This window comes from Aeromonas sp. ASNIH8 (genome assembly GCF_002919855.1).
GTDB lineage: Bacteria > Pseudomonadota > Gammaproteobacteria > Enterobacterales > Aeromonadaceae > Aeromonas > Aeromonas caviae.
Genome location: NZ_PQLN01000001.1, coordinates 56542 through 114212, shown reverse-complemented (window position 1 = coordinate 114212; position 57671 = coordinate 56542). Strand labels below are relative to the sequence as shown.

The 57671-nt window shown below is 63.7% G+C and carries 47 protein-coding genes and 1 tRNA gene (1 of these 48 running past the window's edge); 20 read left to right on the top strand and 28 right to left on the bottom strand.

Translation table 11 applies throughout. The features are described 5' to 3' along the window. The 9 genes from nirC to C3418_RS00480 all read right to left on the bottom strand — a co-directional run. On the bottom strand, positions 1-452 hold the 5' portion of the coding sequence (nirC, locus tag C3418_RS00520; protein ID WP_103857775.1) for a nitrite transporter NirC. The gene continues 361 nt to the left of window position 1, outside the view; 452 of the gene's 813 nt are visible here — the first part of the coding sequence; its start codon is at positions 450-452; its stop codon lies beyond the left edge, outside the window. 216 nt (positions 453-668) lie between these two features. Next, the gene (nirD, locus tag C3418_RS00515) at positions 669-986 is read right to left on the bottom strand and encodes a nitrite reductase small subunit NirD (protein ID WP_042016469.1); all 318 of its coding nucleotides are present in this window, start codon (positions 984-986) and stop codon (positions 669-671) included. Further along, on the bottom strand, positions 986-3532 hold the full coding sequence (gene nirB / locus C3418_RS00510) for a nitrite reductase large subunit NirB (protein WP_181023046.1): 2547 nt from the start codon (positions 3530-3532) through the stop codon (positions 986-988). The genes nirD and nirB overlap by 1 nt, the downstream gene beginning before the upstream one ends. Positions 3533-3828: 296 nt before the next feature. Then, positions 3829-4929 carry an ABC transporter permease gene (locus C3418_RS00505; protein ID WP_103857773.1) on the bottom strand — a complete coding sequence of 367 codons (1101 nt, stop codon included), beginning with the start codon at positions 4927-4929 and terminating at the stop codon, positions 3829-3831. A gap of 3 nt (positions 4930-4932) precedes the next feature. After that, a complete protein-coding gene (locus C3418_RS00500) occupies positions 4933-6042 on the bottom strand; it encodes an ABC transporter permease (protein WP_103857772.1) in 1110 nt (369 codons plus the stop codon). Further along, complete coding sequence (locus C3418_RS00495; RefSeq protein WP_103857771.1) at positions 6039-7808, bottom strand: ATP-binding cassette domain-containing protein; 1770 nt, start codon at positions 7806-7808, stop codon at positions 6039-6041. The genes C3418_RS00500 and C3418_RS00495 overlap by 4 nt, the downstream gene beginning before the upstream one ends. After that, entirely contained in the window at positions 7805-8773 is a 969-nt protein-coding gene (gene hlyD / locus C3418_RS00490) for a secretion protein HlyD (RefSeq protein WP_103857770.1), read from the bottom strand. Before hlyD ends, C3418_RS00495 begins: the two co-directional genes overlap by 4 nt. Then, complete coding sequence (locus C3418_RS00485) at positions 8770-9411, bottom strand: TetR/AcrR family transcriptional regulator (protein WP_103857769.1); 642 nt, start codon at positions 9409-9411, stop codon at positions 8770-8772. The genes hlyD and C3418_RS00485 overlap by 4 nt, the downstream gene beginning before the upstream one ends. 272 nt (positions 9412-9683) lie before the next feature. Then, complete coding sequence (locus C3418_RS00480; RefSeq protein WP_103857768.1) at positions 9684-10604, bottom strand: LysR family transcriptional regulator; 921 nt, start codon at positions 10602-10604, stop codon at positions 9684-9686. Positions 10605-10772: 168 nt separating this feature from the next. On the opposite strand from C3418_RS00480, the gene C3418_RS00475 reads away from it, so the two are divergent. Further along, positions 10773-12197: an MFS transporter gene (locus C3418_RS00475; protein ID WP_103857767.1), complete on the top strand. Its 1425-nt coding sequence runs from the start codon at positions 10773-10775 to the stop codon at positions 12195-12197. 88 nt (positions 12198-12285) lie between these two features. Here C3418_RS00475 and hslU read toward each other — a convergent pair whose 3' ends face one another. The 4 genes from hslU to argS form a co-directional block, all read right to left on the bottom strand. Continuing rightward, entirely contained in the window at positions 12286-13614 is a 1329-nt protein-coding gene (gene hslU / locus C3418_RS00470; RefSeq protein ID WP_010676031.1) for an HslU--HslV peptidase ATPase subunit, read from the bottom strand. 66 nt (positions 13615-13680) lie between these two features. After that, positions 13681-14214 carry an ATP-dependent protease subunit HslV gene (hslV, locus tag C3418_RS00465; RefSeq protein ID WP_041214255.1) on the bottom strand — a complete coding sequence of 178 codons (534 nt, stop codon included), beginning with the start codon at positions 14212-14214 and terminating at the stop codon, positions 13681-13683. 186 nt (positions 14215-14400) lie between these two features. After that, positions 14401-15249, bottom strand: a complete 849-nt coding sequence (locus C3418_RS00455) for an SPOR domain-containing protein (RefSeq protein ID WP_103857765.1) — start codon at positions 15247-15249, stop codon at positions 14401-14403. Positions 15250-15252: 3 nt separating this feature from the next. Beyond that, positions 15253-16998 carry an arginine--tRNA ligase gene (gene argS / locus C3418_RS00450; RefSeq protein WP_010676028.1) on the bottom strand — a complete coding sequence of 582 codons (1746 nt, stop codon included), beginning with the start codon at positions 16996-16998 and terminating at the stop codon, positions 15253-15255. Positions 16999-17312: 314 nt separating this feature from the next. On the opposite strand from argS, the gene C3418_RS00445 reads away from it, so the two are divergent. The 3 genes from C3418_RS00445 to C3418_RS00435 all read left to right on the top strand — a co-directional run bounded on the left by C3418_RS00445 (position 17313) and on the right by C3418_RS00435 (position 19231). Further along, positions 17313-17879: an LON peptidase substrate-binding domain-containing protein gene (locus tag C3418_RS00445; RefSeq protein ID WP_010676027.1), complete on the top strand. Its 567-nt coding sequence runs from the start codon at positions 17313-17315 to the stop codon at positions 17877-17879. A gap of 124 nt (positions 17880-18003) precedes the next feature. Beyond that, positions 18004-18573 carry a sigma-70 family RNA polymerase sigma factor gene (locus C3418_RS00440; protein WP_010676026.1) on the top strand — a complete coding sequence of 190 codons (570 nt, stop codon included), beginning with the start codon at positions 18004-18006 and terminating at the stop codon, positions 18571-18573. Then, on the top strand, positions 18566-19231 hold the full coding sequence (locus C3418_RS00435; RefSeq protein WP_053288019.1) for a ChrR family anti-sigma-E factor: 666 nt from the start codon (positions 18566-18568) through the stop codon (positions 19229-19231). Before C3418_RS00440 ends, C3418_RS00435 begins: the two co-directional genes overlap by 8 nt. 112 nt (positions 19232-19343) lie before the next feature. Here the strand turns inward: C3418_RS00435 and bacA are convergent, their stop codons facing one another. From bacA to galE, 6 genes are all read right to left on the bottom strand, one after another. Beyond that, complete coding sequence (bacA, locus tag C3418_RS00430; RefSeq protein ID WP_053288020.1) at positions 19344-20159, bottom strand: undecaprenyl-diphosphate phosphatase; 816 nt, start codon at positions 20157-20159, stop codon at positions 19344-19346. 254 nt (positions 20160-20413) lie between these two features. Further along, positions 20414-21409 (bottom strand): aldo/keto reductase, encoded by a 996-nt coding sequence (locus C3418_RS00425; RefSeq protein WP_103857764.1) that lies wholly within the window; start codon positions 21407-21409, stop codon positions 20414-20416. Positions 21410-21551: 142 nt separating this feature from the next. Beyond that, positions 21552-22619, bottom strand: a complete 1068-nt coding sequence (locus C3418_RS00420) for a galactose-1-epimerase (protein WP_258039703.1) — start codon at positions 22617-22619, stop codon at positions 21552-21554. A 27-nt stretch (positions 22620-22646) separates the two neighbouring features. Further along, on the bottom strand, positions 22647-23795 hold the full coding sequence (gene galK / locus C3418_RS00415) for a galactokinase (RefSeq protein ID WP_053288022.1): 1149 nt from the start codon (positions 23793-23795) through the stop codon (positions 22647-22649). After that, positions 23792-24850, bottom strand: a complete 1059-nt coding sequence (locus tag C3418_RS00410; RefSeq protein ID WP_103857762.1) for a UDP-glucose--hexose-1-phosphate uridylyltransferase — start codon at positions 24848-24850, stop codon at positions 23792-23794. The genes galK and C3418_RS00410 overlap by 4 nt, the downstream gene beginning before the upstream one ends. A gap of 49 nt (positions 24851-24899) precedes the next feature. Further along, positions 24900-25913, bottom strand: coding sequence for a UDP-glucose 4-epimerase GalE (gene galE / locus C3418_RS00405; protein ID WP_053288024.1), 1014 nt, complete (start codon positions 25911-25913; stop codon positions 24900-24902). A gap of 216 nt (positions 25914-26129) precedes the next feature. On the opposite strand from galE, the gene C3418_RS00400 reads away from it, so the two are divergent. The 6 genes from C3418_RS00400 (at position 26130) to C3418_RS00375 (ending at position 36469) form a co-directional block, all read left to right on the top strand. Next, complete coding sequence (locus C3418_RS00400) at positions 26130-27134, top strand: substrate-binding domain-containing protein (RefSeq protein ID WP_010676018.1); 1005 nt, start codon at positions 26130-26132, stop codon at positions 27132-27134. A gap of 663 nt (positions 27135-27797) precedes the next feature. After that, positions 27798-30872 (top strand): beta-galactosidase, encoded by a 3075-nt coding sequence (locus tag C3418_RS00395; RefSeq protein ID WP_103857761.1) that lies wholly within the window; start codon positions 27798-27800, stop codon positions 30870-30872. 219 nt (positions 30873-31091) lie between these two features. Next, complete coding sequence (gene mglB, locus C3418_RS00390; protein ID WP_010676016.1) at positions 31092-32078, top strand: galactose/glucose ABC transporter substrate-binding protein MglB; 987 nt, start codon at positions 31092-31094, stop codon at positions 32076-32078. A gap of 53 nt (positions 32079-32131) precedes the next feature. Continuing rightward, positions 32132-33652, top strand: a complete 1521-nt coding sequence (gene mglA, locus C3418_RS00385) for a galactose/methyl galactoside ABC transporter ATP-binding protein MglA (RefSeq protein ID WP_010676015.1) — start codon at positions 32132-32134, stop codon at positions 33650-33652. A 15-nt stretch (positions 33653-33667) separates the two neighbouring features. Then, entirely contained in the window at positions 33668-34678 is a 1011-nt protein-coding gene (mglC, locus tag C3418_RS00380) for a galactose/methyl galactoside ABC transporter permease MglC (protein WP_010676014.1), read from the top strand. A gap of 57 nt (positions 34679-34735) precedes the next feature. Next, positions 34736-36469, top strand: coding sequence for a methyl-accepting chemotaxis protein (locus C3418_RS00375; RefSeq protein ID WP_010676013.1), 1734 nt, complete (start codon positions 34736-34738; stop codon positions 36467-36469). Positions 36470-37212: 743 nt separating this feature from the next. On the opposite strand, the gene C3418_RS24290 is transcribed toward C3418_RS00375, so the two are convergent. Next, complete coding sequence (locus C3418_RS24290) at positions 37213-37389, bottom strand: hypothetical protein (protein ID WP_134997205.1); 177 nt, start codon at positions 37387-37389, stop codon at positions 37213-37215. A gap of 746 nt (positions 37390-38135) precedes the next feature. On the opposite strand from C3418_RS24290, the gene arcA reads away from it, so the two are divergent. The 4 genes from arcA (at position 38136) to C3418_RS00355 (ending at position 42956) form a co-directional block, all read left to right on the top strand. After that, positions 38136-39356 (top strand): arginine deiminase, encoded by a 1221-nt coding sequence (arcA, locus tag C3418_RS00370; RefSeq protein WP_010676011.1) that lies wholly within the window; start codon positions 38136-38138, stop codon positions 39354-39356. Positions 39357-39418: 62 nt separating this feature from the next. Next, positions 39419-40345 (top strand): carbamate kinase, encoded by a 927-nt coding sequence (gene arcC / locus C3418_RS00365; RefSeq protein WP_039039634.1) that lies wholly within the window; start codon positions 39419-39421, stop codon positions 40343-40345. Positions 40346-40423: 78 nt separating this feature from the next. Continuing rightward, positions 40424-41428, top strand: coding sequence for an ornithine carbamoyltransferase (gene argF / locus C3418_RS00360; protein ID WP_103857760.1), 1005 nt, complete (start codon positions 40424-40426; stop codon positions 41426-41428). 121 nt (positions 41429-41549) lie between these two features. After that, entirely contained in the window at positions 41550-42956 is a 1407-nt protein-coding gene (locus C3418_RS00355) for a YfcC family protein (protein ID WP_041214260.1), read from the top strand. Between the two features lie 154 nt (positions 42957-43110). Here the strand turns inward: C3418_RS00355 and C3418_RS00350 are convergent, their stop codons facing one another. The 4 genes from C3418_RS00350 to C3418_RS00335 form a co-directional block, all read right to left on the bottom strand. Further along, a complete protein-coding gene (locus C3418_RS00350; protein WP_039039633.1) occupies positions 43111-43602 on the bottom strand; it encodes an arginine repressor in 492 nt (163 codons plus the stop codon). Positions 43603-43820: 218 nt separating this feature from the next. After that, entirely contained in the window at positions 43821-44285 is a 465-nt protein-coding gene (gene pyrI / locus C3418_RS00345; protein WP_010676006.1) for an aspartate carbamoyltransferase regulatory subunit, read from the bottom strand. 16 nt (positions 44286-44301) lie between these two features. Continuing rightward, a complete protein-coding gene (gene pyrB / locus C3418_RS00340; protein WP_010676005.1) occupies positions 44302-45222 on the bottom strand; it encodes an aspartate carbamoyltransferase in 921 nt (306 codons plus the stop codon). Positions 45223-45496: 274 nt separating this feature from the next. Further along, positions 45497-46039: a hypothetical protein gene (locus tag C3418_RS00335; protein WP_042015644.1), complete on the bottom strand. Its 543-nt coding sequence runs from the start codon at positions 46037-46039 to the stop codon at positions 45497-45499. 202 nt (positions 46040-46241) lie between these two features. Between C3418_RS00335 and C3418_RS00330 the strand changes: the two genes are divergently transcribed. Together C3418_RS00330 and C3418_RS00325 are read left to right on the top strand one after the other, a co-directional pair. Continuing rightward, positions 46242-46318: transfer RNA gene (locus C3418_RS00330), tRNA-Trp, on the top strand. A 209-nt stretch (positions 46319-46527) separates the two neighbouring features. Then, entirely contained in the window at positions 46528-47898 is a 1371-nt protein-coding gene (locus tag C3418_RS00325) for a phosphatidylserine decarboxylase family protein (RefSeq protein ID WP_103857759.1), read from the top strand. Positions 47899-47954: 56 nt separating this feature from the next. Here the strand turns inward: C3418_RS00325 and C3418_RS00320 are convergent, their stop codons facing one another. Beyond that, on the bottom strand, positions 47955-48473 hold the full coding sequence (locus tag C3418_RS00320; protein ID WP_042864778.1) for a class IV adenylate cyclase: 519 nt from the start codon (positions 48471-48473) through the stop codon (positions 47955-47957). 410 nt (positions 48474-48883) lie between these two features. Here C3418_RS00320 and C3418_RS00315 point away from each other — a divergent pair, with 410 nt between their 5' ends. Next, the gene (locus C3418_RS00315) at positions 48884-50773 is read left to right on the top strand and encodes a methyl-accepting chemotaxis protein (protein WP_103857758.1); all 1890 of its coding nucleotides are present in this window, start codon (positions 48884-48886) and stop codon (positions 50771-50773) included. Between the two features lie 128 nt (positions 50774-50901). On the opposite strand, the gene C3418_RS00310 is transcribed toward C3418_RS00315, so the two are convergent. The 3 genes from C3418_RS00310 to C3418_RS00300 are packed head-to-tail and all read right to left on the bottom strand — an operon-like array spanning position 50902 to position 52788. Next, the gene (locus C3418_RS00310) at positions 50902-51345 is read right to left on the bottom strand and encodes an N-acetyltransferase (protein ID WP_103857757.1); all 444 of its coding nucleotides are present in this window, start codon (positions 51343-51345) and stop codon (positions 50902-50904) included. Beyond that, entirely contained in the window at positions 51342-51863 is a 522-nt protein-coding gene (locus C3418_RS00305; RefSeq protein WP_039039627.1) for a lipocalin family protein, read from the bottom strand. The genes C3418_RS00310 and C3418_RS00305 overlap by 4 nt, the downstream gene beginning before the upstream one ends. Position 51864: 1 nt before the next feature. Then, positions 51865-52788, bottom strand: coding sequence for an AraC family transcriptional regulator (locus C3418_RS00300; RefSeq protein ID WP_103857756.1), 924 nt, complete (start codon positions 52786-52788; stop codon positions 51865-51867). 118 nt (positions 52789-52906) lie between these two features. On the opposite strand from C3418_RS00300, the gene yqhD reads away from it, so the two are divergent. From yqhD to pntB, 3 genes are all read left to right on the top strand, one after another. Beyond that, positions 52907-54067 carry an alcohol dehydrogenase gene (gene yqhD, locus C3418_RS00295; protein ID WP_103857755.1) on the top strand — a complete coding sequence of 387 codons (1161 nt, stop codon included), beginning with the start codon at positions 52907-52909 and terminating at the stop codon, positions 54065-54067. Positions 54068-54573: 506 nt separating this feature from the next. After that, the gene (locus C3418_RS00290) at positions 54574-56100 is read left to right on the top strand and encodes a Re/Si-specific NAD(P)(+) transhydrogenase subunit alpha (protein WP_103857754.1); all 1527 of its coding nucleotides are present in this window, start codon (positions 54574-54576) and stop codon (positions 56098-56100) included. A gap of 11 nt (positions 56101-56111) precedes the next feature. Continuing rightward, the gene (gene pntB / locus C3418_RS00285) at positions 56112-57596 is read left to right on the top strand and encodes a Re/Si-specific NAD(P)(+) transhydrogenase subunit beta (protein ID WP_010675995.1); all 1485 of its coding nucleotides are present in this window, start codon (positions 56112-56114) and stop codon (positions 57594-57596) included. The last annotated feature ends 75 nt before the right edge of the window (positions 57597-57671 follow it).

The following is a 57671-nucleotide window of genomic DNA, read 5'->3' as shown; positions in this document are numbered from 1 at the left end:
GTCAGCGCCGGGGCCTGGGTTTTGGCCAGAGCCACCTTGTGCGCCAGACTGCCCGCATCCGGCAGCAGGCTGCCGCCGTAGGAGTAGATGAGCGCCACCACGATGGAGCCAATCAGGTTGCCCACCCAGGTCTGCGGCAGGATGCGCAGCAGGTCGGCCATGGTGATCTTGCCCGTCTTCACCCCGAAGGTGAGGAACATGGTGTGGCCGGTGAACAGCTCGGAGCCGGCGATGATCACCAGCGTCAGGGCGATGCCGAAGGTGGCCCCCATCACCAGCGGCCGGATGGCGGGATCCACCAGATTGCCGAGGGTGAAGATGAGGATGATGCCGAGGCCCACATAGGCCCCCGCCATGGCGGAGCTGAGCCAGAAGCCGAGCTTGTCGCTGCGCTCGAAGCGGTTGATGCGGGCCGCGTTGGTGGCGCACTTGTTGATGGTTTCGGTATACATCTTTGTTTCCTTCAAGAGGGCCGCCCGCGGGCAGCCCTGACTGTTTTTTAACCCCCTCCCTGCCTCCCCCTTGTCAAGGGGGAGGGGCTTTTTGCTCCCTCCCCTGTGAAGGGGAGGGCCGGGGTGGGGTCTGGTGTTAGACGGCGACCCAGACCTGCTGGTCGCGCACTTCAACGGGGTATCCCCGTACCGACATAGATCTGGGGGTTGTCGACATCAGACGGCGACCCAGACCTGCTGGTCGCGTACTTCAACGGGATAGCTCTGCACCGACATGGCGGGGTTGTCGAAACAGTGGCCATCGCTCAGGCGAAAGCGCTGCTTCTTGAGCGGGCTGGCGACCCAGAGATCGCCGTCGTGTTCGCAGATCAGGCCCCGCGACAGCACGTTGGCGGCGAAGAAGGGATCCCGGTTGTCGATGGCGAACACCTCGGCGGCCGCGCTCGGGCGGAACAGGGCAATCTGGCGACCCTCAATGAGTGCGCAGACACCGGTTCCCGGCAGGATGTCGTTGAGTTGGCAGGCAAGTTTCATCATTTGGTTTCCACCTCGATCTGGTAGACGGGGATGCGCTCGGCCGGAGTGGCGGGTCTGTGCTGGTCGCGCTCGGCGACGAACTGGACGTCCGGATCGCGCTTGTCGCTGTTGATGAAGTGGCTGAAACGCTTGAGCGCTTCCTCTTCGTTGAGGGTGCGCGACCATTCGCACTCGTAGCTGTCGATGAGGGTCTGGATATCGCGCTCTAGCGTCTCGGCCAGCCCCAGCTTGTCATCGACGATCACCTCGCGCAGATAGTCGACGCCCCCTTCCAGGTTGCCGAGCCAGACCGAGGTGCGCTGCAGTTTGTCGGCGCTGGTGACGTAAAACATCATAAAGCGGTCGATCAGCTTGATCAGGGTCTCGCGGTCGAGGTCAGACGCCAGCAGATCGGCGTGGCGCGGTTTCATGCCGCCGTTGCCGCCTACATAGAGGTTCCAGCCCGCGTCGGTGGCGATGATGCCGACATCCTTGCCCTGTGCTTCCGCACATTCACGGGTGCAGCCGGAGACGCCGAACTTCATCTTGTGGGGGGTACGAATGCCCTTGTAGCGGTTCTCGAGGAAGACCCCGAGGCCGACGCTGTCCTGCACGCCGAAGCGGCACCAGGTGCTGCCGACGCAGGTCTTGGCCATGCGCAGCGCCTTGGCGTAGGCCTGACCGGTCTCGAAGCCCGCTGCCAGCAGCTTGCGCCAGATGGCGGGCAGATCATCCTTCTGGGCCCCGAACAGGCCGATGCGCTGGGCGCCGGTGATCTTGGTGTAGAGCTTGTAGTCGCGGGCCACTTCGGCCACCGCCAGCAGCCCTTCCGGGGTCACCTCGCCACCGGCCATGCGCGGGATGACGGAGTAGGTCCCGTCCTTTTGCATGTTGCCGAGGAAGATGTCGTTGGTGTCCTGCAGAGGTGTGTTAAGCGGGCTCAACACGTAGTCGTTCCAGCAGGAGGCGAGGATGGAGCCGACCGTCGGTTTGCACACCTCGCAGCCATGGCCCTGGCCATGTTTGGCCAGCAGCTCGTCGAAGCTCTTGATCCCCTCCACCTTGACCAGGTGGAACAGCTCCTGACGGGAGTGGGGGAAGTGGGCGCAGAGGTGGTTGTTGACCTCGATGCCCTGTTTCACCAGTTCGGCGTTGAGCACCTGACTGATGAGCGGCACGCAGCCGCCGCAGCCGGTACCGGCCTTGGTCTGCTGCTTGATGGCTGCCAGGGTGGTGTGGCCCTCGGCCACCGCCTTGGCGATGTCGCCCTTGGAGACGTCGAAGCAGGAGCAGATCTGGGCGCTTTCCGGCAGGGCATCCACCCCCAGGGTCGGCTTGGCACCGGCGTAGGCGGGCAGGATCAGGGTGTCCGGGTGGCTCGGCAGGGGCAGGGCGTTGAGCATCATCTGCAGCAGGTTGCCGTAATCCTCCACGTCACCCACCAGCACGGCGCCGAGCAATCGGCTGTTGTCTTCGCTCACCACTATCTTCTTGTAGACGCCGGCCTGGTCGTCCTGGAACACATAGCTGTGGCTGCCCGGGGTGCGGCCGTGGGCATCGCCGATGGAGCCGACGGAGACGCCGAGCAGCTTGAGCTTGGCGCTCATGTCCGCCCCTTCGAAGCGGCTGTCGCCGCCCTGCAGGTGGTCGACGGTGATCTGGGCCATCTTGTAGCCCGGTGCCACCAGGCCGAAGAAGCGACCCTGCCAGGCGGCGCACTCGCCGATGGCATAGATGTCGGAATCGGAGGTGAGGCAGTGATCGTCGATGACGATGCCGCCGCGCTCGGCGATGGCGAGATCGCCGTAGCGACCGAGGGTGTCTTGCGGGCGGATGCCGGTGGAGAAGACCACCACGTCCACTTCCAGCTGGCTGCCGTCGGCGAAGGCGAGGCGGTGTTTCGCCTGCTCGCCGCCATGCATCAGGATCTCGCTGGTGCTCTTGCTGGTGTGTACCTGCACGCCCATGGATTCAATCTTGCGGCGCAGCAGCTGGCCGCCCTGACCGTCGAGCTGCTCGGCCATCAGTACCGGAGCAAACTCCACCACATGGGTCTCGAGACCCAGCGCCTTGAGGGCGCCGGCCGCCTCTAGGCCAAGCAGGCCGCCCCCGATCACCACCCCGCTCTTGCCGCTCTTGGCCGCGCTGCGGATGGCTTTGAGATCCTCGATGGTGCGATAGACGAAGCACTCGTGGTGCTGGCTGCCCGCAATGGGCGGCACCCAGGGGTAGGAGCCGGTGGCCAGCACCAGCTTGTCGTACCCGACCACAGTGCCCTTGTTGGAGTGCACTTCGCGGTTGGTCCTGTCGATTTTTTTCACCGCTTCGCCGAGCAGCAACCGAATGCCGTGCTTGTCGTAGAAGCCGGGTTTGACGAGGGAGAGATCTTCGCTGGTGTGATGGGAGAAGTAGGAGGAGAGATGGACGCGATCGTAGGCGGGACGGGGTTCTGCACCGAAGACGGTGATCTCGTAGCGGCCCGGATCGGCCCGCTCGATCAGCTCTTCGATGAAGCGGTGCCCCACCATGCCGTTGCCCACAACGACCAGTCTGACTTTGCTCATAGTTGCCTCAAGTTTGGAGTAATAAAACATCATTCTGAGGCTAGGCTACCCAGTCGGCAGGGGCAGACGATTGATGCAAATCAAGTGTCTATTTATATATCTCCTCAGGGGTAATTCGAGAAAATTCAGCACTATACAAAAATAGGTATACCAGTTAATGATTTCTGCGTTAGCTCGGGGTGAGGGATGGTGGAGGGTAAGCCCGGTTTACCAACTGCCGGGGAGTGAAAACTTATGTCGGAAAAAGGCCGGTCTCGCACTGGGCGAGACCGGCATCAGCTGAACAAGGTGGCGCGTCAGGCAATATGGCGGCGGAACATGGCGAGCGCCAGCGACAGGGTGACGCCGGCGATGGCGAGCAGCGGCCAGAGCAGGGGCCAGGCGGCCGACCAGTCGAACCCCTTGAGGAAGACCCCCTTGAGCAGCACGATGAAGTGGGTGAGGGGGTCGATGGCCGCCAGCCACTGGAACTCCTGGGGCATGTTCTCCACCGGCGAGATGTAGCCCGAGAGGATCACCGCCGGGACGGTGAAGGAGAAGACCCCGAGAAAGGCCTGCTGCTGGGTCGAGCAGAACGACGAGATGAAGAGCCCGATCCCGGCCAGTGCCAGCCCGTAGCAGACCATGCCCGCCAGCAGCAGACTGAGGCTCCCCGCGAAGGGGAGGTGAAAGACGAAGCGGGCGGCCAGCGCGACTATGCACCCTTGTCCCACCGCCACCAGGATGCCGGGCACCGCCTTGCCCGCCATGATCCAGCCTGCGGTGAGGGGGGAGACCAGCAGCTGATCGAAGGTGCCCTCTTCCCGCTCCCGCGCGACCGAGAGGGCGGTGACAATCAGACAGCCGGTGGTGGTGATGATGGCCACCAGGGCCGGCAGGATATGCCAGTGGAACTCGATATTGGGGTTGTAGAGGTTGCGCACCGCGAGGGTCGGCGGCGCCTTGCCTGCGTTCCCTTCTTCATTCTGCCAGCGGGCGATCACCTGACTGATGTAGCCCGCCGCCACCTGACCGCCGTTGGAGCGGCGGCCGTCGATGATCAGCTGCACCTTGGCCGGTTCGCCCCGCGCCAGCCGGCGCGAGAAATCCCCCGGAATAATCAGCCCGAGCAGCGCCCGTTGCCCGGTGATGGCCTCGGTCATGCCTGCCTCGCCTTGCACCGGGATGATGGTGGTGAAGGCGGGCATATGGGTGAGGCGCTCCAGCAGCTCGCGGCTCTGGGCACCGCCATCCTGGTTGTAGATGGCCAGCGTGTTGCCGGTCACCTCCAGAGTGGCGGCGAACGGGAAGAGGGCGGTCTGCAGCAGCACCGGCATGATGAGCAGAAAGCGCCCCTGGGTGTTGCCCATCAGGGCCTGCAGCTCTTTTCGGATCAGCCACCAGAGTCGGATCAGCATGGGTTACTCCAGAGTGCGCCGCGTCTTGCGGGCGGTCAGGGCCAGCCAGAAACCGGCCAGCAGCAGCAGACAGAAACCGTTGACCAGCAGGATCGAGAAGACGCTGCCCGCCTGATAGAGGGTCTGCAAGGAGCTCGCGAAGTAGCGGGCCGGAATGAGGTGGGTGATGGCCCGAAGCAGCGGTGGCATGCTGGCGATCTCGAACACGAAGCCCGACAGCATCACCGCGGGCAGAAACGCAGCGATCAGCGCCGCCTGCGCGGCGTTGAACTGGCTGCGCATCACGGTGGAGAGGAACAGCCCGAGCCCGAGGGCACTGCCGAGAAAGACGCTGGTGACCAGAAAGAGCAGCAGCAGGGAGCCGCGCCACGGCACCGCCATCACCGCCACCGAGAAGAGCAGGCAGAGCAGCATGGCGATGATGCCAAGGCCGTAGTAGGGCAGCAACTTGGAGAGCAGCAGCTCCCCCTTGGTGACCGGGGTGGCGAGCAGCGCCTCCATGGTGCCGCGCTCCCACTCCCGCGCCACCACCAGCGAGGTGAGCAGGGCGCCGATGATGGTCATCACCACCGCAATGGAGCCCGGCACCAGAAAGTTGCGGCTCACCAGCGCCGGGTTGAACCAGGCGCGGCTCTCTATCGACACCGGCATGACGACCCCCTCGCCTGCGAGCCACCCCTGCCAGATCCCCTGCACATAGTTGGTGACGAAGTTGGCGGTGTTGGGCTCGGAGCCGTCGGTCAGCAGCAGCGCCTGCGGCGTGCCGTTGCCCTGACCGGCCAGCGCGCGGGAGAAGCCGTCATCGATCACCAGCAGGCCGCGGATCTCGCCACGGGCCAGACTGGCGAGCAGGGACTCCTTGCTCGGGCCGCTGTGGATCTCCAGCGCGGTTGAGCCGCGCAGGGCCTGCTCCAGCCGCACCGCCGGGGCGCCGCTGTCGGAGCGCCAGATGCCGAGGCGCAGATGGTCCACATCCAGATTGATGGCGTAGCCCATCACCACCAGCAGCACCACCGGCATGATGAAGGCGATGAGGATGCTGCTCGGATCGCGGACGATTTGCAGCGTCTCCTTGCGGCAGAGGGCCAGCAGTCGCCGACGGTTGATGCTCATGCGTCCTCCTCGCTGGCCCGCTCGACCAGGGTGATAAAGGCCTCTTCCATTGTTGGCAAAGAACAGGTCGGCAAGGAACCGGTTGGCAAAGAGGTCGCCTCCTCTTTGGCGGCCAGCCCCTTGAGATCGTCCGGGGTGCCGAGCGCCAGCAGCTTGCCGCGATAGATGAGGGCAATGCGGTCGCAATACTCCGCCTCATCCATAAAGTGGGTGGTGACCAGCACGGTGACGCCGTGGTCGGCCAGCGCGTTGATGTGCGACCAGAACTCGCGCCGGGTCACCGGATCGACCCCGGAGGTGGGCTCGTCGAGGAACAGCAGCGGCGGCTCGTGCAGCAGGGCGCAGGCGAGCGATAAGCGCTGGCGCAGGCCGAGGGGCAGGGATTCCGCCTTCTGATCGAGCCAGGGGGCGAGGGCAAAGGCAGTCACCATGGCGTCGATCCGCGTCTGCTGGTGGCGGCCGAACAGGCCGTAGATACCGGCGAAGAAGGAGAGGTTCTGCGCCACGGTGAGCTGCTTGTAGAGGGAGAACTTCTGTGCCATGTAGCCGAGGCGCTGGCGCGCCGCCGAGGGGCTGTGGGCCAGATCGATGCCGGTCACCAGCGCCTGTCCCTCGCTCGGGCGCAGCAGGCCGCACTCCATCTTGAAGGTGGTGGACTTGCCCGCCCCGTTGGGGCCGAGCAGGCCGAAGATCTCGCCGCGGCGCACCGCAAAGCTGACGTCATCGGTGGCGGCAAAATCGCCGAAGCGCTTGGTGAGGTGGCGCGCCTCGATCACCGCCTCGGGGGAGACCCCCTGCGGCAGTTCGGCTTCCCGCATCCCGGCTGCCAGACTCGACTCACCGCCGGGGCCGCCGCCGAGCAGGTCGATAAAGGCATCCTCCAGCCGGGGCTGGGCCGGTTGAAAAGCGCCGTTGGCGAGATGCAGCTCCGAGAGCGGCGGTGGCGTCATGCCCGGGTGCAGCAGCAGGCGCACCCGCTCCCCCGCTACCGCGCCATCCATCACCGCCGGGTGAGCCAGTGCCCGGCGCAGCAGGGCGCGTCGCTCGCGGCCATCCAGTTGCCCCGCCTCCAGCAGCCAGCAGCGGCTGGCCATGGCCCCCATCAGATCGGCTGGCGTGCCGCTGGTGCGCACCTCGCCATCCGCCATCAGCAGCACGTGGTCGCACAGCTCCGCCTCATCGAGATAGGCGGTGCTCCAGAGCACCGTCATTCCCCCCTTGGCCAGTTCGCGCACCATCTGCCAGAGGGCGCGGCGGGAGATGGGATCGACCCCGACCCCCGGTTCGTCGAGCAGCAGCACATCCGGGGTGCCGAGCAGGGCGCAGGCCAGCCCGAGTTTCTGCTTCATCCCGCCAGAGAGCTTGCCGGCTGGCCGCGCGGTGAAGCGGGCAAGATCGGTGAAGGCGAGCAGCCGCGCGAAGGTGGGCGTGCGTTCGGGCTCCAGTACGCCGCGCAAGTCAGCGTAGAGGGTGAGGTTCTCCAGCACGCTGAGATCTTCGTAGAGGCCGAACTGCTGGGGCATGTAGCCGAGGCGCTGACGCAGCAGATCCCCCTCGCTCACCGGATCCAGCCCCAGCACCCGGATGGTGCCCGCTTCGGGGATCAGCAGACCGGCCAGCAGGCGTAGCAAAGTGCTCTTGCCGGCGCCGTCGGGGCCGACCAGCCCGGTGATGCCGCCAGCCGGAATGGTGGCCGAGATGGCGTTGAGGGCGACCCGCTCGCCAAAGCGTTTGGTGAGCCCCTCGAGGGAGATGGCGCAGCTCATGGGGCCAGCCTGACGGTGACCGGCATCCCCTGGCGCAGGGCCGGGTCGGGATCCTGCACCACGATGCGCAGCCGGTAGACGAGGTGGGTGCGCAGGTCCGGCGTTTCCACCGATTTCGGGGTGAACTCGGCGGTGGGCGAGACAAATCCCACTACTCCGTGATAGGGCTGATCCGGCCGCGAGTCGGTGGTGAGGGTCACCTTGGCGCCGCTCGGGAAGTGGCCGAGCCAGGGCTCCTCCACATAGGCGCGCACCCAGACCGGCGCGGTTAGGGAGAGGTTGAAGGCGGTCGCTCCACTCTGCACCATGCTGCCATTCTCGACGGCGCGGCTGATGATGATACCATCGCTGGGGGCGGTCAGATTGGCATCCGCCAGCGCCAGTTCGGCACTGGCGAGCGCCGCTTTGGCCCCTTCCAGCTGGGCATCGGACTGGGCGATTTCCTCCGGGCGGTAGCCGGTTTCGAGCTGGGCGAGCTGTTCGCGGGCCGAGCGCACCTGCGCCTGGGTCTGATCCCGCTGGGAGCGGGCAGTATCGAGCTGACCGCGGGAGATGGCGCCGGTGGCGGCCAATGCGCTCTGGCGGCGCCACTGCTGGTTGGCCTCCAGTGCAGCGGCTTCGGCGGCGGCAAGTGCGGCCCGGGCGCGGTCGGTCTCTTCGCTGCGATAGCCTTTGTGGATCAAGGCGTTGGCGGCAGTGAGCGCAGCCAGATTGGCGCGGGCGCTGTCGCGGCTGTGGGTGAGGGGAACCGGATCGAGGCGGGCCAGCAGTTGACCCGCTTTCACGCTATCCCCCTCATCGACCAGCACCTGATCGACGCGTCCGCCGACCCGAAAGGCCAGATTGACGTCGCGAATATCGACGTTGCCGTAGAGGATGGAGCCGTCGGCGGGGCGCCCCTGCCACCAGAGGTAGCCACCGATAACGGTTAGCAGCAGGGCCAGGATTGCAATGCGTTGTTTCATGCCGCTTCTCCTTCTTTCATGTCGGTGGGGCGCAGGCCGCGCAGTGCCCATACCAGCCGCTGTCTGGCGGCCTCGGGGTTGTCTATCTGGCTGAGAAAGGGGGCGGCCTCTTCGGGCAGCCAGCCGAGCTGACGACCGCTGCCTGCGATCACCAGCGGCAGGCCGACCGACCCCATGATGAAGATCATCAGCTGGAGCGGGTGACCCGCGACCAGCGACCCTTCCGCCTGTGCCATCCGTACCTGTTCGATCAGCAGCAGGGGGTGACGGCGCGGCAGGCTGAGCAGAAAGCGCTGGGCCGCCCCTTCACCCGCCAGGGCATCGCCAAACAGGTGGTTGATGAAGCCGCGCTGGCGCGCCACCAGCCCGATGAGCGCCTCCATGGTGGCCTCGAACATGGCGATGGCAGAGGGGTAGGAGCCTTTGGCTGCCACCGCCTTGAGCTCGTCATAGAGGGTGGCGTACCAGAGCTCCACCAGCTCGTCGATAAAGGCGTCGCGGTTGCCGAAGTGGTAGACGAAGGAGCCGAGGTTCACCTCGGCCGCCGCCGCCAGCTCGCGCACCGTCAGGCCGCGCAGCCCCTTCTCGGTGGCGATGGCGAGGCCGGTATCGAGCAGTTTCTGACGGGTGGGGTGCATCTGGCTGGTGCTCCTGGTGTATGCATTTTGTACGCAATTATACGTCCGTATAAAAAATGCGGAAGCGGGCGACAGGATCTTTTTGCCCGCAATGTGATCCGCCCCGCTCTGAGGGGCCGTGATCCCCGTCCGGCAGGGGGAAGGATCCACCGTTTGTGCCCAAGCCACGGGCATGTCGGTGTGACGGGGTGGTGACAGGCGCTTCAGGCCCCGGGTGCGGGTGCCCGGGCCACAAGAGGCTGGTGATAGAGCCGGGAGCTGCCTGACCCGGATCAGGGGGTGTCGGTGGCTCCGGTGTGATAGGGGGGCCGGGCACAGGTGTCCCGTATCAGGGCGCGCAGCCAGCGGTGGCCCGGATCGGCATCCTGACTGGGGTGCCAGAGCAGGGCGACCCGGATCCCTGGCAGAGCGAAGGGCAGGGGCAGGGTGACCAGATCGCCGAGCAGGCTGGCGCAGTGCAGGTGCGGCACCGTCGCCACCAGATTGCTCTCCCTGACCAGGGCCAGCGCCATCGCAAACCCGGGAACCAGGGTGGTGATGGTGCGTCTCTTCCCCTGGCCTGCGAGGATCTCGTCGATGGGGCTGTGAGGCTGGCCCCGGCGGGAGACCAGCACGTGGCGCGCGGCGGCATAGCGCGCCACGGTCAGGGTGCCGTCGCAGAGGGGGTGGTCCGGGTGCACCACGGCGACGAAGTGATCCTGGAACAGGGCCTGGGTGCGCAGCTCAGGGGCCGTGGTGGCGCCGATCACTCCGGTCTCGAAGTCCAGCTCGCCACGGCGCAGGGGGCCGCTCTCCTTGTCGGGTTTGGCCAGAAAGTGGAGCCGCACCCCGGGGGCCTCGACGGCGAGGCGCGCCAGCAGGGCGGGGCCCACCGCCTCCACGAAGCCGTCACTGGATCGCAGGCGGAAAGTGCGCTCCAGGCTCGCCGGGTCTACTTCCTGCTGGGGGCGCAGCACGGCCCGGGTCTCCTGAACCAGGCGGGCGACCTCATCCCGCAGGGTCTGCGCCCGGGGGGTGGGGATCAGGCCGCGTCCCGCCCGCACCAGCAGCGGATCCCCCGTGGTCTCCCGCAGCCTTGCCAGGGCCCGGCTCATGGCGGAAGCACTCAGGCCTAGCCGTCTGGCGGCGCCCGCCACACTGCCCTCTTCCAGCAGGGCATCCAGGGTGATCAGCAGGTTGAAATCCGGGGTCATGGTCGTCTCCTCGCAGGCGGCGCCTGACGGGCCGACCCCTTCATGATACGCGAGTTGCCGTCTCTTCATATGGCGTCTGATGCAACTATAAGCTGCAATCCGTGCGTCTTCCGCCTTGTCATCTCCCCCGCTAGCCTGAGTGCATCATCACTTGCCGGAGAGACTGCCATGTCCACACCACTTCTTGTTTCCCCTCCTGTGACGCGCCGTCTTGGCCTCGTGGGGCTCGGGCTCGCCACCCTGCTGCCCATGCTGGCGGGCAGCATGGCCAACCTGGTGCTGCCTGCCCTGGGGCAGGACTTCGGCGTGCCCTTCGCCAGCCTGCAATGGGTGCTGGTGGCCTACCTGCTTGGGATCACCAGTCTGACGGTGGTGGCGGGCCGGCTCGGGGATCGTCTGGGGCGGCGTCGCTTGCTGCTCTGGGGGACCGGGGTCTTTGCGCTGGCTTCCCTGCTGTGCGCCTTGGCCCCTTCCATTGGCTGGCTCATTGCCGCTCGCACCCTGCAAGGGGCCGGTGCGGCCTGCATGCTGGTGCTCTCCCTGGCCATGGCAGGAGAGCTGGTGCCGCCAGCCCGACGGGGCTGGAGCATGGGATTGCTCGGCACCCTGTCGGCCTGCGGCACGGCGCTCGGCCCCTCCTTTGGCGGCCTGTTGATCGGCGGATTTGGCTGGCAGGCTCCCTTCCTGCTGCTGCTCCCCCTGACGTTGCTTGCGCTGGGGTGTGCCTGGCGGGATCTGTCCCGGGATGAGGCGGGCTCTGCCGAGGGAGGCCTCCCGCTCACCAGTCTGTTGCTGCTGGTGACGGCGCTGCTCTGCTACGGGCTGGCACTGACCCGGGGCAGCCCACTCGGGGTCTGGCCGGGGATAGGGGCGCTCGTCGCCATGGTGCTCTTCGTGCATGCCGACTCGGGCGCCCGTCGCCCCCTGCTGCCCCTGGCGCTGTTGGGGGCATCCAGGCGAAGAGGCGGGATCATCGCCAGTGCGCTGGTGGCCAGCGTCATGGTGGCGACGATGCTGATCGGTCCTTTCTACCTGCACGGCGCCTTTGCCCTCGACATGGGGACGGTGGGGCTGATGATCTCCATGGGGCCCCTGCTGGCGGCGCTGTCCGGCATGCCCGCCGGCTGGCTGGTGGACAGGGTGGGGGCGACCCCTGTGGTGCGCCTCGGCCTGGGGCTCATGGTGGTGGCCGCCGTCTTGCTGGCTTTCCTGGACAGGGCGCTCGGGCCCCTCGGCTACCTGCTGCCCATCCTGCTGCTCACCGCCGGCTATGCCCTGTTCCAGACCGCCAACAACAGCGCCGTGGTGGGGGAGGCGGAGGGGGCGAGCCGTGGCGCCGTGGCCGGGCTGCTGACCCTGTCGCGCAACCTGGGCCAGCTGACGGGGGCGGCGGGGCTGGGGGGCCTGTTCGCAGCCCAGGTAGGGCGGCCCGATCTTCCCCTCGCGACGGCGGACGAGCTGGCGTTTGCCACCCGGGCCACCTTCGCCCTGACGGCCTTGCTGCTGATGAGCGCGCTCTGGCTGGCGGGAAGGGGGGAGCGTGCCGCGCAGGATGACGCGACCCGGGACGGCAGCGAGTCGGAAGAACGCTGAAAACGAAGACGCCTCCACAGGGGAGGCGTCTTGTTATGGGATTGGGCAGGATAGTAAACCGCTCAGCTCCTCGTTATCGATCAACCGGTTACAGAATGAAGCGGCTCAGATCCTCGTCTTCAATCAGCTTGCCGAGGTGGGCGTTGACGTAGTCGGTGTTGATGACGAAGGTCTCGCCTGACTTCTCGGAGGCGTCGTAGGAGATGTCTTCCATCAGCCGCTCCATCACGGTGTGCAGACGACGGGCGCCGATGTTCTCGGTGCGCTCGTTGACCTGCCAGGCCGCTTCGGCCAGACGGCGGATGCCATCCTGGGTGAACTCGATGTTGACCCCTTCGGTGGCCATCAGTGCCTTGTACTGATCGGTCAGGGAGGCGTTCGGCTCGGTCAGGATGCGCTCGAAGTCTTCGGTGGTCAGGGCGGTCAGCTCGACCCGGATCGGCAGACGACCCTGCAGCTCGGGGATGAGGTCGGACGGCTTGGCGATCTGGAAGGCACCGGAGGCGACAAACAGGATGTGATCGGTCTTGACCATGCCGTGCTTGGTGTTGACGGTGCAGCCCTCGACCAGCGGCAGCAGGTCGCGCTGAACCCCTTCACGGGAAACGTCCGGGCCCGAGCTCTCGCCGCGCTTGCAGATCTTGTCGATCTCGTCGAGGAAGACGATGCCATTGTTCTCGACGGAGGCGATGGCCTTCTGCTTCAGCTCTTCCGGGTTGACCAGGCGGGCTGCTTCCTCTTCGATCAGCGCCTTCATGGCCTCCTTGACCTTGATTTTGCGCTTCTTCTTCTGGTTCTGGCCCAGGTTCTGGAACAGCCCCTGCAACTGGTTGGCCATCTCTTCCATGCCCGGCGGGGTCATGATTTCGACACCCATGGGGGAGGCGGCCAGATCCAGCTCGATCTCCTTGTCATCCAGCTGACCTTCCCGCAGTTTCTTGCGGAAGATCTGGCGGGTGTTGGAGTTGTCGGCTTTCTCTTCCTCACCCCAGCTGTTGCGCGGGTTGGGCAGCAGGGCGTCGAGGATGCGCTCTTCTGCGGCTTCCTCGGCGCGGTATTTCATCTTCTCCATCTCGGTCTCGCGCACCAGCTTGATGGCGACGTCGGTCAGATCGCGAATGATGCTGTCCACTTCCTTGCCGACATAACCCACTTCGGTGAACTTGGTCGCTTCCACCTTGATGAAGGGGGCGTTGGCCAGTTTGGCCAGGCGACGGGCGATCTCGGTTTTGCCAACACCGGTCGGGCCGATCATCAGGATGTTCTTCGGGGTCACTTCATGGCGCATCTCCTCGGAGAGCTGCATCCGGCGCCAGCGGTTGCGCAGGGCGACGGCGACCGCGCGCTTGGCGTCGGCCTGACCAATGATGTGTCTGTCCAGCTCGTGGACGATTTCTCTCGGGGTCATCTCGGACATGGTGGCGTTCCTGTATCCGGGGCGGGCAGGGCCCACCCCTTGGAAAATGGGGTTTGGCTGGCGGCCTTATTTGGCTGCGTAGTCCAGTACTTCGATGGTGTGGTTGCCGTTGGTGAAGACGCAGATGTCGCCCGCAATCTTGAGGGACTTCTCGACGATGCTCTTGGCGTCGAGCTCGGTGTTCTCCAGCAGGGCGATGGCGGCGGACTGGGCAAAGTTGCCGCCGCTGCCGATGGCGATGAGATCGTGCTCCGGCTGCACCACGTCACCGTTGCCGGTGATGATGAAGGATTTGTGCTCGTCGGCGACGGCCAGCAGCGCCTCGAGGCGGCGCAGGGCGCGATCGGTGCGCCAGTCCTTGGCCAGCGCCACGGCGGCGCGTTCCAGGTTGCCCTGATGGGCCTGCAGTTTGGCTTCGAAGCGCTCGAGCAGGGTGAAGGCGTCGGCGGTGCCGCCGGCGAAACCAGCCAGTACCTTGCCGTTGTAGAGGCGATGAACCTTGCGGGCGTTGCCCTTCATGACGGTGTTGCCAAGAGAAACCTGGCCATCGCCACCGATGACGACCTGACCGTTGCGGCGAACTGAAACTATGGTAGTCACTTTACTTACCTCGCTTGAGCCGAATGACGGCCTGACTGTGCATGGAGGAAAAGATGGGGATGGCAAAACGGCTTTTCAAGCCTGTGTCGAGCACGGATCGCGGGGGAGGGATCGGGTGGGCGCGGGATGGCGCCAAAAGAAACAGGGCCGGGTGTTGCCACCCGGCCCTGTGCATGGACGCGGCGATCACCCCTTCTTGGGGATGCAGCCGCTGATGCCCGAGCCCTGCAGCTTGCGGTTGGCCGCATCGGCCGCCGCCTTGCCGTTGAAGGGGCCCACCATCACCTTGTAGACGGCGCCACCGGCCCCGTTCACCACCTGCAGACTGGAGGAGAGCCCGGCGGTGAAGGCGATGCGCGCCTTGAGGGATTCCGCGGAATCCTGGGAGCGCAGGGCGGCACACTGCATTATGTAGCGACCGCCGTCGGCGGCTGCGGTCTGTGCAGTCTGGGTCGCCGTCTTGGCCCTGGCGGCCTCGGCCCGCTCCCGCTCCAGTTCGGCGCGGATCTCCCGCTCCATCCGCTCACGCTCGGCCTTCTGGTCGATCACCTGCTCCCGGGCGCTGGCGACCGGGGCGCCGGTGGCCGGCTTGGCCGGTTGCACCGGTTGCGGCTGATAGGGCTTCACCTGACCGATGGGGGTTCCCGGCTGGGGGATGTCGGTCGCGACCGGCTTGGGCAGTGCCTCCGGTTGCAGGGTCATGGTCTCGGCGGGCGGGGGCGGCAGCACGCCCGGCTGGGGCGGCGGCTCTATGATGTCCACCTGCTTGTTCTCCAGCCGCTCGATGTAGCTCCACTTCTCCTGGGGCAGGGTATTGCCCTGTGCCTTGGGTTTGTTGGCCTTCACCTGCTCTTCGATGGTGGGGGCATCGGCGCCCTTGCCGTTGATGAGGTAGAGGAAGGCGCCGAAACCGACGACCAGGGCCCCGGCCAGCAGTGCCGGGATAACAGGAAAGCGGCGAGGGGCCGCTTTCTTGATGTTACGGCCACCCGCCCGTCGTCTCGGGCTGTTGCCGACGTAATCCCGGGTCGCCATCTATTACATGCGCTCCAGGGTGTGGATGCCCAGCACGCCCAGGCCCAGCTTGAGCACCTTGGCGGTGGCGGCGCACAGCAGCAGACGGCTCTGGCGGGTCGCCTCGTCCACGCCGTCCTTGTTGATCGGGCAGGCTTCGTAGAAGGTCATGAAGTTGCCGGAGAGCTCGTACAGATAGGTACAGAGCAGGTGCGGCATCCCCTTGTCCGCCACGCCGTTGACCGCGTCGGAGAACTGGATCAGCTTCTGGGCCAGGGTCTCTTCGGCATCTTCGCTCAGGACCACCTTGCCGCTCAGGGTGTCGGCATCGACGCCGGCCTTGCGGAAGATGGACTGGATGCGGGTGTAGGCGTATTGCAGGTAGGGGGCGGTGTTGCCTTCAAACGACAGCATCAGATCCCAGTCGAAGATGTAGTCGGTGGTGCGGTTCTTGGAGAGATCCGCATACTTGACCGCGCCCATGGCGATGGCGTGCACCACCTGGGCCTTCTCTTCGGCAGAGAGGTCGCTGTTGCGGCTCTCCAGCAGGGCGCTGGCGCGCTCTTCCGCTTCGTTCAGCAGGTCAACCAGCTTGACGGTGCCGCCGGAGCGGGTCTTGTAGGGACGGCCGTCCTTGCCCAGCATCATGCCGAAGGCGTGGTGCTCGAGGGGAACGGACTCCGGCACATAGCCCGCCTTGCGGGTGATGGTCCAGGCCTGCATCAGGTGCTGGTGCTGACGGGAGTCGATGAAGTACATGACCCGGTCGGCGCCCAGGTTCTCGTAACGGTATTTGGCGCAGGCGATGTCGGTGGTGGTGTAGAGGAAACCGCCGTCGCTCTTCTGGATGATGACGCCCATGGGCTCGCCATCCTTGTTCTTGAACTCGTCTAGGAACACCACGGTGGCCCCTTCGCTCTCGACTGCCAGCCCCTTGGCTTTCAGGTCGGCAACGATCTGCGGCAGCATGTCGTTGTACATGGACTCGCCCATGATGTCCTTGTTGGACAGGGAGATGTTCAGACGGTCGTAGTTGCGCTGGTTCTGCTCCATGGTCATGTCGACCAGCTTCTTCCACATGGTGCGGCAGTACTCATCGCCACCCTGCAGTTTCACCACGTAGTTGCGGGCGCGCTCGGCGAAGGCTTCGTCTTCGTCGTAGTGACGCTTGGCCTGGGTGTAGAAGGCTTCCAGGTCCTTGAGCTCCATGTCGGAGGCGTGCTCGTTGGCCATCTTCTCCAGATAGGCGATCAGCATGCCGAACTGGGTGCCCCAGTCGCCGATGTGGTTGGCACGCACCACCTTGTGGCCCAGGAATTCGAGGGCGCGGGCGGCCACGTCACCGAGCACGGTGGAGCGGATGTGGTGCACCGCCATCTCCTTGGCCACGTTGGGGGCGGAGTAGTCCACCACCACGGTCTGCGGCGCCGGCAGCTTCACGTTGGCGTTGTCGGAGGTCACCATGGCTTCCACCTGACCGGCCAGCCAGCTCGGGTCGAAGAAGAAGTTGATGAAGCCGGGGCCGGCGATCTCGACCTTGGCGATCAGATCGGAGGCAGGCAGGTGCTCGATGATGGCAGCGGCCAGCTCGCGGGGGTTCTTGCGGGCCGGTTTGGCCAGCAGCATGGCCAGGTTGGTGGCCAGGTCGCCGTGAGCCTTCTCCTTGCATCGGTCTACTTGCACCCGGGCTTCCAGGTCGGCGGGCAGGACGCCTGCGGACTTGAGATTGGCTACCGTTTGTTCAAGTAGATGATGAATATGCTCTTTCATAACTGACCACCGAGGTTGCGCGTCGAAAAGTGACTGACTGGATAAGGGCGTGAATTTTACCCGCATCGGGCCGAGAAAACTATAGGAACGGCCCGCACCCGTGGGCGTGGCGGATATTTCACTGCGTTTTCCACCACATTGCAGGATATTGATTTGGGTAAGTGGTGGTTATCCATTTCTACTGCATAACGAAACGGCTTGTCCAGGCTATTTTCCCCTGATTATGACAGGGTTATTTATACCGATTCGATCTGAATGATCCCGCTTCCCGTGGCGGTCGTATCCTTTGAGGACGCCGTTGGAGGATGATTCCCATGACACTGGTACTGTTTCCACTCTCCGCTCACCTGCTGCCGGGCGGCATCATGCCGCTGCGCATCTTCGAGCCCAGATACCAGCGCATGATCGCCGAGTCCCGGGAGCGGGAGTTCGCGCTCTGCATGCTGGACCCCCGCCAGCCCGACGCGCTGCGCAACATGTACCCCATCGCCACTCGGGTGCGCATCATCGATTTCGATCTGCTGCCCGATGGTTTGCTCGGCATCACGGTGCTCGGGGTGGAGCGGGTGCGTATCACGGATCTCTGGCAGGAAGAGGACGGTCTGCGGGTCGGCGAGGTGGAGCCCCTGCCCCCCTGGCAGAGCGGCAGGCTCCAGGCGGATCAGCACTCCCTGGCCAAGGCGTTGCAGGACGTGTTCAACGACTATCCGGAGTACGCGGCCCTCTATCCGGAGCCGGACTGGGAGGATGCGAGCTGGGTCGCCCAGCGCTGGCTGGAGGTGCTGCCCATCCCGGTGGAGCAAAAACAGTGGCTGGTGGCGGCCAAGGACAACCAGCCCACCCTCTCCCTGCTGAGCGGTCTGCTGGTCGCGAGCCATTGAATTCCCCTTCCCGGTGATCCTTTTTCCTCGCTCGCCGTATTGGGGGTGAACACCACACGCGAGGGATGGCGCAATGGCATATACTGGCCAACCACAATCGGCTCCACGCAGGACATCGCCCCCCATGGACAACCCAGACGGCGACCTCACATCTTTGCTGGTCCGGGTGGCCGAGCGGGCCGACAAGGCTGCCTTTGCCACCCTGTTCCACCACTTCGCGCCGCGCATCCGTAGCTACGGGCTGCGTCACCTCGGCAGCGAGGCCAACGCCATGGAACTGGTGCAGGAGACCATGCTGCTGGTCTGGCAGAAGGCACGGCTCTATCACCCCGACAAGGGCGCCGCCACCACCTGGATCTACACAGTGATGCGCAACCAGAGCTTTGACATGCTGCGCCGCCGCCGCGCCAGCAAGGAGGAGCTCTGCGCCGAGGAGATCTGGCCGCTGCTGGAGTTCCGGGCCGAAGAGGAGCACCTGAGCGGCGGTGAAGACGCGGTGCTGACCCGCCAGATGGCCCACTATGTCGCCACGCTGCCGGAGCCGCAGCAGCAGGTGGTGCGCGGCATCTACCTGCAGGAGCTCTCCCAGCAGGAGCTGGCCGACCGGCTCGGCGTGCCCCTTGGCACCATCAAGTCCCGGCTGCGGCTGGCACTACAGAAACTGAAGGAACAAGTGGAGCAAGGCCATGATTAAGACCCATCCGACTGAACCCATGCTGCGCGCCTTCGCTGCCGACGAGCTGCCTCTGCCGCTGGCCGTCGGTGTCTCCGCCCATTGCGAGTTCTGCCCCGAGTGCGCCGCCCGGGTGAAGGAATTTGAAGAGGCGCTGGCGTGCCAGCATCTCGCCCCTGACGCGCCGGACGAGGCGCTGCCCGCCGGATTCGATGCCATGCTGGCGGGCATACTGCAACAGCCGGTGGCGACGGAGGCGGCGCTCGCCCTTGCCGAGAGCCCGAGGCCAGAGCTCAGGGTGGCGGGTCACAGTTACCGGCTGCCGCGGGCATTGGCAAGGCATCATGCCCCCAGGTGGCGTCATCTCGGGGCCATCCGTCAGGTCAGCCTGCCCCTGGACGAGATGGGTGCGCGGGCCAACCTGCTGCACATCGAGGCGGGGGGGCGGATCCCGGAGCACACCCACAAGGGATATGAGCTGACCCTGCTGCTGGCGGGCACCATCGAGGATGGCGACACCCGCTATCAGGCGGGGGATTTCATCTGGCGTGACGCCAGCCACGCCCACAGCCCCCACACCCCGGACGGCTGCCTCTGCTACACGGTGCAAGATGCCCCCGTGCAGTTCACCAAGGGGCTGTCACGGCTGCTCAACGGCATCAGCCAGCACCTCTATTGAGTTGGGATCACGGCTGCTCGGCGATAGCGGGCTGCCGCGCGACTGAGGCGGTATCACGGCATGAAAAAAGGGACCCTCGGGTCCCTTTTGTGTTGCTTGGCGGCGAAGCCCATCAGGCCACGAAGACCAGGTAGACGACGAAGGCCAGCAGGAAGCGGTAGATGGCGAACGGGATGAAGTCGAGACGACGGATCAGCGCCAGGAAGGTCTTGATGGCGACCATGGCCACCACGAAGGCGGTGACGAAGCCCACCGCAAACATGGGGAAGTCCGCCATGGAGAGGAAATCGCGGCTCTTGTAGAGATCCAGGCCGCTGGCCGCGATCATCATGGGTACCGCCATGATGAAGGAGAATTCTGCTGCCGCGTGGCGGCTGATGCCCATCAGCATGCCGCCGCTGATGGTGGCGCCGGAGCGGGAGAAACCGGGCCAGAGTGCCAGGCACTGGAACAGGCCGATGCCGAAGGCCTGCTTGTAGCTGATGTCGTCCAGGGTCTCCGCGGTCACGGCGGGGCGGAACTTTTCGGCGATGATGAGCAGGATGCCGCCGGCCACCAGGGCATACATCACGGTTTCCGGCCCGAACAGATTGGCCTTGATCCAGCTGTGGATAGCCAGCCCGACGAGCACGGCGGGCAGCATGCCGAGGATGACGTGCACCAGGGAGAGGGTCGCGTGGCCCGGGGTCGGTTTCTGACCGAAGTGAATGCCGATGAGTCCGAACAGGCGGCGCCAGAACATGACGACCACTGCCAGGATGGAGCCGAGCTGGATCACCACCTCGAAGGTGGCGGCCTTGGGTCCTTCAAACCCGAGGAGGTGGCCGACGATGATCATGTGGCCGGTGGAGGAGACGGGGAGGAACTCGGTCAGGCCTTCCACTATACCCAGCACAAAGGCGACGAACAGGGCGTAGGATTCGGTCATGGTGCAGATCTCTTGGTTATGGGGTCTGGATAAAATCAACCCCGAACGGGTCGGGGCGGCCAATGATGGCGGAAAATCACGCGGGCAACCAGTGAATATTGGGGATTTCAGCGCCCTGTTCCGGCCGGAAAAGGGCGCTGGCGGACCATGCAGGGCGCGGCTTGCCACATGCTGTCAGAAGCCATGACGGCCCCGTCACGTTCTGACAGGTCAGTCACGCCAGTTGACCTCTGTTTTATGATCTCTTTGTGCTGTCAGGCCAGTATGGACAGGATTTTCTGTTGAAGATCATCGTCCAGGGGGGGCTGCCCCAGGGCCTCGACGGCGCTCGTTATCTGTTGGGGATGGCTGGCGCCGATCAGGGCGCAGCTCACCACGGGGTCGCGCAGCACCCATTGCAGTGCGAGTTGCGACAGGGACTGACCCCGTTGCAGGGCCAGTGCATGCAGGGCGCGGACGGTGGCGAGCTTCTCTTCGGTGATCTGGTCCGCCGTGAGGAAGGGGCTGGCACTGGCGGCGCGGGAATCCGCGGGAATGCCCGCCAGGTAGCGATCGCTCAGCAGCCCCCCCGCCAGGGGCGAGAAGGCGACCACCCCCATGCCGTGCTCCCGGCAGGCCGGCAGGGTGTCGGGCTCAATATCGCGTTGGAACAGGGAGTATTTGAGCTGGTTGACCAGGCAGGGGGTGCCGAGCTCCGCCAGCCGGGCGGCAGCCTTGGCCGCGAGCGGGGCCGGGTAGTTGGAGAGGCCGATGTAGAGCGCCTTGCCCTGGCGCACCATCAGGGCCAGGGCCTGGCAGGTCTCCTCGAGCGGGGTGCGGGGATCCGGCCTGTGGTGATAGAAGATGTCCACGTAGTCGAGGCCCAGACGGCGCAGGCTCTGGTGCAGGCTGGCGAAGAGGTACTTGGCGCTGCCGCCATCGCCGTAGGGGCCGTCCCACATCACGTATCCCGCCTTGCTGGCGATGATGAGCTCGTCCCGATAGGGAGCCAGGCTCCTCTTGAGCAGCGTGCCGAAGGTCAGTTCGGCAGATCCCGGCGGCGGCCCGTAGTTGTTGGCGAGATCGAAGTGGGTGATCCCCAGATCGAACGCCTGATGCACCATGGCCTTCGCGGTGGCGGGATCGCTCCCGGCGCCGAAGTTGTGCCAAAGGCCCAGACCGATGCCGGGCAGGCGCAGGCCGTGGCGGCCCGCCGGTCGGTAGGGCTGGCGCTGGTAGCGGTCGGGGGCGGCGAGGTAGTTGTCATCCATCACGGTGCGGTTCCTTGGCTGGTGTGCAATGAGGAGCGGCGGGCCCTGCGGCCGGCCTCACCCCGGCTGACTCGGCGGTGCCATCGGGGCCGCCATGACGTGGCGGCGCGCCCGGGCTCCTTCGTCTGCCCGAGCGGGGCTGTCAGGGGGCAGGAATAAAGCGATAACGGGTCTGGTGGCGATAACGCTGCCCCGGCAGCAACCAGGGATCGCCGAGGGCGGGCCGGTTCGGGCTGTCGGGCAATTGCTGGGCCTCCAGGCAGAAGCCGTCGTAATCCCGGTAGGGTCGGCCCTGACGATCCGGTGTGCCGGTCAGCCAGTTGCCGCTGTAGAACTGCAGTGAGGGCTGGTTGGTGTAGACCGCCATCGCCAGCTTGCCATCCCCCGAGATCACCCGGGCGGCCCATGGCTGGCTGGACCCACCAAACGGCTCATCAGTAGGCACAAAAACGCTGTTGTTGAGCAGAAATGCGTGATCGTACCCCTTGGCCAACTGCTGCTGGGGGTGGTCCAGCCACGCCTGGCCGATGGGGCGGGGGGCGCGCAGATCGAAGGGGCCTTCCACCGGGGCGATGGCCAGCGGCAGGCTCTGGTCATCCGTGGGCAGGTAGCGGTCGGCGTCTAGGCTGATGGTGTGGTGGCGGATGTCGCCACCGCCATCCAGGTTGAAGTAGGCGTGGCTGGTGAGGCTGACCGGGCTGGGGGCGTCCGTGCTGGCGCAGAAGTCGACCACCAGATCGCACTGCTCCAGCCGATACTCCAGGCTCACCCTCAGATTGCCGGGAAAGCCCTGATCCCCCGCCCGGGAGAGGAGCGCCAGCTTGACCCTGTCCGCCTCCTGCTCCTTGATCTGCCAGGTGCGGCGATGGAACCCGTCGCGCCCGCCGTGCAGGCAGTTGGCCCCCTGGTTGGCGTCCAGCGTCCAGCACTGGCCTTCCCGCTCAAGGCGGGCGCCGCCGATGCGGTTGGCAAAGCGCCCCGCCACGGCCCCCAGCCATACCTGCTGGGTGAGGTAGGCCTCGTCGGCGCAACCCAGCAGCACCTCCCGCCGCTCTCCCGCCACCGGCAGGGTGAGGGAGGTGAGGGTGGCCCCGTATGCGAGACCGCGCAGCCGCAGTCCCTCCTCGTTTTCCAGCTCGAATCTCATCATGGTTTGCGGTTCCCCGTCGTGATCCCGTCGCCCCCTGCCGGCGTCGCGAGTGCCGGGCAGGGGGCGTCACCCGTTGTCAGGCGTGCGTTACAGTCTGCCGGCCCCTGCGCTGGCACGGCAGACGTAGCAGTCCGCCTTGAGGCCGAAACGGGCCGGGTATTCCGCCTCCACCACGGCGATCACCTCGGCCACCTTCTCGGGGCGCAGCAGGGCGACCACGCAGCCGCCAAAACCGCCGCCGGTCATGCGCACACCGCCTTCGCTGCCGATCCGGGCCTTGATGATCTCCACCAGGCCGTCGATGGGAGGCACGGTGATCTCGAAGTCATCGCGCATGGCGGCGTGGGACTGGCCCATCAGCTCGCCGAGGCGCACCAGATCGCCCTGTGCCAGCGCATCGGCCGCCGCCAGAGTGCGGGCGTTCTCGCCGACAACGTGGCGGGCACGGCGATAGCAGGCCTCGTCCAGACCGGCCTTGCCCGCTTCCAGGGTCGCCAGATCCAGGTTGCGCAGGGCCTTGACCCCGTAGTGACGGGCGGCGGTTTCGCACTGCTGGCGACGGGTGTTGTATTCGCTGTCCACCAGGCCGCGGCGCACGTTGGAGTTGACGATGAGCACCGCCAGATCGGTCGGCATGGGGATGAGCCGGGTCTCCAGGGAACGGCAATCGAGCAGCAGGGCGTGATCCTGCTTGCCGCTCGCGGAGATCATCTGATCCATGATGCCGCAGTTGCAGCCGACGAACTGGTTCTCCGCCTGCTGGCCGTTGAGGGCAATTTCCGCCTGGCTGATGGCCAGCCCCTGGGCCTCCTTGAAGGCCTGGCCGATGGCTACCTCCAGGGAAGCGGAGGAGGAGAGACCCGTCCCCTGGGGCACGTTGCCGGAGACCACCAGATTGAGGCCGCGCAGGGCGTGGCCTCGTGCCTGCAGGTGTTTCACCACGCCGCGGATGTAGTCGCTCCAGCGCTGGCTGGGGTGGTGCTCGATGGGGTGATCGAGACTGAACCGGTCGCGCTGGTTGTCGTAGTCGGCGGCGATCACTTCGACCAGGTTGTCGCCGCGCAGGCCGATGGCGACGCAGGTCTCGTAGTCGATGGCGCAGGGCAGCACGAAGCCGTCGTTGTAGTCGGTGTGCTCGCCGATGAGGTTGACGCGGCCTGGAGCCCGTACCAGCAGGTCGGGTTGTTGCTCAAACTGCTCGGCAAACACGGCGCTGACGCGCTGGCTCGGGGTCATAGGGCCTCCTCGTTGGCCTGGTTCTGGTCGTTGTAGTGGATGGGACTGAGGGCGAGCAGCCGTTCCGCCGCCTGTTCCGGGGTGAGATCGCGCTGGGTTTCGGCCAGCATCTCGAAGCCCACCATGAATTTGCGCACCGTGGCGGAGCGCAGCAGGGGCGGATAGAAGTGGGCGTGCAGTTGCCACGCCTCGGGGCAGTCGGAACGGGGCGGGGCGAAGTGCCAGCCCATGGAGTAGGGGAAGCTGCACTGGAACAGGTTGTCGTAGCGGCTGGTGAGCTCCTTGAGCGCGATGGCCAGATCCTGTTGCTGTTCCCGGGTGAGATCCAGCATGGAGGGAACATGGGCTTTGGGCAGCAGCAGGGTCTCGAACGGCCAGGCCGCCCAGAAGGGCACCACCGCCAGCCAGTGGGCCGTCTCCACCACGATGCGGGAGCGATCCGCCAGCTCCCGTTCCACATAGTCCAGCAGCAGGGGGCGGCCGTGTTCGGCCAGCCAGGCGCGCTGGTGCGCCTCTTCCCGGGCAATCTCGTTGGGCAGGAAGTCGCTGCCCCAGAGCTGGCCGTGAGGGTGCGGATTGGAGCAGCCCATGACGGCGCCCTTGTTTTCAAAGACTTGGACCCATTCCCACTGGTCAGAGAGCTCGGCCACCTGGTCCATCCAGGTGGTGATCACCCCTTCGATGGCGGGCAGGGGCAGCTCGGGCAGGGTCTTGCCGTGATCCGGCGAGAAGCAGATGACCCGGCTGGTGCCCCGGGCGGCTTCCAGCTTCAGCAGGGGATCCGGCACCGCGTCAGCGGCCGGGGTGTCCTGCATCAGGGCGGCGAAGTCGTTGGTAAAGACGAAGGTGCCCTGATAGTCGGGGTTGATATCGCCGGTCACCCGGGTGTTGCCCGCACAGAGGAAGCAGTCGGGATCATGGGCCTGGCTCGGCGCCAGGCTCACCTTCTCGACCTGGCCTTGCCAGGGGCGCTTGGCCCTGTGAGGGGAGACCAGCACGTACTGGCCGGTGAGCGGGTTGAAGCGGCGGTGGGGGTGATCAACGGGGTTGAACATCATCACTCCAGTGTGTGAGTTGAATACATCCGAAGGCGCAGGCCAGGGCCTACGCCTCGTAACCATTGGGGTTGGCGGACTGCCAGCGCCAGCTGTCGGCGCACATGGCGGCGAGATCCCGGCTGGCGTGCCAGTCCAGTTCCCGAGCGGCCTTGGCGGGATCGGCCCAGCACTCGGCGATGTCGCCGGGGCGCCGTGGCTCGATCCGGTAGGGAAGGGGCCGACCGCAGGCAGCCTCGAACGCCGCGACCATCTGCAACACGCTCTGGCCCTGGCCCGTGCCCAGGTTGTAGGCGTGGACACCGCCCCGTCCGGCGCAGTGTTCCAGAGCCTTGACGTGCCCTTCGGCGAGATCCATCACATGGATGTAGTCGCGCACCCCGGTGCCGTCGATGGTTGGGTAATCGTTACCAAAGACCGAGAGGCAGTCGCGCCGGCCGATGGCGACCTGGGTCAAAAACGGCATCAGATTGTTGGGGATGCCCTGGGGATCCTCCCCCAGAGTGCCGGACTCGTGGGCGCCGACGGGGTTGAAATAGCGCAGCAGGGTCATGCTCCAGTGGGGCTCGGCCCGCTGCAGATCCTCGAGGATCTCCTCGATGATCAGCTTGGATCGGCCATAGGGGTTGGTGGCGCTGCGGGGAAAATCTTCCCGGATCGGGGTGCTGGCAGGATCGCCGTAGACGGTGGCCGACGAGCTGAACACCAGATTGCGTACCTCGGCCCGTTTCATCGCCTGCAGCAATACCAGGGTGCCGCTCAGGTTGTTCTCGTAGTAGTCCAGCGGGATGCGGGTCGACTCGCCGACCGCCTTGAGGGCGGCGAAGTGGATCACGGCGTCGATGTGCTGCTCGCTGAAGATGCGATCCAGCAGGGCCGGGTCACGGATGTCCCCTTCGTAGAAGCGGGGTTCGCGCCCGCTGATGGCGGCGACACGGGTCAGGACGCCCGCCTTGCTGTTGCAGAGGTTGTCCACCACCACGGGCTCCATGCCTGCGGCCTGCAAGGCCAGACAGGTGTGGCTGCCGATGTAGCCGCAACCGCCGGTGACCAGTACTTTCATCCGTTGTTCCACCCTCAACTCCTCGTATCAGGAAAGCCTGAGCAGGAGTCTAGCCGAGGGGCTGACGGGCAAACTGTGAGCTGCTTAACAAATATATGTAAACGATTACACTTGTTTTCATCGACCAATGTGGCAAGTTCTGATTTTTCCCCCTGTTATCAGTGACATTGAACGGTATAATGCGGCCAGTTGCAGCGTGAAATAAGTGAAAACAGCATGAGCACCATCAAGGATGTCGCCCGTTTGGCGAATGTGTCAGTGGCAACGGTTTCACGGGTGATGAACAACTCACCCAAGGCCAGTGCCGCCTCCCGCGAGGTGGTGCTGAAGGCCATGGCCGAGCTGGGCTATACCCCCAACGCCAACGCGCGGGCCCTGGTCAGCCAGACCTGTGACACCATGGGAGTGGTGGTGGGCGACGTGGCGGATCCCTTCTTCGGCGCCCTGGTCAAAGGGGTCGCGGCAGTGGCGGTGGAGCAGGGCTTGCACCTGTTGATGGGTAATGGTTTTCACCGCGCCCAGCAGGAGCGGGAGGCCATCGAGCTGCTCATCGGCAAACGCTGCGAGGCACTGGTGGTGCACAGCAAGGCGCTCGGCGACGAGGAGCTGGTCGACTACGCCCTGCGCGCCCCCGGCATGGTGCTGATCAACCGCGACATTCCGAGTCTGAGGGGGCGCTGCATCGCCCTCAACAACCGCCAGGGTGCGGCGACCGCCACCCGTCATCTGCTGGATCTCGGCCACCGCCATATCGCCTTCCTGAGCTCGGATCACGCCATCGAGGATGCGCTGTTACGCCACCAGGGCTATCAGGATGCCCTGGCGGAGGCGGAGGTCTTCGCCGATCCCGAGCTGGTGGAGAGCGGCATGCCCAATGAAGAGGGGGGCGAGCGCGCCATGCTCAACCTGCTGGCCAAGGGGTTGCCCATCACGGCGGTAGTGGCCTACAACGACGCCATGGCGGCAGGAGCCATCTCTGTGCTGGCGGACAACGGCCTCAAGGTGCCGGAAGAGGTGTCGGTGGTAGGCTTCGATGACATCATCTACGCCAGATACCTGAGACCCAAGCTCTCCACCATGCGCTATCCCATCGAGCTGATGGCGGCCCAGGCGGCCAAGCTGGCGCTGCAACTCGCCGCAGGGGAGAGCGAATCGGTGCAGAGCCGCATCTATACCCCCACCCTGATCAACCGCCATTCGGTCGCTCCCGTCAGGTCCTGATCGCAGCGCTTGCGCCCCGTCGGCGCAAGCGCTGCACCTGGCGAACCCGTACTGCAGCATATAAAGCGCCCCCATAGCTCAGACGATAGATAGCTCAGACCATGGATAGCTGAAAGCATGGCTAGCGCAGACCATAAAGGACTGTCTGAGGAGTGACAACCGTCCCCTCACGCTCCCTGCCTGCCGAACTCGCCAGTTCTTCCCGCTCGTCTGTCACGAGCCCCTCTCCCCCGGCCTGCCGAGCCTCACTTCTTGCCAGATCCTGCCAGACGCTCGCCATGGCTTTTCTCTGCGCCGGGCAGGGGCTCTCGTGGCCTCTGCACACTCCTTCGAGAGACCGGGCTGCGTGCCCGGAACCGGGTTGAGGCGCTCCAGCACCTGATGGAGCGGGGGGGGGGGCGTGATGTCGGGTCTTTGCCATGGCTTGCTCAGCTGGTTCGGCCATTGCCTCCCGGTTTCACACTCCCGGGCATCTTTTGCCCTTCCGAAGGTCCGCTTTTTCCCCCATGGGGTCATTTACCCGGATTTATTCGATTTTTACTCCGTTTTACTTAACAAAATGAGTGTAATCGTTTACATCTGTGTGAGCGGGATCGCCGATCACCGGGCAAAACTCTCCTACACTGCAGTGGTTTTCAGCGTGAATGCAGGGAGAAGTGAAGCATGCTCAGGGAGATAGTGGCCCGTCAGGATTGGCAGACCCAGGGGATCACCGCCGTGAACCGGTTGCCAGCCCATACCCCCTTGTCCAGTTGGCGCAGTGAAGGGGAAGCCAGGATGGGGGGGTTGTCACCTTCCCGCCTGCTGCTGGACGGCGAGTGGCAGTTCTCCTGGTTCGAGGCCCCGGAGCGGGTGCCGGAGCAGTGGCTGCTGGAGGATCTGCCGGATGCCTGCCCCATCAAGGTGCCGGGCAACTGGCAACTGGCTGCGGCCTACCCGGGGGCGCGGCCCGTCACGGATGTGCCCATCTACACCAACATCAAGTACCCCTTTCCCTGCGACCCGCCCCGGGTGCCTGCCGAGAACCCCACCGGTTGCTACTCCCGCGAGTTCACCGTTGCTGCGAACTGGCTGGCCGAGGGGCAGACCCGGATCATTTTCGACGGGGTGGACAGCGCGTTTCACCTCTTCTGCAACGGCCGCTGGGTCGGTTACTCCCAAGACAGCCGGCTGCCGGCGGAATTCGATCTGACCCCCTTCCTTCAGGCCGGGGCCAACCGGCTCGCCGTCCTGGTGCTGCGCTGGTCTGACGGCTCCTATCTGGAAGATCAGGACATGTGGCGCATGAGCGGCATCTTCCGCTCCGTCAGCCTGCTGCACAAACCGGCCCGTCATCTGATGGATATCCGGGTGACGCCCGAGCTCGACGCCTGCTACCGGGATGCCCGCCTCAAGGTTGAATTGCAGGCGGCCAACGGAGCCGGTCTGTCGGTGGAGGCCAACCTCTATGATGGCGACGAGCGGGTTGCGACCCTGCGCCAGCAGATTGGCACCCTGGCCATCGACGAGAAAGGGGTGTATGACGATCGCGCCGAGCTGTGGCTGACGGTAACGGCGCCACACAAGTGGAGCGCCGAGACCCCGTACCTCTATCGCCTGACCCTGACCCTGCTGGACGAGCAGGGAAACGTCCTCGAAAGCGAGGCCCATGACGTGGGCTTTCGGGCGGTGGAGATCCGTGGCGGCCTGCTGCGGGTCAACGGCCAACCCCTGCTCATTCGTGGCGCCAATCGCCATGAACACCATCCCACCACGGGTCACGTGGTGACCCCGGCCGACATGGAGCAGGATCTGCTGCTGATGAAGCGGCACAACTTCAACGCGGTGCGCTGCTCCCACTATCCCAATCACCCCGAGCTCTATCGCCTGTGCGACCGGCTCGGCCTCTATGTGGTGGACGAGGCGAACCTGGAGACCCACGGCATGACCCCCATGGGGCGGCTGGCGCGGGATCCCGCCTGGAGCAACGCCTTCCTGGAGCGTGTTACCCGCATGGTGGCCCGGGACTTCAACCACCCCTGCATCATCATCTGGTCCCTGGGGAACGAATCCGGTTATGGTCCGGCCCACGACGCCATGTATCGCTGGGTGAAGGGGGCGGATCCCAGCCGCCCGGTGCAGTACGAAGGGGGCGGGGCCGACACCCCGGCCACCGACATCATCTGCCCCATGTATGCCCGTACCCACCAGGATCAACCTTTCCCGGCGGTGCCCAAGTGGGCGCTGGCCAAGTGGATCGGCCTGCCGGAAGAGACCCGGCCGCTGATCCTGTGCGAATACGCCCACGCCATGGGCAACAGCCTGGGGGGCTATGCCCATTACTGGCAGGCATTTCGCGATCATCCGCGGCTGCAGGGTGGGTTTGTCTGGGATTGGGTCGATCAGGGGCTGGACAAGCAGACCGACGATGGCCGCCATTTCTGGGCCTATGGTGGCGATTTCGGCGACACTCCCAACGATCGCCAGTTCTGCTGCAACGGCCTGCTGTTCCCCGATCGCACCCCCCATCCTTCCCTGTTTGAAGCCCGGCGTGCCCAGCAGCCCTTTGTTCTGACCCTGCAGGGTCGCCAGCCGCTGACGGTGGAGATCCGCAGCGAATACCTGTTCCGCGAGACGGACAACGAACGCCTGCAGTGGCGTCTGTGTGAAGACGGCGTGGTGGTGAGCCAGGGTGAATGCCCGCTCGAGCTGGCCCCCCGGGGGAGCGTGACGCTGACCCTGCTGGAGCAACTGCTGGCCTTTGCGCCGGGGGCGCTCGCCTGGCTGGATCTCGCCATCGTGCAGCCCATCGCCACGGCCTGGGCCGGAGCGGGTCACGAGGTGGCTCGCCAGCAATGCCTGTTGCCCGCGCCCCTGGCGCTGCCGTCGGCCTGCCCGGCGGTCAGCCTGACCGAGCAGCGCGATCACTGGGTGCTTGGCGCCGCAGATTCCCTGTGGCAGCTCGACAAGGCCAGTGGTCGCATCGTCAGCTGGCAGAAGCAGGGCCGCGAGCGGCTGCGCGACGCCATCGCCGATCACTTCTATCGGGCGCCGCTCGACAACGATATCGGCACCAGCGAGGCGGATCACGCCGATCCCAACGCCTGGATTGCCCGCTGGCAGGAGGCCGGACTCAATGATCTGCAGCACCGCTGTCTCGGCCTGGAGGCGAGTCCGGAGCTGGGTCTCATCACGGCGCACCACGGCTACTTCGTGGGTGACGAACCGAAGATCCTGACCCGCTGGCATCACAGGGTGGACGGGGAGGGCGCCATGCACCTCGCCATCGAGGTGGAGGTGGCCGCCGATATGCCCTCCCTGCCGCGCATCGGTGCCCGGCTCTGGCTGGCCGATGAACCGGCCGAAGGTGCCCCGGTGAGCTGGCTGGGGCTTGGCCCCCACGAGAATTACCCGGATCGCCGGCTCGCCGCCGATCTCGGTCGCTGGCAATTGCCCATCGATGCGTTGCACACCCCTTATGTCTTCCCCACCGACAACGGGCTGCGCTGCGATACCCGCGCACTGCAACTGGGGGATCTGGTGGTGGAGGGGCGCTTCCACTTCAGTGTCAGCCGCTACAGTCAGCAGCAGCTGACCGAAGCCCGTCACCAGACCGATCTGGTGGCTCTGGGGGGCACGCACCTGTGCCTCGATGGCTTCCACATGGGGGTGGGAGGCGATGACTCCTGGAGCCAGAGCGTGCGGCCCGAGTTCTGGCTGTTGCCGGGTTGTTATCAGTGGCACTGCCGTCTGAGCTAGCCGGACCCGCCGTCGCGAGATGGCGAGACCCAAAGGCGGTTTCTCACGTAACTATTTAATTTTTAACAATATTACGGCTATGTAACAGAGTGTAAACGTTTTCATTTTGTTGCCAGGATCACAGACCGCCTCACAACAAACTGATTACATTAGGCTGGCGCCAGCTCAAACGGTGTACAGCATTCCCTACAAAAAACAGATAGAGATCGGAGCATAACAATGAAAAAACTCACGACAGTTGCCACCTTGCTGATGGGACTGATGGCGGGAGCCCAAGCCCAGGCCGATACCCGTATCGGGGTCACCGTCTACAAGTACGACGACAACTTCATGGCCGTGGTGCGCAAGGCCATCGAGAAAGAAGCGGCGGCCACCCCGGGTGTGGAACTGCTGATGAACGACTCCCAGAACGACCAGTCCAAGCAGAACGACCAGATCGACGTGCTGCTGGCCAAGGGCGTGAAGGCCCTGGCCATCAACCTGGTTGACCCGGCGGCGGCCCCTGTCGTGATTGAGAAAGCCCGTGCGGACGAGATCCCCGTGGTCTTCTACAACAAGGAACCGAGCGCGGCCGACCTGGCCAGCTATGACAAGGCCTACTACGTTGGCACCGACTCCAAGGAGTCCGGAATCATCCAGGGCCAGCTGATCGCCAAGCACTGGAAAGCGCACCCCGAGTGGGATCTGAACAAAGATGGCGTCATCCAGTTCGTGCTGCTGAAAGGGGAGCCTGGCCACCCGGATGCAGAAGCCCGCACCACCTACGTCGTCAAGACTCTGAACGATGGCGGCATCAAGACCGAGCAGCTGCACATGGATACCGGTATGTGGGATACCGCCATGGCCAAGGACAAGATGGACGCCTGGATCTCCGGTCCGAACGCCAACAAGATCGAAGTAGTCATCGCCAACAACGACGGCATGGCGATGGGCGCCGTGGAGTCCCTGAAGGCCCAGGGCAAGACCGCCATCCCGGTGTTCGGTGTTGACGCCCTGCCGGAAGCCCTGGCCATGGTCAAGAGCGGTGCCATGGCCGGTACCGTGCTGAACGATGCGGCCAACCAGGCCAAGGCCACCTTCGAGCTGACCAAGAACCTGGCCGAGGGCAAGCCGGCCGGTGAAGGCACCAACTGGAAGATCGACAACAAGGTCGTCCGCGTTGCCTACGTGGGTGTAGACAAAGACAACCTGTCCCAATTCGAGTAATTCCTCCCCTCAGGGCAAGGGAGATCCCCTTGCCCTCTTTTCAACCAGATGTGATGGCTGATATGACAACACGGCAACAATCAGAATGGCTGTTGGAGATGATTGACGTCAGTAAGAGCTTTCCTGGCGTCAAGGCACTCGATAATGTCAATTTACGGGTCCGTCCTCATTCTGTGCATGCGTTGATGGGCGAGAATGGCGCAGGGAAGTCCACGCTGCTCAAGTGCCTGTTCGGCATCTACGAGAAGGATCAGGGCAAGATCTTCTTCAAGGGACAGGAGATCAACTTCACCTCGTCCAAAGAGGCGCTGGAGAATGGCGTTTCCATGGTGCACCAGGAGCTGAACCTGGTACTGCAACGCACCGTGATGGACAACATGTGGCTCGGCCGCTATCCCACCAAGGGACTGTTTGTCGACCACGGCAAGATGTATCAGGACACCAAGCATATCTTCGAGGAGCTGGACATCGACATCGACCCCAGGGTCAAGGTCGGCACCCTGTCGGTTTCCCAGATGCAGATGATCGAGATTGCCAAGGCATTCTCCTATGACGCCAAGATCGTCATCATGGACGAACCCACCTCCTCCCTGACCGAGAAAGAGGTCAACCACCTCTTCAAGATCATCAACAAGCTCAAGGAGAAGGGGTGCGGCATCGTCTACATCTCCCACAAGATGGAAGAGATCTTCCAGCTCTGTGACGAGATCACCATATTGCGGGATGGCCAGTGGGTGGCGACCCAGCCCCTCAAGGGCATGACCATGGATCAGATCATCGGCATGATGGTCGGCCGCGAGCTCACCCAGCGCTTCCCGGAAAAAACCAACCAGCCCAAAGAGGTGATCCTCGAGGTCGAGCACCTGACGGCCAAGAACCAGCCTTCCATCAAGGACGTGACCTTCAACCTGCACAAGGGGGAGATCCTCGGCATCGCCGGTCTGGTGGGGGCCAAGCGCACCGACATCGTGGAGACCCTGTTCGGCATCCGCGATCGCAGCGAAGGGACCATCAAGCTGCACGGTAAAGAGGTGGCGAACCACAACGCCCACGAGGCGATCCAGAACGGCTTCGCCCTGGTGACCGAGGAGCGCCGCTCTACCGGGATCTATTCACGCCTCGACATCGCCTTCAACTCCCTGATCGCCAACATGGACAACTACAAGGGATCCATGGGGCTGCTCAGCGACAACAAGATGAAGAGCGATACCCAGTGGGTCATCGACTCCATGCGGGTCAAGACACCGACCCAGCAGACCCAGATCGGCTCCCTCTCCGGTGGCAACCAGCAGAAGGTGATCATCGGTCGCTGGCTGCTGACCCAGCCCGAGATCCTGATGCTGGATGAACCGACCCGGGGTATCGACGTCGGCGCCAAGTTCGAGATCTACCAGCTCATCCTGGAGCTGGCGAAGAAGGACAAGGGCATCGTCATCATCTCCTCCGAAATGCCGGAACTGCTCGGCATCACGGACCGCATCATGGTCATGAGCAATGGCCGGGTCGCGGGGATCGTCAACACCAAAGAAACTGACCAGAGCGAGATCCTGCGCCTGGCATCTCTGTACCTATAAAGACAGGAAGACATTATGGAGTCGGCTAAAAATTTCAATCTGATGCAGGCGCTCAAAGAGAACGGCATCTATGTGGTGTTGCTGGTGTTGCTCATGATCATCGTGATCAAGGAGCCCTCCTTCCTCAGCCTCACCAACCTCAGCAACATCCTGACCCAGTCCTCGGTACGGGTCATCATCGCCCTCGGGGTGGCGGGCATCATCATCACCCAGGGTACTGACCTGTCCGCCGGTCGTCAGGTCGGCCTGGCGGCGCTGATCGCGGCCACCATGCTGCAGGCCCTGACCAACGTCAACAAGGTCTTCCCCACCCTGGGGGAGGTGCCCATTCCGGCGGTGATCCTGCTGGTGTGCGTGGTGGGGGCCCTGATTGGTCTGGTCAACGGCCTGATTGTCGCCTACCTGAACGTGACGCCCTTCATCACCACCCTGGGCACCATGATCATCGTCTACGGCATCAACTCCCTCTATTTCGACTCCGTGGGGGCTTCTCCGGTAGCCGGGTTTGATCCTCGCTTCTCCAACTTTGCGCAGGGCTTCATCCGGATTGGCGGGTTCAAACTCTCGTACCTGACCTTCTATGCGGCCATCGCCAGCGTCTTCGTCTGGGTGCTGTGGAACAAGACCCGCTTTGGCAAGAACATCTTCGCCATCGGTGGCAACCCGGAAGCGGCCAAGGTGTCCGGCGTCAACGTCGCCGTCAACCTGGTGGTCATCTATGCCCTGGCCGGTGTCTTCTACGCCTTCGGCGGCATGCTGGAAGCGGGGCGGATCGGCAGTGCCACCAACAACCTCGGCTTCATGTACGAGCTGGATGCCATCGCGGCCTGCGTGGTGGGGGGCGTTTCGTTTGCCGGCGGTGTGGGAACTGTCGCGGGTGTGATCACCGGCGTACTTATCTTCACGCTGATCAACTATGGTTTGACCTACATCGGTGTCAGCCCTTACTGGCAGTTCATCATCAAGGGCGGCATCATCATCCTGGCGGTAGCCCTGGACTCCATGAAGTACGCCAAGAAGAAGTAAGCATTGGCAGGGAGGGCCGGGTCATTCCGGCCCTTTCTCTTTGGAGGGACCCATACCATGGCATTCAAAGTCAAAATCAACGTGCTGTTGCTGCTCGCCATTCTGGTCACCATCGGTACCGCCTGGTTCAGCGTCAACCACTTCATCAGCGGCTACATCCGCACCCAGGCCACCCAGAACATCAACGAGCAGATCACCCTGGTCAGGGAGAAGCTGGCGGGTGACATCAACCAGAAGGTGCTGCTGGCCGCCAACCTCAACCTCGGGGTGACCAGCGTCAAGAAGGCGCTGCAGGAGACCGGCTTTCACAACATCGTCAAGCTCATTGGCGACATGGCATTCGACGCGAACGGGGTCATCGACGACAAGGCCAGGGTTGACGCCCTGCGCAAGCTGATCCCCGCCGCCAACAACCAGATCACCGTCAGCCCGCTGGAGCAGCTGGACGGCAAACCCGTCATCTCCATCCTGGTGCCGCGCGGTGCCGACTCCGCCTACCTCTACTACCTCGACATGAGCGAGTTCAAGACGCTGCTGACCAAGGTAAGCGGGGAAGGGCGTTACTTCTCCCTCACCGACAGTCAGGGACAGGTGCTCTACAGCAGCAAGCCCCAGGGAGAGAGCGAGAGCCGCCCCAACAAGCTGGATATTCGCGGCAGCGAGTGGACCCTGACCGGTTATGTGGATCTCGACTATATCCGGGCCATGACCCAGGCGCTCAACGGCAAGATCACCCTGGCCCTGCTCGGGGTGGCGGCGCTGGTACTGGCCCTCTCCATGGTGGCCCTCAATCTGGCCTATAGACCCATCCTCTCCCTGCGCGACCTGGTGCAGGAGCTCTCCCAGGGCAATGGGGATCTGACCCGCCGGCTCACGGTGACCAGCAAGGATGATCTCGGCCAGATCTCGGCGGGCATCAACCGTTTCATCGAGCAGTTGCAGGGCATGATGGGGGAGGTGAGACAAGCGAGCGGCCAGCTCAATGAAGGGATATCGGCATTGGCGAGGCAGACGGGGTCGGCCCAGGGCCTGCTGGCGGAGCATGTGCGGGAGACCGAACAGGTGGTCACCGCCATCAACGAGATGAGCCGTACTGCCGTCTCGGTATCGGAGAGCGCGGCCAATACTGCCCAGCTGACCGGCCAGAGCCAGCAACTGGCCAACCAGTCGCGTCAGGTGGTGGATCAGGCCATGGCCAGCGTCACTGCGCTGGTGACGGAGGTGGAGACGACGGCACACTCCATCGAAGCCATGCAGCAGGATGTGCAGCAGATAGGCTCGATTCTCGGGGTCATCGGTGGCATCGCAGAGCAGACCAACCTGCTGGCCCTCAACGCCGCCATCGAGGCGGCCCGGGCCGGGGAGCAGGGGCGGGGGTTTGCGGTGGTGGCGGACGAAGTGCGCTCTCTGGCGGGACGCACCCAGAAGAGCACTGCCGAGATCCAGACCATGCTGACCCGGCTGCAACGGGGCACCCAGACCGTGGTGGCAGCCATGGGCAATACCCGGCAGAGCTGCCAGGATGCGGCGGAAAACACCAGCAAGGTGAATGCGTCGCTGGATCTGATGGCGGGAGAAGTGGTGGAGATCAACGATCTCATCAGCCATATCGCCACGGCCGCGGAGGAGCAGAGTGCCGTCGCCGAGGAGATCAATCGCAACATGAGTGCCATCGCCGAGGTGATCACCCAGCTCAAGGGGAATGGCGAGCGCACCGTGGACAGCTCGAATGCCATGCAGCGCACCTATGACAGGCTGCGGGAGATAGTGGGACACTTCCGGCTGGAATAGCGCCGGCTGGGTGAATCCGGGGCATCCTGGCCAGCAACGCCGTGGCCGGGGTAACCCATCAGCGGGCAGACGTGAAAAAAAACCCAAAAAAGATGGGGGCGACTTGCGTCGCCCCCGATAGTCTTATCGCTCATATCCTTGAACGAAGTTGCTCCCTGCAATCCCTGACTATACCTCTTCCTTTAGGTTTCCCCTTCCCAATCCTTTGGGGTGTCCTTTAGCCATCATGGCCTGACGAGTCATCCGTTCCCGTCGCACTTTCTCCGTCCTGGGAGGTGTCCTTTACCACATCCTGTGGTGAGTCCATTTGCCCAACCCTGGCAGCCAGTCTTCCTGACCGACTTCATTGCGTCCGTGCAGGAGTAACTATAAGGATTTCGCGCAGGGCGACAATGACATGCTGAAAAACGTTTTTTTCAAACTGGTTTCCCGCGAAAGGATAATGAAGTTATCTTTTTTAAAATCATGACCTTAATGATCTATCATGCTGTTTTTTCACGCGCATCTTCCGACTATAGCGAGAATTTTATTGGTGCTTTGCTTACGCAGTCGATAGCGAATATCTCACAAGGCGTTTAACTGCGGTTCAGAATCCGGGGAGGCCGGTCAGTGTCGATCGCAGATGAGGGTGGAGGAGGGCAATGGGCATGATGCTGGTGGCGTGGTCTGGATCCCATTCAGGAGATAAAGGAGGGAAAGCGGGGATGACCCAAGAGGAGCTCGCCTCCCCTTGGGCGAGAGGGTCAGGGATGCTGGCTGCCACCGTGCCATTGGCATAGGTAGGCGGGTACCAGCATCTGGGGTGCCTGGTCAACGTGACAGACCACCAGCGGCATGGCGGGGGCTCCCTGGGCATGCACCAAGGCCGGTGTCATGGGCAGGACCAGGGCGACGAGCAGAAACAGCGACGGGATCTTCATGGTTATCTCCTTGGTGACGGGAACGAATGTGACAAGCATCACTTTTTGAGTTAAGGCGAACCCGAAATCGGCGCAAGGTGACTGAAAAAATTCAACTAATGAAAAAACTTTGAATCCCGGTTGCACACCGGTCGATGAAAAAGGCGCCATCAGGATGCGTGCAAAATGCATATCCATATAAAAGAGATAGTGCACACGGCTTGGCGATGAGGCTCGCCATCTGGCCCGGTTGGGCCGCCATGATCTGGGACAAGAGATGGATTATTCAGCGATAAAGGAGCAGGTGATTATTTATGTGAGAGCAAACGGGATGATAAGCGAGGATAAATTCAAAGGTGGGTGAACTTTATTCAAAAAATGAGCGTTTTGATTTTAATGCATTGATTTATTTGATGTTTTTTATTGGTGGCTATCCATTTGTGGATACCATAGATGAATGAAATTGCGCTCTTTGTGGAATATATTGGGGCTTTATTGCGTATTTATGCCGGATGGAGGGTGAGGGAAATGTCAGATATGTAAACTCCATCATAAATTAACTTCTGAATTTATGCAGTCTCGGGTGAATGTGATCAATGTCCAAGTTTGGTGGAGTTGCCAGACCTAATCTCTGCGTCGAAAGGCAAGGGTAGGATAGAACACAAGCCGAGTACCCTACATAAAGAATATCCCGCCTTAGCCACGAGCCTGAATAGAAGGAATCTATTCAATCACTCGCAGGGACCACTGCTAGACGGAATATCATCATGAGCAAATTTTATGTGGGTTCTGAAGTTGGCCAGTTGCGCCGTGTCATGTTGCACCGCCCCAACCTCAGTCTGAAGCGTCTGACCCCTTCCAACTGCCAGGATCTGCTGTTTGACGACGTCCTGTCCGTGGAACGTGCCGGTCAGGAGCACGACAAATTCGCTCAGGTACTGCGCGATCAGAATGTCGAAGTCTTCCTCCTGACCAATCTGCTGGCGGAAACCCTGGACGTGCCGGAAGCCAAAGCCTGGCTGCTGCAACACCAGGTCTCCGACTATCGCCTCGGCACTGCCCTGGCCAACGACGTGCGCTGCTTCCTGGCGGACATGCCTCACCGCGAGCTGGCCCGCATCCTCTCCGGCGGCCTCACCTACTCCGAGATGCCCTACAGCGGCGTCAACATGGTGGTCGGCATGCATGCCCCGACCGATTTCATTATCGAACCGCTGCCCAACCACCTCTTCACCCGCGACACCTCCTGCTGGGTCTATGGCGGCGTCTCCATCAACCCCATGGCCAAGGCCGCCCGTCGTCGCGAGACCAACCACGTGAAGGCCATCTACCGCTGGCACCCGCAGTTTGCCGGTCAGGAGTTCATCAAGTACTTCGGTGACGAGGAGCGCGACTACGACAACTCCACCATCGAAGGGGGCGACGTCCTGGTCATCGGCCGTGGCGCCGTGCTCATCGGCATGTCCGAGCGCACCACGCCGCAAGGGGTGGAGCATCTGGCCCGCAGCCTGTTCAAGCACGGTCAGGCCAAGCAGGTCATCGCCATGGAGCTGCCGAAACACCGTAGCTGCATGCACCTCGACACCGTCATGACCCACATGGATGTCGACACCTTCTCCGTCTATCCGGAAGTCATCCGCAAGGATGTGAACTGCTGGAGCCTGACCCCGGGCGGTGCCACCGGGATGAACATCAAGGAAGAGGGTTACTTCGTGACCGCCATCGAGAAGGCCCTGGGCGTGGATCAGCTCAGGCTCATCACCACGGGCGGCGACAGCTTCGAGGCCGAGCGGGAGCAGTGGAACGACGCCAACAACGTGCTGACCGTGCGCCCCGGCGTGGTGGTGGGTTACGAGCGCAACACCTACACCAACGAGAAGTACGACAAGGCCGGCATCACTGTGCTGCCCATCCCGGGTGAAGAGCTGGGACGTGGCCGCGGCGGCGCCCGCTGCATGAGCTGCCCGATGGAACGTGACGGCATCTGACAAGACGGCGTGGCGCCGGCAGAGGCTGGCGCCACACACACCCGAATTCGAGAGTAACACCCATGAAAAAACCAACTGTCGTCGTCGCCCTGGGGGGCAATGCCCTGCTCCGCCGAGGTGAACCTCTGGAAGCCGACATCCAGCGCAAGAACATCGCCACCGCCGCCAAGACCATCGCCCGCATCGCCGAGGATTACAACGTGGTGCTGGTGCACGGCAACGGCCCGCAAGTCGGCCTGCTGGCCCTGCAGAACAGCGCCTACACCAAGGTCTCCCCCTATCCCCTGGATGTGCTGGGTGCCGAGTCCCAGGGCATGATCGGTTACATGCTGATCCAGGAGTTGAAGAACCTGATGCCGAGCCGCAACGTCACCGCGCTGCTGACCCAGGTGCAGGTCGATCCCCAGGATCCGGCGTTTGCCAACCCGACCAAGTTCATCGGTCCCGTCTACGAAGAGGCGGAAGCCCGCACCCTGGCTGCCGAGAAGCACTGGGTGGTCAAGGCCGACGGCAAGTTCTTCCGCCGCGTGGTGCCGTCCCCGCTGCCCCAGCGCATCGTCGAAGGCGACGCCATCGAAACCCTGATCGCCCAGGGTCACCTCATCATCTGTACCGGTGGTGGTGGCATCCCGGTGACCTGGGATGGCCAGAGCCTGACCGGCATCGAGGCCGTCATCGACAAGGACATGTCAGCCGCCTACCTGGCCAAGCAGATCAAGGCCGACGCCCTGCTGATCCTGACCGACGCCGATGCAGTGTATCTGGATTGGGGCAAGCCGACCCAGCGTCCGTTGCGGGTCACCAGCCCGGACGAGCTGGCTGGCGTCAAGTTCGATGCCGGCTCCATGGGGCCCAAGGTCGAAGCCTCCTGTGAATTCGTCAAGGCGACCGGCGGCATGGTCGGCATCGGCTCCCTGGAAGATGGCCTCGCCATCCTCAAGGGGGAAGCCGGTACCAACATCGTCGCCACCAATACAGTCAATGCCTGAGCCAAGGCTCTGGTCTGAACAACTGCGTAGTCAATGACACTGCCAAATTGGTCTGAACAAATATAGAGAGAACTCATCATGGCTTTTAATCTGCGTAACCGTAACTTCCTGAAACTGCTGGACTTCACCCCGCGCGAAATCCAACACATGATCGATCTGGCCATCGACCTGAAGAAAGCCAAATACGGTGGTTATGAGCGCAAACACCTGACCGGCAAAAACATTGCCCTGATCTTCGAGAAGACTTCCACCCGTACCCGCTGTGCCTTCGAAGTGGCGGCCTTCGACCAGGGCGCCCAGGTCTCCTACCTCGGCCCGAGCGGTTCCCAAATTGGTCACAAGGAGTCCATGAAGGACACCGCCCGGGTGCTGGGCCGCATGTATGACGGCATCGAATACCGCGGCTACGGCCAGGAGATCGTCGAAGAGCTGGGGGCCCACGCCGGTGTGCCGGTCTGGAACGGCCTGACCAACGAATTCCACCCGACCCAGATCCTGGCGGACTTCATGACCATGCTGGAGCACGGCAAGGGCAAACGTCTGGATCAGATCAAGTTCGCCTACCTGGGTGACGCCCGCAACAACATGGGCAACTCCCTGATGGTGGGTGCCGCCAAGATGGGCATGGACATCCGCCTGGTGGCGCCGAAAGCCTTCTGGCCGGAAGAGGATCTGGTTGCCACCTGCCGCCTCATCGCCGAAGAGACCGGTGCGCGCATCCACCTGACCGAAGACGTGAAAGAGGGTGTGCTGGGTGCCGACTTCCTCTACACCGACGTCTGGGTCTCCATGGGTGAAGCGAAGGAAGCCTGGGATCAACGGGTGAAGCTGATGACCCCGTATCAGGTCAACATGGACGTCATCAACGCGACCAAGAACCCGGATGTGAAGTTCATGCACTGCCTGCCGGCGTTCCACAACGACGAGACCACCATGGGCAAGGAAGTGGCCGACAAATATGGCATGAAGGGCCTGGAAGTGACCGAGGACGTGTTCGAATCCGAGCACAGCATCGTGTTCGACGAGGCGGAAAACCGGATGCACACCATCAAGGCAGTGATGGTGGCTACGCTGGGCGACTGACGTCGTCAGTGGTGCCGGGGGGTGACCCCCGGCTTTTCAACCATGTGACAGCGGCATAATACCTCCAACCCTACGACCCGCAGCCTGCATGGATACCACACCCACAGAAGGAAGCTGGACCATGACCAAATTCAAGTTCCCGTCAGCCTACACGATACTGTTTGTGCTGATCGCCCTGGTGGCCGCCCTGAGCTGGATAGTGCCGGCCGGCAAATACGAGATGACCATGAACGAGGCCCTCGGCAAGGAAGTGCCGGTGGCCGGTACCTACAAACTGGTGGATGCCAATCCCCAGGGGATCGTCGACGTGCTGCTGGCACCCATCGACGGTCTCTACAACCACGACACCTATGAGGCTGGCGCCATCGACGTCTCCCTCTTCATCCTGATCATCGGTGGCTTCCTTGGCATCGTGACCAAGACAGGTGCCATCGATGCGGGTATCGAGCGCGTCACCGATCGCCTGCGTGGCCGTGAAGAGTGGATGATCCCCATCCTGATGGCGCTGTTCGCCGCAGGGGGCACCATCTACGGCATGGCGGAAGAGTCTCTGCCGTTCTACACCCTGCTGGTGCCGGTGATGATGGCGGCCCGCTTCGACCCCGTGGTCGCTGCCGCGACCGTGCTGCTGGGGGCCGGTATCGGTACCCTGGGCTCCACCATCAACCCGTTCGCCACCGTGATCGCCGCCAACGCGGCCGGCATCTCCTTCACCGACGGCATCTGGTTGCGGGTCGCCATGCTGGTGGCCGGCTGGCTGATCTGCGTGGCCTATGTGATGCGTTACGCCAAGATGGTGCGAAGCGATCCCAGCAAGTCCCTGGTGGCCGACAAGTGGGAAGAGAACCGTGCCCACTTCCTCGGCAACAAGAGCGACCAGATGCTGGAGTTCACCACCACCCGCAAGATCGTGCTGGGTATCTTCGTCGCCGCCTTTGCCGTGATGATCTACGGGGTGGCCGTGCTGGGCTGGTGGATGGCGCAGATCTCCGGCGTCTTCCTGGCTGCCGCCATCATCGTCGGCGTCATCTCCCGCATGAGCGAGGAGGAGCTGACCTCCAACTTCATCGACGGTGCCCGCGATCTGCTCGGCGTGGCCCTCATTATCGGTATCGCCCGCGGTATCGTGGTGGTGATGGACAACGGCATGATCACCCACACCATTTTGCACAGCGCGGAAGGGATAGTGACCGGCCTCTCCACAGTGGTGTTCATCAACGTGATGTTCGTGCTGGAGGTGGTGCTCTCCTTCCTGGTGCCGTCCTCCTCCGGTCTGGCGGTGCTGACCATGCCGATCATGGCGCCGCTCGCCGACTTCGCCAACGTGGGTCGCGAGCTGGTGGTGACCGCTTACCAGTCCGCTTCCGGCCTAGTGAACCTGGTGACCCCGACCTCCGCCGTGGTCATGGGGGGGCTGGCCATTGCCAAGGTGCCCTATGTGCGCTGGCTGAAGTGGGTGGCCCCGCTGCTCGGCATGCTGACCGTGCTGATCGTGCTCTGCCTGAGCCTGGGCGCCGTGCTGGCATGAATGCCGACAGACATAGGGACAACAACGGGAGCCTGGGGCTCCCGTTTTTTATGGTTGGCAAGGCGGGGCGCCCGGCCTCTCACGTGGCCTGGCTCCTTGCCGCGCGGGCAACAAAAAGGCGACCCCGGGGTCGCCTTCTGGCATCCAGCAGGGGTCAGCGGGCGTTTTCCAGGGTGCGCACCACGGCGGCGTGAGCCTGGCGGGTGCGGCTGATGTGGCGCGGGGCGATCAGTACCACGTCGTTGCCGGCCACGGCCCCCAGGATCTCGGGATTGGCGTTGCGATCCAGCAGGCGAGCCACCACGGTAGCGGCCCCCGGGGTGGTATGCACCAGCACCATCTGCTGGTTGTGGACCACGGCGCGCACCATGTCGTGGATGGAGCGGGTGCTGCCGGCGGGCTCCAGCTGCTCGTCCACCAGGGTGTAGACCTTCTTGCCGTTGGCGTTCTGGGCCTTGGCGACCCCGAGACGGCGCAGCAGGCGGGAGATGGTGGACTGGCTGATGTCCGCAAAACCGCGGGCGGAGAGCTCGCGGCGGATCTCCTCCTGGGTGCTGTAGCAGTGCTGGCCGATGATCTGGCGGCAGGCGTCGAGCTGGGCCAGATCGGACTCTGGTTCTGCTGGGCGGCTGAGGGTGTTGACCATGGCGACTTCCTTTGGCGATGAGCGATGGCGGTCTCGCCCAGTCTGTCGTTCCGGCTTTTCATAGCGAAAAACACTAATGAGGAGCACTCAAGCAGGGGATGAGCGAGGTATATCCATTACGGGATGGCAAATTATAACCAAAGGGGGAATAAGTGATGTGACAGGGTTCAAAAATGGGCCCGATGGGGCCCACATGGATATCCTTTGTCGGCAGGAAATCAGTAGCGTTCGCTGACGATGTCCTGGGTGAAGGACTTCTCGCAGTATTTGCACTTCATCCGCACCGCCCCTTTCACCTCGCGCACCCGGAAGTAGCTCTCCACCGGTTCGTTGTGGGAGATGCAGTTGGAGTTGGGGCAGTGGAAGACCCCTTCGATGAACTCCGGCAGCGCCAGTTGGTGCTTCTTCACCACCACGAAGTCTTCGATGATGTTGACGGTCGCCTTGGGGGCGAACAGGGCGAGCTGGTTGGCCTGCTGCTCGGTCAGACGGGTGTTCTCGATCTTGATGAGATCCTTCTTGCCGAGGGCGCCGGATTTGAGGTTGAAGCCGACGGTGATCCGCTCCTGGGTCTCGATCAGCTGGAACAGCTTGAGGATCTTGATGCCCTGGCCGGCGGGGACGTGGTCGATGACGGAGCCGTGACGGATGGCTTCGACTTGCAGTTGGTTCTTCTCGGACATGATGTTCCCCTTTCCCTTAGACGGTTTCGTTCAGTACCAGTGCCAGCAGTGCCTGGCGGGCATAGACCCCGTTCTCCGCCTGCTGGAAGTAGTAGGCGTGGGGGGTCTTGTCGACGGCGACCTCGATCTCGTCAACCCGGGGCAGGGGATGGAGGATCTTCATGGTGGGCTTGGCCCCTTCCAGGGTCGCCAGCTCCAGCACGAACTTGGCGGCCATGTGCTTGTACTCGGTCTCGTCGAAGCGCTCCTTCTGGACGCGGGTCATGTAGAGGATGTCGAGCTCCGGCATCACCTCTTCCATGGTCTCGTGCACGCTGAAGCGGATGCCCTTCTCTTCCAGCTCCTCGCAGAGGTAGTCCGGCATGGCCAGCGCCTCCGGGGAGATGAAGAAGAAGCGGCAGTTGAACAGGCTCAGGGCCTGGGCCAGGGAGTGGACGGTGCGGCCGTACTTCAGGTCACCGACGAAGGCGACGTTGAGGCCGTCCAGCTTGCCTTGGGTCTCGTGGATGGAGAAGAGGTCGAGCAGGGTCTGGGTGGGATGCTGGTTGGAGCCGTCACCGCCGTTGATGACCGGCACCCGGGAGAACTCGGAGGCCAGACGGGCTGCCCCTTCCTTCGGGTGGCGCATCACCACCGCATCGGTGTAGGAGCTGATGATCTTGATGGAGTCGGCCAGAGTCTCGCCCTTCTTGGCGCTGGTGTTGCCGCCGTCGGCGAAGCCGATGATGTTGCCGCCCAGGCGCTGGACTGCGGTCTCGAAGGAGAGACGGGTGCGGGTGGAGGCTTCGAAGAAGCAACTGGCGACCAGCTTGTCTTTCAGCAGGCGGCTGTCGGGTTCGGCCTTCAACCGCTGTGCGGTGGCGACCACCAGTTCCATGTCGGACCGGGTCAGATCCGAGATGGAGATGACGTGTTTGTTATAGAGTGGATTGGTCATCGTCTGCATTCCCTTTGGCATCAATGAAGGTTTTTCCGGCACAAAAAAAAGCCCCTGAAACAGGGGCTCTTTTCAAAAAAAACGGGGGATCTGTGGGACGGGAACCGGAAACAACGGGGCCGCTCTGGTGCGCTCCACCCGTCTGCAAGGCTGCTTTTTTCATCAAAAACGGCATTGTCCTGTCCCGACCTTTTTCAAAACCGCACCGATTATAGGGCTGGTTTTTGAATTGTCAAAAATTTATTTCATAGGCAGGATTTGGCCGGAAAAACGTTTAAGTGTCGCGAACGGGTCGACATATCCAGAGTGCGTGCTGCGCCTGCAAGGGGGCGCCATCGGCGGCCATGCTGCGCAGGTAGCCGAGCCTGTGGTGCCCCTCCAGCAGGCAGTAGGGATGGGGCAGGGGGTGACCGTCCGGGTAGCAGGTTCCCGGGGCGGTGGCGAGGACGATGACAGGCTCGGACCAGGTGCCCCGGTGCAGCATGTCATCGCCGAGCCAGGATCGGCGCACGTAGCGGTTGCTGCGCAGCATCTCGCCCCAGCGATCGATCACCTCCATGTGGCGGGAGTCTATCTGCTCGATAATCTGCGCGGTGGGCCAGTGCTCGCACTCGAACTGATGGCTGGCGAGATCGATAAAGCTCCAGTTGGATTCAAAACCGCGCCAATGACGGTAAATCCACTGGGCGAGCACATTGGAGGGAATGGAGGGCACCAGGGGAGAGACTCTGTCCAGATAGTCGGCCAGGGTCTCCGTCTTGCGCTCATCCCGGAAGTTGAGAGGCGCAAGCTGTTGCAGCAGTCGGTAATTGAGCATGGGCAGCCTCCCTGAGCCTGGTTTCACCCTACCCCCATTTGTGTCCCATTCCTACCCCGTCGGGGCTGCAAATACAGCAGCTTACCCCCGCTCCTTGTTGGAATTGCGGGGATCTGCTCGTCATTTGTTCGATCGCATCGAAAGTAAGAAAAAAAGCCTTTACCTTTGACCTCCGCTTTGTATACTACGCCTCGTTTGTTGCAGGGGCGTAGTTCCAATTGGTAGAACAGCGGTCTCCAAAACCGATGGTTGCGGGTTCGAGTCCTGCCGCCCCTGCCATTTTTCAGAAAGGCCAGCTCATTGAGCTGGCCTTTCGCATTTGCGGCGTTTGCCACCGCCTCCGTTAGCCTCTTTTTCCCCGCTTCGCCGCTGCCATTTCTGTCAATGGAGGCCGCTTTTCCCCTGTGCTACACCTTGCTTCCTGCCAGATGGCGCCCTCAGGCGCATCGCATCCGGCGGGCCCAAGGCGCTTCAACAAGGAGAGAGCGATGAACAAGGCAGTGGATACGCGTCACCCCCATGCCCATGCCGGTGGCTGGGTCCCCCGGGATCAGGCCCATGTGGCGCGCTGGGTACAGCGGCTGCGTCAGGCGGTCACCCGCCAGCCTCGCCCGCTGGTGGCCCCGATCGCCGGACTGAAGGCGCTGGTGGAGCAGGATCCTCTCCTGCATCAGCAGGCCCAGGGGATGTTTGACGAGGCGTGGCAGCACGAGCACAGCACGCCGCTCGGTCAGGTCCAGGTGCGCAGCTTCGATGAGTTCCTGCAGCTGCTCAACGGCATCATGACCACGGCCCCGGAAGCCTATCAGGATGTGCAGACCCAGGAGCCCGCCGGGCTGATCGGATTCCCCATCAATGCCCTGCTCAACTGGCCCATGGCGACGGCCGCCGGGTACGACTTCTTTGCCAATGCGCTGGTGAACCAGCAACTGCGCAAGATCCTCGGTTACTGGGCCGACTTCCTGCAAAGTTCCGCGTCCCGTTATGTGCTGACGGAGTCGGTGAGCCCCCTGGATCGCCAGACCCTGATCGTCCCCTGGCTCGGGGAGGTGGCGAAACGGGAGATGGTCAAGGTGGCGCAGGGGGCGCTCGGGGCCGGCGACAACCCCACCCCAGAGCGCTTCGAGGGGATCTTCCACACCGTGCCGGGAGAGGAATACGAGGGCTTCGCCAGCTGGGACGACTTCTTCACCCGCCGCTTCTGCCCCGGCGTGCGGCCGGTGACGGCCCCGGACGATGACAGCGTGATCGCCAACGCCTGCGAGTCGGCCCCGCTGCAGGTGGTGACCGGGGTAAGGCGGCAGGACGCCTTCTGGCTCAAGGGGCAGCCCTATTCCCTGGACAACTTGCTGGACTTCGACCCGCGCGCCGCCGCGTTCGAGGGGGGCACCCTCTATCAGGCCTTCCTCAGCGCCCTCAGCTATCACCGCTGGCACAGCCCGGTGAGCGGCACGGTGCGCTCGGTCAAGGTGGTCAACGGCAGCTACTACCTGGCCAACCGCCACCAGGGTTTCGACAGCCCGGCGGGGCCCGACCCCAGCGCCCCGAACCAGTCCCAGCCCTTCCTCACCGCGGTGGCGACCCGGGCACTCATCTTCATCGAGGCGGACAACCCCAAAATCGGCCTGATGTGCGTGGTGCCGGTGGGCATGGCGGAGGTGTCGAGCTGCGAGGTGACGGTGCAGCCGGGGCAGCGGATCGCGAAGGGGGAGCAGCTCGGCATGTTCCACTTCGGCGGCTCCACCCACTGCCTGCTGTTTCGCCCCGGGGTCGAGCTGGCGTTCGACTTCTACGGCCAGCAGCCGGGGCTGGAGGCGACCAACCTGAGGATCAACACGGCGCTGGCGCGGGTCAAATAACCCAGCCGCCGGACAGTAAAAGGCCGCCTTCGGGCGGTCTTGTTGTTGTGAATTCCTCAGGGTTGTCGTTGCAGCAGGAGATCCAGATAGGCGCCTTCGATCAACCGGGAGGGCTCGATACCGAGACGCGCCATGATGTCGTGAGCTTCCTGCATCCCCACCTCGCGCGGCTCGTCATCTTCCAGCACCACTTCCAGTTCGAGGAAGTGACCCAGCCCTTCAACCCGGTCGAGATGGATCCGGGTTCTGCCCACCAGAAACAGGGTCCGCTGTTTTCGCACTCTGCCAATCTGGCCGCAAGCCAGGGTGAGCGTTTCCCGCAGCTTGTCCGGCTCGTTCGTTGGCGTGATGTGGTAGTAGCTCTCCTTCGGACCCTGTTGATCAGGCCTGCGGTAGAAGATGAGCTGGCCTGCCGACGGGGAGAGCGTCCGCAATTTGAAGCGGCCCGATTCACAGCGAAAGAAGGTATCGTCCTGGGCGATGTCGACGGGGCCCTTGTCGGCGATGGCCGCGGCTCTGGGGATAAGGTCATCGACCCCGGCTATGCGGGCTTTGATCTCGATATTTCGTGGCATGGCAGCGGGTTCTCCTTGAAAACGGGATACCCAATCTAGCACAGCCCACGTTGCCGAGAGGGGGGCAACAGGGGGAGCACCAGTTCGGTTCCTGATGGATGCTCAACCCTGCCCGCCAACCCTCTTTCAGACGCCTGAAACCGCCCTCAAGAGACAGGTCAGCGGGTGCTGACCTGCTCTGCCGGTGCCTGCCCGTCATCCGCGATATGACCTCATGGCCGCCTTCGGGCGGCCTTGTGGTGCCTGCGGGTGTCAGCATGGAATAGTGAACAGTCTGTTGCTGGTAGTGCGTTCTGTTGTTGATAGATGAAAAAATATCAGGATTCACTAAAGACCGTTCATCATTGTGCCGATAGAACTACCAAGATGGGGGTATTCCCGGCCCCCGGCTACCACAAGGATTCGTTGTCATGACTCTCTCGTTGCGCGGCAAGCTGCTCGCGGCCAGCCTGGGGGTAGTGCTGCTGATGGCAGCCCTGCTCGGTATTGTCGCCTTCCACACCCTCAAATCCCGCACCCTTGACGCCATCCAGAGCGAGGCGGTCAACTACGGCCACGCCCACTCGGTGGCCATCGGCAACTGGCTTGAGGATCGCAAGCACGCGGTCGACGCCCTGGCCGCTGTCATTGCGCGCGACCCCGACACGGCCCTGGTGCCCCACCTGTTGCAGACCCGCACCTCCGGCGGTTTCGGCCTCACCTATTTTGGTTCGGCGCAGGGGGAGATGACCCGCCACGATCCCGCCCTCAACACCGCCAACTATGACCCCAGGGCCCGCCCCTGGTACCAGAACGCCGACAAGGCGGGCAAGCTCATCGTCACGCCGCCCTATGTCAGCGTGACCATGCAGCAGATGGTGGTGACCCTGGCCGAGCCGGTGAGCCACCAGGGCCGGGTGATCGGGGTGGCCGGGGCGGATCTCTCCCTCGACGCCCTCATCGACGAGGTGCTGGCCATGAAGGTGCAGGGAGAGGGCTACGCCATGCTGCTCGACCGCACCGGCCTCATCGTCGGCCACCCGAACAAGGAGCTGGCGCTCAAGCAGGTGGCGGAGCTGGATCCCGGTCTCACCGGGGCGGCGCTGGATGCGTGGAGCCGCGACGGCGAACTGCACGGCGCCAACCTGAACGGGCGCGAGGTGCTGCTCTCGGTGCAGGGCGTGCCCGGCACCGACTGGCTGCTCGCCATGGTGATGTACAAGGAGGTGCTGGAGGCGCCGCTCGCCTCCCTGCTGTGGCAACTGGTGGGGCTGACCCTGGTGCTGCTGCTGGTGTTCGGTGCCCTGCTCATCGCCATGTTCAACTACCTGTTCGCGGATCTGGGACGGGTCTCCAGGGCGCTTGCCGACATCGCCCACGGGGAGGGGGATCTCACGGTGCAGATCGCCACCCGCAGCCAGGATGAGGTGGGGCAGCTGGCCCAGAACTTCAACCAGTTCGTGGCGCGACTGCACGGCATTGTCAGCCGGTTGCGGGACGTCACCGTCGAGTTGGCGGTCCAGTCCCGCACCCAGGCGGCGGGGGCCGAGGCCCGCAGCCAGCGAGTGCGCCAGCAGCAGGACGAGATCGTCATGGTGGCGACCGCGGTGACCGAGATGGCCTCCGCCACCCAGGAGATCGCCGGCAACGCCGAATTTGCCGCCAACACCGCCGGCGATGCGGTGCGCCTCGCGGTGGCCGGCCAGTCCCAGGTCGGCCAGAGCCAGCGCAGCATCACGGGGCTGGCGGGGGAGGTCTCCGACGCCAGCCAGACCATCCACGAGCTGGATGGCCACGCCCAGCAGATCAGCGGCATTCTGGCCACCATCAGCGGCATCGCCGAGCAGACCAACCTGTTGGCTCTGAACGCCGCCATCGAGGCGGCCCGGGCCGGGGAGCAGGGGCGCGGCTTTGCCGTGGTGGCGGACGAGGTGCGGGTGCTGTCGCGCCGCACCCACGACTCCACCGCCGAGATCCAGCAGATGATCGAGGCGCTGCAGCAGACCACCCGCAAGGCGGTGGGCGGCATGGAGACCAGCCGCCAGCTGGCGGGCACCAGCGTGGAGGACGCCGAAGCGGCGAATCTCAGCCTGGGCAGGATCAACGAGGCCATCGGCGCCATCAGCGACATGGCGACCCAGATCGCGGCGGCGGCCGAGGAGCAGACCTCGGTGACCGGCGAGATCAGCCGCAATACCGAGAATATCCGCCACGTCTCCCAGGCGCTGGCGGCCCAGGCCGGCGAAGAGGCCGCCCAGGCGGCCCAGCTCAAGTCTCTCACCGAGCGGCTGGAGCAGGAGATCGGGCGCTTCCGGCTCTAGGCTGCGACCCGGATGTGACAAAGGCGACCCCGGGGTCGCCTTTATTCATCATGTGTATGGATATTATCTCACCATGCACCCGCTGAATAATACCGGGTCCTGGCCCTGCAACGGGTGCAGGCAGAGGCTCAGAGGGGCTTGATGTAGCTGTAGAACTCGTTGTCCCGCTGGTAGCCGTGCCCTTCGTAGAGGGCCTGAGCCTGTCGGTTGTCGGTGGCGGTGCTCAGCATCAGGAAGGCGGCGCCCGTCTCCTGGCCGTGGCGATCGGCCCGCGCCAGCAGCGCCTGGGCCACCCCCTGCTGGCGGGCCGCTGGCGCCACGAACAGATCGTACAGCAGCCAGATGGGCTTCAGGGCGAGGGAGCAGAACAGGGGATAGAGGTGGGCAAATCCCAGCACTTCTCCCGTCTCGCTCTGGGCCACGAAGAGCACCGACTCCCCGGCGGTGCAGCGCTCCAGCAGGAAGGCTTCGGCGGCCTCGGGCCGGGCAGGCAGCCGGTAGAACGCCCGGTATTGCACGAACAGGGGGGTGACCCGGGGAATGTCCCCGGGGGTGGCCTGGAAGATCCTCATGGGGCGTTCCCCGCCGGATCCTGGCTGACCCAGATCAGCCGGTCGGTGGCAAAGCCGAGCCCCCGGGCCCGCTCGACCAGGGCCTCTACCTTCTCTTTGGGGGGATGGGGCGTGCGGGAGAGGATCCAGAGGTACTGGAGGTTGTAACTGCTCACCAGGGAGAGGTCATAGTCCGTCGCCAGTACGTTGTAGCTGCCGTAGAAGGGGCCGAAGAAGCTCACCTTGAGGCGCCCCTCGTCGCTGTCGCCCACGAAGTAGGCGCGCCCCTCGGCCTCGCGCCATTCCCCCTGTTCGTCCTGCCCCCGGTTGATCACCCTGACACCGCCGTCATCCCGCAGGCTGTAGGTGGCGGTGACCCGGTTCAGGCCGCGCTCGAAACCGTGATCGAGGCGGGCCACCTCGTACCAGGTGCCCAGGTAGCGGTCGAGCTGGAAGGGCTTGACCACCTGGTGTCCCGGTGGAATGCCGGTGCAGGCGGTGGCCAGCAGGGTCAGAACGAGCAGGATCAGTGTGCGCATGTCATCCCTCCACGATACGCAGTTGTCCCGAGCGGAAGCGTGCCGCGTGTTCGCTCGGGGTGTTGCCAAAGAAGCGTTTGTATTCGCGGCTGAACTGGGAGCCGCTCTCGTAGCCTACCTTGTCCGCCGCCACCCCGGCCTTGAGGCCGTCGTGCAGCATCATCAGCCGCGCCCGGTGCAGGCGCAGGGTCTTGATGTACTGCAGGGGCGAGGTGGCGGTGGCCGCCTTGAAGTGGTGGTGGAAGGCCGAGACGCTCATGTTCGCCTCCCGGGCCAGCTCCTCCACCGTCAGGTTCTCGGTAAAGCGCTGCTCCATGATACGCAGCACCCGGGCTATCTGGCTCACCTGGCTGTGACGGCTGGCCATGGCCAGCAGGGCGGGGGCACCCCCTTCGTGCAGGGCGTGGAACAGGATCTCGCGCACTATCTGGGGCCCCAGCACCCGGGCGTGGAGCGGTTTGTCCATCACGTCGATGAGGCGCTCCACCGCGCAGAGCATGGTCTCGGAGAGGGGCACGGAGACGACGCCGCGACCCGGCTCCGCCGGGGCGGGGGCCGCGTCCCCCATCTCCAGCAGCAGGGCCTGCAGCGCCGCCACGTCGATCTCCACCGAGAGCCCCACCAGAGGGGATTCGGGGGAGGCGAAGCACTCGCACTCGCAGGGCAGCGGCAGGGTCATCATCAGGTAGTGCTCGGGGTCGTAGCGGAAGGTGAAGTCCGAGAGATAGCCCACCTTGTGCCCCTGCAGGATGATGATCATGCGCGGGCGGTAGAGCACCGGGATGCGGTCGTGATGCTCCGTGGTGTAGATGAGGTGCACGCCGGGCACGGGGGCGGCGGTGATCCCCGGGTGGGGTGCCAGGGCGGCGAGTCGGCTGGCGAGGGCGGACTGGTGGGTCGCCGCGATGGGCAGATTTGTACTCATTTATCCAGGCTCAGTAGAAATAGGCAAGAAATAGGCAGAAAGCTCCCTTGATGGTAGGGGGTTATAAGAGAAAAATGCAACCCATACCTTACCGACTACGACCACCCCGGGAGATCCCATGAACAACTTCATCCTGCACACCCCCACCAAGGTGCTGTTCGGCAAGGGCCAGGTGGCCCAGCTGCGCGGCCAGATCCCCAGCGACGCCCGCATCCTCGTCACCTACGGCGGTGGCAGCGTGGTGCGCAGCGGCCTGCTGGACCAGATCCGCAGCGAGCTGGCCGGCCTGACCCTGTTTGAATTTGGCGGCATCGAGCCCAACCCCACCTACGAGACCCTGATGGGTGCCGTCGAACTGGCCCGCGCCGAGAAGATCGACTTCCTGCTGGCAGTGGGTGGCGGCTCCGTGCTGGACGGCTCCAAGTTCATCGCCGCGGCCGCTCACTACGATCCGGCCAGGGATCCCTGGCACATCCTCGAGACCGTCGGGGGCGAGGTGGCCTCCGCCATTCCTCTGGGCAGCGTGCTGACCCTGCCGGCCACCGGTTCCGAGATGAACATGGGCGCCGTCATCACCCGCAAGAGTACAGGGGACAAGCAGCACTTCTTCTCGCCCTTCGTGATGCCGCGCTTCGCCGTGCTCGACCCCGTGCTCACCTACACCCTGCCCGCCCGTCAGGTGGCCAATGGGGTGGTGGATGCCTTCATCCACACCCTGGAGCAGTACCTCACCTACCCGGTGGATGCCAAGGTGCAGGATCGCTTTGCAGAAGGGCTGCTGCTGACCCTGGCGGAAGAGGGGCCCAAGGCGCTGGTGGAGCCGGAAAACTACGACGTGCGTGCCAACATCATGTGGAGCGCCACCCTGGCGTTGAACGGCCTGATCGGAGCCGGTGTGCCCCAGGACTGGGCCACCCACATGCTGGGCCACGAGATCACCGCCCTGCACGGTCTGGACCACGCCCAGACCCTGGCGGTGGTGCTGCCCGCCCTGCTGCAGGCCAAGCGCGAGCAGAAGCGCGCCAAGCTGCTGCAATACGCCGAGCGGGTCTGGGATCTGCGCAGCGGCAGTGACGAGGCGCGTATCGACGGTGCCATCGCCGCCACCTGCGATTTCTTCGAGCGGATGGGGATCAAGACCCGGCTGCGGGATTACGTGGCCGACGCCCGGATCGACGCCCTGCTGGCCAAGCTCGAAGAGCACGGCATGACCGCCCTGGGTGAGCACGGCGACATCGACCTGGCCCAGAGTCGGCATATTTATGAGGCGGCCTGGTAAGCAGAGCACGCCTGAACCGGGCCGCAGGCCCGGTTGCACTAGGGGGCCCGAACCCGCCAGCAGGCGGGGACGCGGCCCCCTGATCGTTGCAAAATGGTTACTTTTTCCCTTTTCATCTCATCAGATGAGCCAACGGCAGATTTCGTAAGAACAAAAAACGCTAAGGTAGAGGCCGGGTTAAACATTTTTTTTGACTGGTTGGATCACTTTTTTTAGCGCTTTTTGCTGGTATAAGCCCCTAATTTGGTTTGTTTTTTTTAATCATGGTCCGGGATGGGCTGAATTCTGTACCCGCCCGCCCGGGGCCGTGGTTGTAATAAAACTCCAAAATTTGATACTAATCACCCTCGCGCCTGAAAAGCGGGGGCCTGACCGTGACAGGAGGTCGAGGTGAAGCCTGCTGATTTTCATAACAAAGGGCCCGTGACCTGCACTTTGATCATGCCTTGTCCCCTCAGACATGAGAGACTTGGCGATGATTGTTTATTAACCATCAGGGAATAGTCATGCAGATTGGAATACCGAGAGAGAGTCTCGCCGGTGAGACCCGGGTCGCAGCGACCCCGGCCACTGTCGAGCAGCTGAAAAAGCTCGGCTTCGAGGTTGCCATCGAGGCCGGTGCCGGCCTGCGAGCCAGCTTCGATGATGCCGCCTTCGAGGCTGCCGGTGCCAGCGTGGTACCGAACGTCTGGCAAGCCGACCTTGTCTTCAAGGTCAACGCGCCGACCGAGGCCGAAATCGCACAAATTAAGGATGGTGCCACCCTGGTGAGCTTCATCTGGCCCGCCCAGAACCCCGAGCTGGTCAAGAAGCTTTCCGAGCGCAACATCAATGTGATGGCGATGGACATGGTGCCGCGGATCTCCCGTGCCCAGTCCCTCGACGCCCTCTCTTCCATGGCCAACATCGGTGGCTATCGTGCCGTCGTAGAAGCCGCGCACCAGTTCGGTCGCTTCTTCACCGGCCAGATCACCGCCGCCGGTAAAGTATCGCCCGCCAAGGTGCTGGTCATCGGTGCCGGTGTGGCCGGTCTGGCCGCCATCGGGACCGCCGGTTCCCTCGGTGCCATCGTGCGTGCCTTCGATACCCGTCTGGAAGTGGCCGAGCAGATCGAGTCCATGGGTGGGGAATTCCTCAAGCTGGACTTCGGCGGCGAAGATGGCGCATCCAGCGACGGTTACGCCAAGGTGATGAGCGAAGAGTTCATCAAGGCCGAGATGGAGCTGTTCGCCCAGCAGGCCAAGGAAGTGGACATCATCATCACTACCGCCCTGATCCCGGGCAAGCCGGCACCCAAGCTCATCACCAAGGAAATGGTGGACAGCATGAAGCCGGGCTCCGTCATCGTGGACATGGCGGCCCAGGCCGGCGGCAACTGCGAATACACGGTACCGGGTGAACTGCATGTCACCGACAACGGCGTCAAGGTGATCGGTTACACCGATCTGCCGGGCCGCCTGCCTGCCCAATCCTCCCAGCTCTACGGCACCAACCTGGTGAACCTGATGAAGCTGATGTGCAAGGAGAAGGACGGCAACGTCGCCATCGACTTCGAAGACGTGGTGCAGCGCAACATGACGGTGGTCCAGGCCGGTGAAGTGACCTTCCCGCCCCCCGCCATCTCCGTCTCTGCCGCCCCGCAGAAACCCGCTGCCGCCAAACCGGCCGCCAAGAAGGAAGAGGCCAAGCCCTCCAACAAGAAGTTCGTGTTCGGTGCCCTCGGCATCGCCGCCTTCGGTTGGGTGGCCGCCGTGGCGCCTGCCGCCTTCCTCTCCCACTTCACCGTCTTCATCCTGGCCTGCGTGGTCGGTTACTACGTGGTGTGGAACGTCTCTCACGCCCTGCACACGCCGCTGATGTCGGTCACCAATGCCATCTCCGGCATCATCGTGGTCGGTGCGCTGTTGCAGATTGGACAAGGGTCGACCCTGGTCACCGTGCTGGCCTTTGTCGCCGTGCTGATTGCCAGTATCAACATCTTCGGTGGCTTCACCGTCACTCAGCGCATGCTGAAGATGTTCCGTAAGGATTAAGGGGGTTTAACGTGTCTCAAGGACTGGTAACAGCATCCTATATCGTTGCCGCCGTGCTCTTCATCCTCAGTCTCGCGGGACTGTCGAAGCAAGAAACGGCCAAGCATGGCAACCTGTTCGGTATCGCGGGGATGGCCATCGCCCTGCTCGCCACCGTCTTCAACCCGGAAACCAGTGGCGTCCACTGGATCATCCTGGCCATGGCCATCGGTGGCGCCATCGGCGTGCGTCTGGCCCTCAAGGTCGAGATGACCGAGATGCCGGAGCTGGTGGCCGTGCTGCACAGCTTCGTGGGCATGGCAGCGGTGCTGGTGGGCTTCAACAGCTTCATCGATCTGCACCCCTCCGCCCCCGCTGAAGTGGTGGTCTCAGTCGGTTCCAACCTGGATGCGACCCTGGCAGCCGCCCGGGCGGCGTTCGAGCAGGCGGCAAGCGTCGCCCAGGTCGAGCACCTCTCCGGCGCCATGCTGAACATCCACCTGGTGGAAGTGTTCCTGGGCGTCTTCATCGGTGCCGTGACCTTCACCGGTTCCGTGGTGGCGTTCGGCAAGCTGCGTGGCCTCATCTCTTCCAAGCCGCTGATGCTGCCGCACCGCCACAAGCTGAACCTGCTGGCCGTGGTGGTCTCCATCGCGCTGATGATCCACTTCGTCAACGCCGGTGGCTCCACCTTCGCTCTGCTGGTGATGACCCTGATCGCCTTCGCCTTCGGCTGGCACCTGGTCGCCTCCATCGGTGGTGCGGACATGCCGGTGGTGGTCTCCATGCTGAACTCCTACTCCGGTTGGGCGGCGGCGGCGGCGGGCTTCATGCTCTCCAATGACCTGCTGATCGTCACCGGTGCCCTGGTGGGTTCCTCCGGTGCCATCCTCTCCTACATCATGTGCAAGGCGATGAACCGCTCCTTCATCTCCGTGATCGCAGGAGGCTTTGGCTCCGACGGCGTGGCCTCCACCGCCGAGCAGGAGCTGGGCGAATACCGCGAGACCAACGCCGAAGACGTGGCCGACATGCTGAAGAACGCCAGCTCCGTCATCATCACCCCAGGCTACGGCATGGCGGTGGCGCAGGCCCAGTACCCGGTGGCCGAGATCACCCAGAAGCTGCGTGATCGTGGCGTCAAGGTGCGCTTCGGCATCCACCCGGTGGCCGGTCGTCTGCCTGGTCACATGAACGTGCTGCTGGCGGAAGCGAAAGTCCCCTATGACATCGTGCTGGAAATGGACGAGATCAACGATGACTTCGCCGACACCGACGTGGTGCTGGTGATCGGTGCCAACGACACCGTCAACCCGGCCGCCATGGAAGATCCGGGCAGCCCCATCGCCGGCATGCCGGTGCTGGAAGTGTGGAAGGCGCAGAACGTCATCGGCTTCAAGCGCTCCATGAACACTGGCTACGCCGGTGTCCAGAACCCGCTGTTCTTCAAGGAGAACACCCAGATGCTGTTTGGCGATGCCAAGGCCAGCGTCGAGGCCATCCTGAAGGCGCTGTAAGCGTTGACCGGATGAGACAAAAAGGGGGCTTCGGCCCCCTTTTTTTATGACCAGAGTGGATGACCGTGGCAGGGA

What these genes read in the sequence shown, in the direction of transcription:
- nirD (WP_042016469.1), bottom strand. Translation starts at nt 986, where the DNA reads ATGAAACTTGCCTGCCAACTCAACGACATCCTGCCGGGAACCGGTGTC.
- nirB (WP_181023046.1), bottom strand. Translation starts at nt 3,532, where the DNA reads ATGAGCAAAGTCAGACTGGTCGTTGTGGGCAACGGCATGGTGGGGCAC.
- C3418_RS00505 (WP_103857773.1), bottom strand. Translation starts at nt 4,929, where the DNA reads ATGCTGATCCGACTCTGGTGGCTGATCCGAAAAGAGCTGCAGGCCCTG.
- C3418_RS00500 (WP_103857772.1), bottom strand. Translation starts at nt 6,042, where the DNA reads ATGAGCATCAACCGTCGGCGACTGCTGGCCCTCTGCCGCAAGGAGACG.
- C3418_RS00495 (WP_103857771.1), bottom strand. Translation starts at nt 7,808, where the DNA reads ATGAGCTGCGCCATCTCCCTCGAGGGGCTCACCAAACGCTTTGGCGAG.
- hlyD (WP_103857770.1), bottom strand. Translation starts at nt 8,773, where the DNA reads ATGAAACAACGCATTGCAATCCTGGCCCTGCTGCTAACCGTTATCGGT.
- C3418_RS00485 (WP_103857769.1), bottom strand. Translation starts at nt 9,411, where the DNA reads ATGCACCCCACCCGTCAGAAACTGCTCGATACCGGCCTCGCCATCGCC.
- C3418_RS00480 (WP_103857768.1), bottom strand. Translation starts at nt 10,604, where the DNA reads ATGACCCCGGATTTCAACCTGCTGATCACCCTGGATGCCCTGCTGGAA.
- C3418_RS00475 (WP_103857767.1), top strand. Translation starts at nt 10,773, where the DNA reads ATGTCCACACCACTTCTTGTTTCCCCTCCTGTGACGCGCCGTCTTGGC.
- hslU (WP_010676031.1), bottom strand. Translation starts at nt 13,614, where the DNA reads ATGTCCGAGATGACCCCGAGAGAAATCGTCCACGAGCTGGACAGACAC.
- C3418_RS00455 (WP_103857765.1), bottom strand. Translation starts at nt 15,249, where the DNA reads ATGGCGACCCGGGATTACGTCGGCAACAGCCCGAGACGACGGGCGGGT.
- argS (WP_010676028.1), bottom strand. Translation starts at nt 16,998, where the DNA reads ATGAAAGAGCATATTCATCATCTACTTGAACAAACGGTAGCCAATCTC.
- C3418_RS00445 (WP_010676027.1), top strand. Translation starts at nt 17,313, where the DNA reads ATGACACTGGTACTGTTTCCACTCTCCGCTCACCTGCTGCCGGGCGGC.
- C3418_RS00440 (WP_010676026.1), top strand. Translation starts at nt 18,004, where the DNA reads ATGGACAACCCAGACGGCGACCTCACATCTTTGCTGGTCCGGGTGGCC.
- C3418_RS00435 (WP_053288019.1), top strand. Translation starts at nt 18,566, where the DNA reads ATGATTAAGACCCATCCGACTGAACCCATGCTGCGCGCCTTCGCTGCC.
- bacA (WP_053288020.1), bottom strand. Translation starts at nt 20,159, where the DNA reads ATGACCGAATCCTACGCCCTGTTCGTCGCCTTTGTGCTGGGTATAGTG.
- C3418_RS00425 (WP_103857764.1), bottom strand. Translation starts at nt 21,409, where the DNA reads ATGGATGACAACTACCTCGCCGCCCCCGACCGCTACCAGCGCCAGCCC.
- galK (WP_053288022.1), bottom strand. Translation starts at nt 23,795, where the DNA reads ATGACCCCGAGCCAGCGCGTCAGCGCCGTGTTTGCCGAGCAGTTTGAG.
- C3418_RS00410 (WP_103857762.1), bottom strand. Translation starts at nt 24,850, where the DNA reads ATGTTCAACCCCGTTGATCACCCCCACCGCCGCTTCAACCCGCTCACC.
- galE (WP_053288024.1), bottom strand. Translation starts at nt 25,913, where the DNA reads ATGAAAGTACTGGTCACCGGCGGTTGCGGCTACATCGGCAGCCACACC.
- C3418_RS00400 (WP_010676018.1), top strand. Translation starts at nt 26,130, where the DNA reads ATGAGCACCATCAAGGATGTCGCCCGTTTGGCGAATGTGTCAGTGGCA.
- C3418_RS00395 (WP_103857761.1), top strand. Translation starts at nt 27,798, where the DNA reads ATGCTCAGGGAGATAGTGGCCCGTCAGGATTGGCAGACCCAGGGGATC.
- mglB (WP_010676016.1), top strand. Translation starts at nt 31,092, where the DNA reads ATGAAAAAACTCACGACAGTTGCCACCTTGCTGATGGGACTGATGGCG.
- mglA (WP_010676015.1), top strand. Translation starts at nt 32,132, where the DNA reads ATGGCTGATATGACAACACGGCAACAATCAGAATGGCTGTTGGAGATG.
- mglC (WP_010676014.1), top strand. Translation starts at nt 33,668, where the DNA reads ATGGAGTCGGCTAAAAATTTCAATCTGATGCAGGCGCTCAAAGAGAAC.
- C3418_RS00375 (WP_010676013.1), top strand. Translation starts at nt 34,736, where the DNA reads ATGGCATTCAAAGTCAAAATCAACGTGCTGTTGCTGCTCGCCATTCTG.
- C3418_RS24290 (WP_134997205.1), bottom strand. Translation starts at nt 37,389, where the DNA reads ATGAAGATCCCGTCGCTGTTTCTGCTCGTCGCCCTGGTCCTGCCCATG.
- arcA (WP_010676011.1), top strand. Translation starts at nt 38,136, where the DNA reads ATGAGCAAATTTTATGTGGGTTCTGAAGTTGGCCAGTTGCGCCGTGTC.
- arcC (WP_039039634.1), top strand. Translation starts at nt 39,419, where the DNA reads ATGAAAAAACCAACTGTCGTCGTCGCCCTGGGGGGCAATGCCCTGCTC.
- argF (WP_103857760.1), top strand. Translation starts at nt 40,424, where the DNA reads ATGGCTTTTAATCTGCGTAACCGTAACTTCCTGAAACTGCTGGACTTC.
- C3418_RS00355 (WP_041214260.1), top strand. Translation starts at nt 41,550, where the DNA reads ATGACCAAATTCAAGTTCCCGTCAGCCTACACGATACTGTTTGTGCTG.
- C3418_RS00350 (WP_039039633.1), bottom strand. Translation starts at nt 43,602, where the DNA reads ATGGTCAACACCCTCAGCCGCCCAGCAGAACCAGAGTCCGATCTGGCC.
- pyrI (WP_010676006.1), bottom strand. Translation starts at nt 44,285, where the DNA reads ATGTCCGAGAAGAACCAACTGCAAGTCGAAGCCATCCGTCACGGCTCC.
- pyrB (WP_010676005.1), bottom strand. Translation starts at nt 45,222, where the DNA reads ATGACCAATCCACTCTATAACAAACACGTCATCTCCATCTCGGATCTG.
- C3418_RS00335 (WP_042015644.1), bottom strand. Translation starts at nt 46,039, where the DNA reads ATGCTCAATTACCGACTGCTGCAACAGCTTGCGCCTCTCAACTTCCGG.
- C3418_RS00325 (WP_103857759.1), top strand. Translation starts at nt 46,528, where the DNA reads ATGAACAAGGCAGTGGATACGCGTCACCCCCATGCCCATGCCGGTGGC.
- C3418_RS00320 (WP_042864778.1), bottom strand. Translation starts at nt 48,473, where the DNA reads ATGCCACGAAATATCGAGATCAAAGCCCGCATAGCCGGGGTCGATGAC.
- C3418_RS00315 (WP_103857758.1), top strand. Translation starts at nt 48,884, where the DNA reads ATGACTCTCTCGTTGCGCGGCAAGCTGCTCGCGGCCAGCCTGGGGGTA.
- C3418_RS00310 (WP_103857757.1), bottom strand. Translation starts at nt 51,345, where the DNA reads ATGAGGATCTTCCAGGCCACCCCCGGGGACATTCCCCGGGTCACCCCC.
- C3418_RS00305 (WP_039039627.1), bottom strand. Translation starts at nt 51,863, where the DNA reads ATGCGCACACTGATCCTGCTCGTTCTGACCCTGCTGGCCACCGCCTGC.
- C3418_RS00300 (WP_103857756.1), bottom strand. Translation starts at nt 52,788, where the DNA reads ATGAGTACAAATCTGCCCATCGCGGCGACCCACCAGTCCGCCCTCGCC.
- yqhD (WP_103857755.1), top strand. Translation starts at nt 52,907, where the DNA reads ATGAACAACTTCATCCTGCACACCCCCACCAAGGTGCTGTTCGGCAAG.
- C3418_RS00290 (WP_103857754.1), top strand. Translation starts at nt 54,574, where the DNA reads ATGCAGATTGGAATACCGAGAGAGAGTCTCGCCGGTGAGACCCGGGTC.